Source organism: Flavobacterium pedocola (assembly GCF_053764385.1).
This window is the reverse complement of the sequence record NZ_JBSNCR010000006.1, coordinates 115,343-170,598: the sequence shown is the minus strand read 5'-3', so window position 1 is coordinate 170,598 and position 55,256 is coordinate 115,343. Positions and strand designations below refer to the sequence as shown.

At 36.2% G+C, this 55,256-nt stretch carries 74 protein-coding genes (2 of these 74 running past the window's edge); 62 read left to right on the top strand and 12 right to left on the bottom strand.

Annotation, left to right across the window (positions count from 1 at the left end; genetic code table 11):
• Both ACWPKD_RS14110 and ACWPKD_RS14105 read right to left on the bottom strand, forming a co-directional pair.
• Positions 1-680: the 5' portion of a hydroxymethylglutaryl-CoA lyase gene (locus tag ACWPKD_RS14110; protein ID WP_455413339.1), read on the bottom strand. 190 nt of this gene lie to the left of the window's left edge; 680 of the gene's 870 nt are visible here — the first part of the coding sequence; its start codon is at positions 678-680; its stop codon lies beyond the left edge, outside the window.
• 21 nt (positions 681-701) lie between these two features.
• Positions 702-1,721 carry a quinone-dependent dihydroorotate dehydrogenase gene (locus tag ACWPKD_RS14105; protein WP_455413338.1) on the bottom strand — a complete coding sequence of 340 codons (1,020 nt, stop codon included), beginning with the start codon at positions 1,719-1,721 and terminating at the stop codon, positions 702-704.
• A gap of 189 nt (positions 1,722-1,910) precedes the next feature.
• Between ACWPKD_RS14105 and ACWPKD_RS14100 the strand changes: the two genes are divergently transcribed.
• The 52 genes from ACWPKD_RS14100 (at position 1,911) to ACWPKD_RS13845 (ending at position 40,161) form a co-directional block, all read left to right on the top strand.
• Positions 1,911-2,981 carry a tyrosine-type recombinase/integrase gene (locus tag ACWPKD_RS14100; RefSeq protein WP_455413337.1) on the top strand — a complete coding sequence of 357 codons (1,071 nt, stop codon included), beginning with the start codon at positions 1,911-1,913 and terminating at the stop codon, positions 2,979-2,981.
• A gap of 617 nt (positions 2,982-3,598) precedes the next feature.
• Positions 3,599-4,162: a hypothetical protein gene (locus tag ACWPKD_RS14095; RefSeq protein WP_455413336.1), complete on the top strand. Its 564-nt coding sequence runs from the start codon at positions 3,599-3,601 to the stop codon at positions 4,160-4,162.
• Between the two features lie 820 nt (positions 4,163-4,982).
• Positions 4,983-5,504, top strand: a complete 522-nt coding sequence (locus tag ACWPKD_RS14090; protein ID WP_455413335.1) for a hypothetical protein — start codon at positions 4,983-4,985, stop codon at positions 5,502-5,504.
• A 180-nt stretch (positions 5,505-5,684) separates the two neighbouring features.
• Entirely contained in the window at positions 5,685-6,101 is a 417-nt protein-coding gene (locus ACWPKD_RS14085; protein WP_455413334.1) for a hypothetical protein, read from the top strand.
• A gap of 197 nt (positions 6,102-6,298) precedes the next feature.
• Positions 6,299-6,700, top strand: a complete 402-nt coding sequence (locus ACWPKD_RS14080; protein ID WP_455413333.1) for a carboxypeptidase-like regulatory domain-containing protein — start codon at positions 6,299-6,301, stop codon at positions 6,698-6,700.
• 168 nt (positions 6,701-6,868) lie between these two features.
• The gene (locus tag ACWPKD_RS14075) at positions 6,869-7,693 is read left to right on the top strand and encodes a hypothetical protein (protein ID WP_455413332.1); all 825 of its coding nucleotides are present in this window, start codon (positions 6,869-6,871) and stop codon (positions 7,691-7,693) included.
• A gap of 177 nt (positions 7,694-7,870) precedes the next feature.
• Positions 7,871-8,449: a hypothetical protein gene (locus ACWPKD_RS14070; protein WP_455413331.1), complete on the top strand. Its 579-nt coding sequence runs from the start codon at positions 7,871-7,873 to the stop codon at positions 8,447-8,449.
• A gap of 110 nt (positions 8,450-8,559) precedes the next feature.
• Entirely contained in the window at positions 8,560-9,132 is a 573-nt protein-coding gene (locus tag ACWPKD_RS14065) for a hypothetical protein (protein ID WP_455413330.1), read from the top strand.
• Between the two features lie 51 nt (positions 9,133-9,183).
• On the top strand, positions 9,184-9,918 hold the full coding sequence (locus tag ACWPKD_RS14060) for a phosphodiester glycosidase family protein (protein ID WP_455413329.1): 735 nt from the start codon (positions 9,184-9,186) through the stop codon (positions 9,916-9,918).
• Positions 9,919-10,121: 203 nt separating this feature from the next.
• On the top strand, positions 10,122-10,511 hold the full coding sequence (locus ACWPKD_RS14055; protein WP_455413328.1) for a DUF1801 domain-containing protein: 390 nt from the start codon (positions 10,122-10,124) through the stop codon (positions 10,509-10,511).
• 20 nt (positions 10,512-10,531) lie between these two features.
• Positions 10,532-10,990, top strand: a complete 459-nt coding sequence (locus ACWPKD_RS14050; protein WP_455413327.1) for an SRPBCC domain-containing protein — start codon at positions 10,532-10,534, stop codon at positions 10,988-10,990.
• Positions 10,991-11,172: 182 nt separating this feature from the next.
• Complete coding sequence (locus tag ACWPKD_RS14045) at positions 11,173-11,769, top strand: hypothetical protein (RefSeq protein WP_455413326.1); 597 nt, start codon at positions 11,173-11,175, stop codon at positions 11,767-11,769.
• Between the two features lie 113 nt (positions 11,770-11,882).
• Positions 11,883-12,434, top strand: coding sequence for an HD domain-containing protein (locus tag ACWPKD_RS14040; RefSeq protein WP_455413325.1), 552 nt, complete (start codon positions 11,883-11,885; stop codon positions 12,432-12,434).
• Between the two features lie 223 nt (positions 12,435-12,657).
• On the top strand, positions 12,658-13,101 hold the full coding sequence (locus ACWPKD_RS14035) for a WG repeat-containing protein (protein ID WP_455413324.1): 444 nt from the start codon (positions 12,658-12,660) through the stop codon (positions 13,099-13,101).
• Between the two features lie 55 nt (positions 13,102-13,156).
• Positions 13,157-13,534: a hypothetical protein gene (locus ACWPKD_RS14030; RefSeq protein WP_455413323.1), complete on the top strand. Its 378-nt coding sequence runs from the start codon at positions 13,157-13,159 to the stop codon at positions 13,532-13,534.
• A gap of 138 nt (positions 13,535-13,672) precedes the next feature.
• Positions 13,673-13,966, top strand: coding sequence for a hypothetical protein (locus tag ACWPKD_RS14025; RefSeq protein WP_455413322.1), 294 nt, complete (start codon positions 13,673-13,675; stop codon positions 13,964-13,966).
• A 264-nt stretch (positions 13,967-14,230) separates the two neighbouring features.
• On the top strand, positions 14,231-15,631 hold the full coding sequence (locus tag ACWPKD_RS14020; RefSeq protein ID WP_455413321.1) for a serine hydrolase domain-containing protein: 1,401 nt from the start codon (positions 14,231-14,233) through the stop codon (positions 15,629-15,631).
• Positions 15,632-15,835: 204 nt separating this feature from the next.
• A complete protein-coding gene (locus ACWPKD_RS14015; RefSeq protein ID WP_455413320.1) occupies positions 15,836-16,396 on the top strand; it encodes a hypothetical protein in 561 nt (186 codons plus the stop codon).
• Between the two features lie 106 nt (positions 16,397-16,502).
• Positions 16,503-17,267 carry a hypothetical protein gene (locus ACWPKD_RS14010; RefSeq protein ID WP_455413319.1) on the top strand — a complete coding sequence of 255 codons (765 nt, stop codon included), beginning with the start codon at positions 16,503-16,505 and terminating at the stop codon, positions 17,265-17,267.
• Between the two features lie 35 nt (positions 17,268-17,302).
• Positions 17,303-17,725 carry a DUF1801 domain-containing protein gene (locus tag ACWPKD_RS14005; RefSeq protein ID WP_455413318.1) on the top strand — a complete coding sequence of 141 codons (423 nt, stop codon included), beginning with the start codon at positions 17,303-17,305 and terminating at the stop codon, positions 17,723-17,725.
• Between the two features lie 46 nt (positions 17,726-17,771).
• A complete protein-coding gene (locus ACWPKD_RS14000; protein WP_455413317.1) occupies positions 17,772-18,563 on the top strand; it encodes an XAC2610-related protein in 792 nt (263 codons plus the stop codon).
• 142 nt (positions 18,564-18,705) lie between these two features.
• Entirely contained in the window at positions 18,706-19,482 is a 777-nt protein-coding gene (locus ACWPKD_RS13995; RefSeq protein ID WP_455413316.1) for a hypothetical protein, read from the top strand.
• A 123-nt stretch (positions 19,483-19,605) separates the two neighbouring features.
• The gene (locus ACWPKD_RS13990) at positions 19,606-20,202 is read left to right on the top strand and encodes a hypothetical protein (RefSeq protein WP_455413315.1); all 597 of its coding nucleotides are present in this window, start codon (positions 19,606-19,608) and stop codon (positions 20,200-20,202) included.
• 47 nt (positions 20,203-20,249) lie between these two features.
• Positions 20,250-20,687 (top strand): DUF6210 family protein, encoded by a 438-nt coding sequence (locus ACWPKD_RS13985; protein ID WP_455413314.1) that lies wholly within the window; start codon positions 20,250-20,252, stop codon positions 20,685-20,687.
• 51 nt (positions 20,688-20,738) lie between these two features.
• Positions 20,739-21,314, top strand: a complete 576-nt coding sequence (locus ACWPKD_RS13980) for a hypothetical protein (protein WP_455413313.1) — start codon at positions 20,739-20,741, stop codon at positions 21,312-21,314.
• A 111-nt stretch (positions 21,315-21,425) separates the two neighbouring features.
• Positions 21,426-22,133: a suppressor of fused domain protein gene (locus tag ACWPKD_RS13975; protein WP_455413312.1), complete on the top strand. Its 708-nt coding sequence runs from the start codon at positions 21,426-21,428 to the stop codon at positions 22,131-22,133.
• A gap of 64 nt (positions 22,134-22,197) precedes the next feature.
• Positions 22,198-22,698, top strand: coding sequence for a hypothetical protein (locus ACWPKD_RS13970; RefSeq protein ID WP_455413311.1), 501 nt, complete (start codon positions 22,198-22,200; stop codon positions 22,696-22,698).
• An 8-nt stretch (positions 22,699-22,706) separates the two neighbouring features.
• Complete coding sequence (locus tag ACWPKD_RS13965; RefSeq protein WP_455413310.1) at positions 22,707-24,176, top strand: FAD-binding oxidoreductase; 1,470 nt, start codon at positions 22,707-22,709, stop codon at positions 24,174-24,176.
• A 49-nt stretch (positions 24,177-24,225) separates the two neighbouring features.
• Entirely contained in the window at positions 24,226-24,603 is a 378-nt protein-coding gene (locus ACWPKD_RS13960; protein WP_455413309.1) for a hypothetical protein, read from the top strand.
• Positions 24,604-24,718: 115 nt separating this feature from the next.
• Positions 24,719-25,366 (top strand): hypothetical protein, encoded by a 648-nt coding sequence (locus ACWPKD_RS13955; RefSeq protein ID WP_455413308.1) that lies wholly within the window; start codon positions 24,719-24,721, stop codon positions 25,364-25,366.
• Positions 25,367-25,503: 137 nt separating this feature from the next.
• On the top strand, positions 25,504-26,136 hold the full coding sequence (locus ACWPKD_RS13950) for a YdcF family protein (protein ID WP_455413307.1): 633 nt from the start codon (positions 25,504-25,506) through the stop codon (positions 26,134-26,136).
• A 98-nt stretch (positions 26,137-26,234) separates the two neighbouring features.
• Positions 26,235-26,795: a hypothetical protein gene (locus ACWPKD_RS13945; protein WP_455413306.1), complete on the top strand. Its 561-nt coding sequence runs from the start codon at positions 26,235-26,237 to the stop codon at positions 26,793-26,795.
• A 78-nt stretch (positions 26,796-26,873) separates the two neighbouring features.
• On the top strand, positions 26,874-27,398 hold the full coding sequence (locus ACWPKD_RS13940) for a hypothetical protein (RefSeq protein ID WP_455413305.1): 525 nt from the start codon (positions 26,874-26,876) through the stop codon (positions 27,396-27,398).
• A 66-nt stretch (positions 27,399-27,464) separates the two neighbouring features.
• Positions 27,465-28,028: a YdcF family protein gene (locus ACWPKD_RS13935; RefSeq protein WP_455413304.1), complete on the top strand. Its 564-nt coding sequence runs from the start codon at positions 27,465-27,467 to the stop codon at positions 28,026-28,028.
• A 43-nt stretch (positions 28,029-28,071) separates the two neighbouring features.
• On the top strand, positions 28,072-28,533 hold the full coding sequence (locus ACWPKD_RS13930; protein ID WP_455413303.1) for a hypothetical protein: 462 nt from the start codon (positions 28,072-28,074) through the stop codon (positions 28,531-28,533).
• A gap of 87 nt (positions 28,534-28,620) precedes the next feature.
• Positions 28,621-29,235 (top strand): hypothetical protein, encoded by a 615-nt coding sequence (locus tag ACWPKD_RS13925; RefSeq protein ID WP_455413302.1) that lies wholly within the window; start codon positions 28,621-28,623, stop codon positions 29,233-29,235.
• A gap of 62 nt (positions 29,236-29,297) precedes the next feature.
• Entirely contained in the window at positions 29,298-29,900 is a 603-nt protein-coding gene (locus ACWPKD_RS13920) for a CHAP domain-containing protein (protein WP_455413301.1), read from the top strand.
• 137 nt (positions 29,901-30,037) lie between these two features.
• Complete coding sequence (locus tag ACWPKD_RS13915) at positions 30,038-30,568, top strand: hypothetical protein (protein ID WP_455413300.1); 531 nt, start codon at positions 30,038-30,040, stop codon at positions 30,566-30,568.
• 131 nt (positions 30,569-30,699) lie between these two features.
• Complete coding sequence (locus tag ACWPKD_RS13910) at positions 30,700-31,428, top strand: SH3 domain-containing protein (RefSeq protein ID WP_455413299.1); 729 nt, start codon at positions 30,700-30,702, stop codon at positions 31,426-31,428.
• 2 nt (positions 31,429-31,430) lie between these two features.
• A complete protein-coding gene (locus ACWPKD_RS13905) occupies positions 31,431-32,018 on the top strand; it encodes an MlaD family protein (protein ID WP_455413298.1) in 588 nt (195 codons plus the stop codon).
• 183 nt (positions 32,019-32,201) lie between these two features.
• Entirely contained in the window at positions 32,202-32,894 is a 693-nt protein-coding gene (gene lepB, locus ACWPKD_RS13900; protein WP_455413297.1) for a signal peptidase I, read from the top strand.
• Between the two features lie 8 nt (positions 32,895-32,902).
• On the top strand, positions 32,903-33,352 hold the full coding sequence (locus ACWPKD_RS13895) for a hypothetical protein (protein ID WP_455413296.1): 450 nt from the start codon (positions 32,903-32,905) through the stop codon (positions 33,350-33,352).
• Between the two features lie 48 nt (positions 33,353-33,400).
• Complete coding sequence (locus tag ACWPKD_RS13890) at positions 33,401-34,180, top strand: DUF1963 domain-containing protein (RefSeq protein WP_455413295.1); 780 nt, start codon at positions 33,401-33,403, stop codon at positions 34,178-34,180.
• An 84-nt stretch (positions 34,181-34,264) separates the two neighbouring features.
• Complete coding sequence (locus tag ACWPKD_RS13885; protein WP_455413294.1) at positions 34,265-34,999, top strand: FEKKY domain-containing protein; 735 nt, start codon at positions 34,265-34,267, stop codon at positions 34,997-34,999.
• A 31-nt stretch (positions 35,000-35,030) separates the two neighbouring features.
• Positions 35,031-35,588, top strand: a complete 558-nt coding sequence (locus tag ACWPKD_RS13880; protein ID WP_455413293.1) for a lysozyme inhibitor LprI family protein — start codon at positions 35,031-35,033, stop codon at positions 35,586-35,588.
• A gap of 46 nt (positions 35,589-35,634) precedes the next feature.
• Positions 35,635-36,108, top strand: coding sequence for a DUF1572 domain-containing protein (locus tag ACWPKD_RS13875; RefSeq protein ID WP_455413292.1), 474 nt, complete (start codon positions 35,635-35,637; stop codon positions 36,106-36,108).
• Positions 36,109-36,204: 96 nt separating this feature from the next.
• On the top strand, positions 36,205-36,759 hold the full coding sequence (locus ACWPKD_RS13870; RefSeq protein WP_455413291.1) for a DUF2975 domain-containing protein: 555 nt from the start codon (positions 36,205-36,207) through the stop codon (positions 36,757-36,759).
• 3 nt (positions 36,760-36,762) lie between these two features.
• A complete protein-coding gene (locus tag ACWPKD_RS13865) occupies positions 36,763-36,969 on the top strand; it encodes a helix-turn-helix domain-containing protein (protein WP_455413290.1) in 207 nt (68 codons plus the stop codon).
• Between the two features lie 92 nt (positions 36,970-37,061).
• Positions 37,062-37,358, top strand: coding sequence for a hypothetical protein (locus ACWPKD_RS13860; RefSeq protein WP_455413289.1), 297 nt, complete (start codon positions 37,062-37,064; stop codon positions 37,356-37,358).
• Positions 37,359-37,470: 112 nt separating this feature from the next.
• Complete coding sequence (gene pepT / locus ACWPKD_RS13855; protein ID WP_455413288.1) at positions 37,471-38,718, top strand: peptidase T; 1,248 nt, start codon at positions 37,471-37,473, stop codon at positions 38,716-38,718.
• A gap of 93 nt (positions 38,719-38,811) precedes the next feature.
• Positions 38,812-39,396 carry a YdeI/OmpD-associated family protein gene (locus tag ACWPKD_RS13850; protein WP_455413287.1) on the top strand — a complete coding sequence of 195 codons (585 nt, stop codon included), beginning with the start codon at positions 38,812-38,814 and terminating at the stop codon, positions 39,394-39,396.
• Positions 39,397-39,489: 93 nt separating this feature from the next.
• The gene (locus ACWPKD_RS13845; protein WP_455413286.1) at positions 39,490-40,161 is read left to right on the top strand and encodes a hypothetical protein; all 672 of its coding nucleotides are present in this window, start codon (positions 39,490-39,492) and stop codon (positions 40,159-40,161) included.
• Between the two features lie 51 nt (positions 40,162-40,212).
• On the opposite strand, the gene yajC is transcribed toward ACWPKD_RS13845, so the two are convergent.
• From yajC to ACWPKD_RS13825, 4 genes are all read right to left on the bottom strand, one after another.
• Positions 40,213-40,488 carry a preprotein translocase subunit YajC gene (gene yajC, locus ACWPKD_RS13840; protein WP_455413285.1) on the bottom strand — a complete coding sequence of 92 codons (276 nt, stop codon included), beginning with the start codon at positions 40,486-40,488 and terminating at the stop codon, positions 40,213-40,215.
• Between the two features lie 10 nt (positions 40,489-40,498).
• The gene (locus tag ACWPKD_RS13835) at positions 40,499-40,978 is read right to left on the bottom strand and encodes a DUF1573 domain-containing protein (protein WP_455413284.1); all 480 of its coding nucleotides are present in this window, start codon (positions 40,976-40,978) and stop codon (positions 40,499-40,501) included.
• A gap of 20 nt (positions 40,979-40,998) precedes the next feature.
• A complete protein-coding gene (gene nusB / locus ACWPKD_RS13830) occupies positions 40,999-41,943 on the bottom strand; it encodes a transcription antitermination factor NusB (protein ID WP_455413283.1) in 945 nt (314 codons plus the stop codon).
• Between the two features lie 82 nt (positions 41,944-42,025).
• On the bottom strand, positions 42,026-43,132 hold the full coding sequence (locus ACWPKD_RS13825) for a Glu/Leu/Phe/Val dehydrogenase dimerization domain-containing protein (RefSeq protein WP_455413282.1): 1,107 nt from the start codon (positions 43,130-43,132) through the stop codon (positions 42,026-42,028).
• Positions 43,133-43,333: 201 nt separating this feature from the next.
• Between ACWPKD_RS13825 and ACWPKD_RS13820 the strand changes: the two genes are divergently transcribed.
• The 3 genes from ACWPKD_RS13820 (at position 43,334) to ACWPKD_RS13810 (ending at position 46,062) form a co-directional block, all read left to right on the top strand.
• On the top strand, positions 43,334-45,082 hold the full coding sequence (locus ACWPKD_RS13820) for an ABC transporter ATP-binding protein (RefSeq protein ID WP_455413281.1): 1,749 nt from the start codon (positions 43,334-43,336) through the stop codon (positions 45,080-45,082).
• 71 nt (positions 45,083-45,153) lie between these two features.
• The gene (locus tag ACWPKD_RS13815; protein ID WP_455413280.1) at positions 45,154-45,528 is read left to right on the top strand and encodes a PUR family DNA/RNA-binding protein; all 375 of its coding nucleotides are present in this window, start codon (positions 45,154-45,156) and stop codon (positions 45,526-45,528) included.
• A gap of 75 nt (positions 45,529-45,603) precedes the next feature.
• Entirely contained in the window at positions 45,604-46,062 is a 459-nt protein-coding gene (locus ACWPKD_RS13810) for an SRPBCC family protein (RefSeq protein ID WP_455413279.1), read from the top strand.
• On the opposite strand, the gene ACWPKD_RS13805 is transcribed toward ACWPKD_RS13810, so the two are convergent.
• Positions 46,059-46,391, bottom strand: coding sequence for a tRNA-binding protein (locus ACWPKD_RS13805; RefSeq protein ID WP_455413278.1), 333 nt, complete (start codon positions 46,389-46,391; stop codon positions 46,059-46,061). The two genes, ACWPKD_RS13810 and ACWPKD_RS13805, sit on opposite strands and share 4 nt — an antisense overlap.
• Complete coding sequence (locus tag ACWPKD_RS13800) at positions 46,384-46,863, bottom strand: Mpo1 family 2-hydroxy fatty acid dioxygenase (RefSeq protein ID WP_455413277.1); 480 nt, start codon at positions 46,861-46,863, stop codon at positions 46,384-46,386. The genes ACWPKD_RS13805 and ACWPKD_RS13800 overlap by 8 nt, the downstream gene beginning before the upstream one ends.
• A gap of 84 nt (positions 46,864-46,947) precedes the next feature.
• Here ACWPKD_RS13800 and ACWPKD_RS13795 point away from each other — a divergent pair, with 84 nt between their 5' ends.
• Entirely contained in the window at positions 46,948-47,502 is a 555-nt protein-coding gene (locus ACWPKD_RS13795) for a thioredoxin family protein (RefSeq protein ID WP_455413276.1), read from the top strand.
• A gap of 68 nt (positions 47,503-47,570) precedes the next feature.
• Here the strand turns inward: ACWPKD_RS13795 and ACWPKD_RS13790 are convergent, their stop codons facing one another.
• From ACWPKD_RS13790 to ACWPKD_RS13775, 4 genes are all read right to left on the bottom strand, one after another.
• On the bottom strand, positions 47,571-48,092 hold the full coding sequence (locus ACWPKD_RS13790) for a hypothetical protein (RefSeq protein ID WP_455413275.1): 522 nt from the start codon (positions 48,090-48,092) through the stop codon (positions 47,571-47,573).
• A 102-nt stretch (positions 48,093-48,194) separates the two neighbouring features.
• Positions 48,195-48,557 (bottom strand): cytochrome c, encoded by a 363-nt coding sequence (locus ACWPKD_RS13785; RefSeq protein ID WP_455413274.1) that lies wholly within the window; start codon positions 48,555-48,557, stop codon positions 48,195-48,197.
• An 81-nt stretch (positions 48,558-48,638) separates the two neighbouring features.
• A complete protein-coding gene (locus tag ACWPKD_RS13780) occupies positions 48,639-49,571 on the bottom strand; it encodes a peptidylprolyl isomerase (protein WP_455413273.1) in 933 nt (310 codons plus the stop codon).
• Positions 49,572-49,613: 42 nt separating this feature from the next.
• Entirely contained in the window at positions 49,614-50,801 is a 1,188-nt protein-coding gene (locus ACWPKD_RS13775) for an MFS transporter (RefSeq protein WP_455413272.1), read from the bottom strand.
• Between the two features lie 114 nt (positions 50,802-50,915).
• Between ACWPKD_RS13775 and ACWPKD_RS13770 the strand changes: the two genes are divergently transcribed.
• The 6 genes from ACWPKD_RS13770 to ACWPKD_RS13745 form a co-directional block, all read left to right on the top strand.
• The gene (locus tag ACWPKD_RS13770; protein WP_455413271.1) at positions 50,916-51,374 is read left to right on the top strand and encodes a GNAT family N-acetyltransferase; all 459 of its coding nucleotides are present in this window, start codon (positions 50,916-50,918) and stop codon (positions 51,372-51,374) included.
• An 18-nt stretch (positions 51,375-51,392) separates the two neighbouring features.
• Positions 51,393-52,193, top strand: coding sequence for a class I SAM-dependent methyltransferase (locus ACWPKD_RS13765; RefSeq protein ID WP_455413270.1), 801 nt, complete (start codon positions 51,393-51,395; stop codon positions 52,191-52,193).
• A gap of 8 nt (positions 52,194-52,201) precedes the next feature.
• Positions 52,202-52,651, top strand: coding sequence for a DUF1569 domain-containing protein (locus ACWPKD_RS13760; protein WP_455413269.1), 450 nt, complete (start codon positions 52,202-52,204; stop codon positions 52,649-52,651).
• A 144-nt stretch (positions 52,652-52,795) separates the two neighbouring features.
• Positions 52,796-53,473 carry a tRNA (guanosine(37)-N1)-methyltransferase TrmD gene (trmD, locus tag ACWPKD_RS13755; RefSeq protein WP_455413268.1) on the top strand — a complete coding sequence of 226 codons (678 nt, stop codon included), beginning with the start codon at positions 52,796-52,798 and terminating at the stop codon, positions 53,471-53,473.
• A 172-nt stretch (positions 53,474-53,645) separates the two neighbouring features.
• On the top strand, positions 53,646-53,996 hold the full coding sequence (gene rplS / locus ACWPKD_RS13750; protein ID WP_455413267.1) for a 50S ribosomal protein L19: 351 nt from the start codon (positions 53,646-53,648) through the stop codon (positions 53,994-53,996).
• A 247-nt stretch (positions 53,997-54,243) separates the two neighbouring features.
• Positions 54,244-55,256, top strand: the 5' end (the start) of a protein-coding gene (locus ACWPKD_RS13745) for an NADP-dependent isocitrate dehydrogenase (RefSeq protein WP_455413266.1). Its footprint extends 1,210 nt past the window's final position; 1,013 of the gene's 2,223 nt are visible here — the first part of the coding sequence; it begins with the start codon at positions 54,244-54,246; the stop codon falls past the right edge of the window.

The following is a 55,256-nucleotide window of genomic DNA, read 5'->3' as shown; positions in this document are numbered from 1 at the left end:
CAACCCGCTTTATAAGCAGCATCAACCTTCTCAAACCATTTATCCGGAGTGGTGTGCAGGTGGGCTCCGAATTCAATTTGAGGATATTTGGGAATAAGGTTTGAAAACAAATAATCAATTACTTCCGGTGTAGAACTTCCAATAGTATCGGACAAGGAAAGAATCTTAACGCCCATTCCGGCCAGTTTTTCAGTCCATTCGCCAACGATTTCCACATTCCAGGGATCACCGTAAGGATTTCCGAAGCCCATTGAAATATAGGTTACGACTTCTTTATTGGATTTATCGGCAATGTTCAAAATTTCGTCCAGAGTCACTAAAGATTCTGCAATCGTTTTATGGGTATTACGCATCTGAAAGTTCTCCGAAATCGAAAAGGGAAACCCTAAATACTGAATTTCAGGATGCACTGAAGCATTTTCCGCTCCTTGCGTATTGGCAATAATCGCTAACAGCTTGCTTTCGGTTTTAGACAAGTCCAATTGTGCCAAAACTTCCGCCGTATCCTGCATTTGTGGGATGGCTTTCGCCGAAACAAAACTTCCGAAATCAATAGTATCAAAACCCACACGAAGCAACGACTGGATGTATTGCACTTTCTTCTCCGTAGGGATAAAGTCTTTGATACCCTGCATCGCATCACGCGGACACTCGATAATTTTTACGTGTTCTGTTTTCATGGAAGCCAAAAGTAAGACTTATTATGCTTTTTCTAAAATCTTTTTGTTGATGGCTTTAACCAACGCCGGCCCTTCATATATAAAACCGGTATACAACTGTACCAAACTCGCGCCGGCTTCCAGTTTTTCGATAGCATCATCTGCAGAATGAATACCACCTACTCCGATAATAGGAAACGCTTTGCCGCTTTTCTCCGATAAAAAACGAATGACTTCCGTAGAACGTTTGGTTAACGGTTTTCCGGATAATCCTCCTGCTTCAATTTTATTAATGGATTGTAAACCTTCACGTGAAATGGTTGTATTGGTGGCAATTACACCTGCAATTTTCGTTTCTTTTACGATATCGATGATGTCCAAAAGCTGCTCATCTGTTAAATCCGGAGCAATTTTTAATAAAATCGGTTTTGGGTTAGCCTTTGCAAGATTCAGATTCTGAAGCGTCTGCAACAATTGTGTCAACGGCTCCTTATCCTGTAATTCCCTCAAATTGGGTGTGTTAGGCGAACTCACATTCACCACAAAATAATCAACGTGATCGAATAAAGCCTCAAAACAGATTTCATAATCCTTAACCGCTTCTTCATTTGGGGTAACTTTATTTTTACCTATGTTTCCACCGATTAATACGCCATTGTTTTTTTTCAGACGTTGTACTGCTTCCTCCACGCCACCATTGTTGAAACCCATTCGGTTAACAATCGCCGAATCTTCACGCAGGCGAAACAATCGCTGTTTAGGATTTCCATCCTGCGCTTTCGGGGTAAGCGTTCCGATTTCGATAAAACCGAAACCAAAATTGGACAGCTCCTGATACAACTTCGCATCTTTGTCAAACCCTGCCGCCAAACCAACCGGATTTTTAAATTTCAAACCAAAAACCTCACGTTCCAAACGCTTGTCGTTCACTTCATAAATCGATTTAAAAAGTGACGAAAAACCTGGAATCTTATTGGCAAAACGAACTGCTGAAAAAGTAAAATGGTGCACTGCTTCCGGATCGAAACAGAATAAAATCGGACGGATTAGTTGTTTGTACATTTTGTGTGTGTTGTTGTGCAAAAGTATTGAATTGTATTAATAATTCAAAGGCAATAATTACGAATCGGTTCACATAAAATCAGATTGAAAAACCAAGAATTCAGACACTTTCCATAAATATTCTTCCTTTAGCATTTTATTTTCTTAAGAAAATTCGTATTTTTAAATATTCTTTTAATACACGCCATCATGATTGATTTAACGCCTTTCAAATTTAGTTTAGGAGCCTATGACAACCAGAAAGTCATCTTCATCCAATTTGACAATAAACCGCAACTCTACCAACAAATCAAGAGTTTGAATGGTGCAAAATGGTCTCCCAACAAGAAAATCTGGTACGTTCCCGATATACCCGAATACAGAACGCTTTTCAATCTCCCGGAAGAACCGGTCGTCGGACAGTTCGTATTGTCAAAAATCACAAAACCAAACCAGAGAGAACTGGAACGCCTTCTTGATCAATTAAAACTGAAAGGATACAGCCCAAACACTTTGCGTTCCTATGCCAACGATTTTGCACAATACCTTTATTACCTGAAAGAAATCAATGCAAAAGACTGCACGGAAAAGGAAGTCCGAGAATACCTTCTGTATTGTATCAACGAATTACGATTAAAAGAAAACACTATCCATTCCAGGATCAATGCCGTAAAGTTTTATTATCAAAAAGTGCTGTTTCAGGATAAGATTTTTTTAGAAATTCCGCGTCCTAAAAAACAAAGCAAACTTCCTAAAGCGCTAAGTATGTATGAAATACGAAGAATTTTTGAAGCCACTGAAAATTTAAAACACAACACCATGTTAAAACTCTGTTATGGAATGGGGTTACGGCTGAGTGAAATCATCAATTTAAAAATCGCCAATATCGACAGTACTTCCATGCGCGTACATATTGAACGTGGAAAAGGAAAGAAAGACCGCTTCGTTAATCTGCCGGAAAGCATCCTCGAACAATTGCGCAACTACTATAAAGAATACCGGCCAAAAGTCTACCTCTTTGAGGGACAGCATGGTGGCCAATACAGCAGTACCAGTATCCAACAAGTATTCAAAAAATCCTTAGAAAAAGCACATATTACCAAAAAAGTAGGCATACACAGCCTCCGACACAGTTTCGCCACCCATTTACTCGAAAACGGAACCGACATTCGCTTCATCCAGGAATTACTGGGACACCGCGATATCAAAACCACTTTTGTCTACACGCATGTAACAGACAATTCCATCAGAAAAATCTCAAGCCCTTTGGATAATCTCTAAAAAACACTACTTTTGAATGTGTAGAAAATATATTTTAATATATACAGAAATCAACAATGTTGTTTTTAAAATATATTTTCACAACCAATTGATTTTAAACAAATTAACAAACTTGTAATTTGTATGCTGGGTGCGTATATTTATGAGTTGTACGTAATTGGCGCGCCCTCCGAAGTTTTACGTTTATGAATCCTCTAGTTTTTTTGTGTAGAAATAAGTAAGGTGTTAACCGCAAGTCTTTGCGATTGGCATCGTGGAAAGTTTTACTTTCAAACGCTTGACAGCGTAAAAGACTTGGCTAAGTTAGTAAAAAAAATCCTATAAATCAATAACGAGAAATATCTTTTACTGACTTTTTATTGCGGAACAAAAAAACTAGTGGAAGCCTAAATTGAACAGATCATATCAAACATATAATCAATTCAATTTAGGTTCATAAAGAAGTGGATAACGTGGAATTCTTTTTTGGAGGAGGTCTTCCAACTCCGTTATTGATAAAAACCTTGGAATGAGAATAAATCAATAACTACGTACAACAGGGGTTTTGCAAAAGCAGGGCAAAAGTGATAATACAAACTTTTTACTATATTTGAACATCAGGGAAAAATCAAAGTTTGGTGCAAGGAAGCCCTGCCTTTGCAAAGCCCCAAACCGTTAGCAACAATTTTAGAATGACGAAACGATTAATTACTTTCATAATTACTCTGATTCCGATGATTTTATTATCGCAGTCAAATGTTTTGTTGGTCGAAAAGAATTTTAAAGGTGTTATATTTCCGAATACTTATAAAAATAGTGCATATAAATTTATTGAAGAAAATAAACGATTTACTCCAGCTAAAGAAGAAATTCAAAGTTTTGAAAACTCATTAAAAAAGAACTTGTCTGGAATAAATAAAAATCGTTTTAATCAGAAATACAAATGTCCTGTAATCCATAGAAATTTGAGAAAATACGTTCGTCAATATTTAGGATTTATCGATGATTCTGGAAAACGATATTTATTAGTAAATTTTCTTTGGGAGAAATCAATTGAGCCGGAATCTGAATATAGAACTGATTTAGCGAACTGGGAAAAACATTGGCAAGTTTGGTTCGATGGTTGTAGTCATTATTGGAATATCAAATATTACATTGAATCTGAATCACTATTTGATCTCCAAATAAATGGATCATCATAAAAACTGTTGCTAACAGCGGTTTTGTGCAAGTGGGGTTTTAGGGATTTATCGGTAAAGGTCAGTGTTTGCACTTCTCTCCTATTTTTCAACTTTTTTCTTTCAGACTTTTCGGTATATTTGTAAACAACAGTAATAAAAATCCCCACCTGCCACAAAGCCGGCGGGACGTTATAGCCAATTTTGGAAAAACTGGAAGGTTAAATAAACTAACAAAACAAACGAAACTTTTATATGGTAGCTGCTTTATTGCTAATTTTTTGTTTGCTTATCAATATTTCAATATACCTTTGGTTAAAACCTGGAAGACGATTACTACATCAACTACTTTCAATTATAGGTCTCTTCTTATTGATTGTATTATTTTTTAAAATTTTTATATCTATTGAATTTAAAAATAAACCATCTGATTCATCATTCTTTTCAATAATGATGGCAAGTTGGGTTATTCTAATATTTAATTTCATGAAAGATTTATCAAATCGAATGAGAGAAAAAGAAATATTTAATTTTCTCAATGATCCATTAATTATTACGATAACCGTAACAGTAATGCAATTTTTATTAATTATTTCACTTGAGTAATATATAATGACTTAATGATTACTCATAGTTAAAACTGGCTATAACAGCGGTTTTATAAAAGCGAGGGTTCGGTGTATAATGGAACGATCCAGCTTTAAAGTCTTTGCTCTAATTTTACATTTTCTCTTTAAAATTTTTCGGTATATTTGAAACTTCAGTAACAAAAGTCCTCGCCTTTATAAAGCCGGCGGGACGTTAACAGCAATTATTACATAACGAAACTTAATAAAAATCATATATGAAATTAAGATTAGTAATATTTATAGTTATCCTTTTTTCCGCCAAAAGCTTCTCGCAAAAAACTATTGAAACTTATAAATTAGAGAATAAAACCTTGGTTGCCAGAATTAGTGAGAATAGCAAAATAGATTTCATATTGGATAAAAATATTTTACTAAATACTGTTAATGAGCAACTAAACGAGAGTTTTAAAAGCTTTGATGAAATAGACATAAAAAGCGGAACTCATAACCAGGAAAACTTCAAATATTATTATCTAGAATTAAAATCTAAAGTATCTAACCAAACTTTGGTAAAATGGTTAAGCAATCGTAACAATAAACTTTATTATGAAGATTCTGAGGATGCTAAATATTCTTCGCTTAACTTTTTTGTTATTTGTGAAGGAAATGAGAATTGCTATCCAAGGTTATTTTTCGATGGTGATAAATATTTCTGGACGTGTAGAGAAACTCCCATTTGTGTCACAAAAGAAGAATCAATTAAAAATCCTTGTAAACAAACAACTGGTTTTTTTTAGTGACTAGAATAACAGCTGTTAACAGCGGTTTTGTGAAATTGGGGTTTTAGGCAAAATTTAAAGGTAATTTTATATATTTGACATCAGTCCTAATGGAATGGTTTGGGAGCAAAAATCCCCAACTCCACAAAGCCGGCGGGACGTTGTGCGTCATTATAACCAAACAATAACTTATATAAAATGAAAAAAATTTTGCCTTTATTATTCATAATCTTATTGATGTCTTGTGAACATAAAATTGTAACAAGAAATAACAATCCTAATGATATTAAAGATGCTGAAAAAGAACTTTCTAAAGTTTATGAATTAATTGCTGCTGGAGACACTTTGAACTTAAAAAACCGTTTCAAAGATGGCAAATGGGCTGATTTTAAAAAAATATTAGAAAAAACCAAAACACTTAATGGAGAAATACTAAAAGTTCAAAATTCTAGAATACAAACTGTTGTAAAAAAAAATAACGAGGAAAAACCTTTTAAACGTTACGAATATGAAGTAAATGTAACTTATGAAAAAGGAAAAACGATAGAAACCATTGGTCTTGAATCTTATAATGACATAATGTATATTGATAGTTTTTGGTTTAAATTACAATAAAAAAATAACGTCGCACAACAGCGGTTTTATAAAATGGCTGGCGACGGTGTTTAATTGGAGGAGTTCAAGCTTAGATTTCTTCTTTTCCTTCAACTTTTTTCTTCCAAACTTTTCGGTATATTTGTAAACATCAGTAACAAAAATCCGCCACTTTATAAAGCCGGCGGGACGTTAGCAACCATTACGAGCAACTATCAATGAAAAACATTATAAAATTTCTAACCGTTTTTATTTCTTGTTTGAGTTTATTAGGTTGCAAGACAGTAAAAAATTCCGACAGTGTAAGTATTAAAGGGAATGTTGATATTGTTACGGATAGAATCGACGAAAACATAAACTCTGGCGGAATTGTAAAAGGCTACGTATATTCGAAAGTCGACAAAAAATATATTGAAGGAGCAATAATTGAAATAGATAATAAGAAATATTATACTAATGAAAAAGGTTACTTTAATGCAAAAGTAAATTCGGGAACGTATAAAATTGCTGCAATTTTTATTGGACACACTTCAATAACGATAAATAATTTAAAAGTTGAAGAAAAGCATAATTTGGATATTCGTTTTGAACTTGGGACTCAAATGATAATCTGTAAGTAAAACGGTTGCTAACAGCGGTTTTATAAAATGGCGGAGTCAGTTCATAATAGGACGAGCTGGAATCAATCAATCTTTTTGCTAAATTTGAAAAATCAATAATAAAAAGTCCGCCACTTTATAAAGCCGGCGGGACGTTAGTGGCTATTTAACCCAAAAAGATCAAAATAAATGAAAAGACAAAATATTTTTATAATAATGATTTCATTTTTTGTGTTAATATCTTGTGATAGAAAAAGAGAAAAAACCGTCCAAAAAAAACTTCCAATTGTATATAATATTGATGTTTATCGTAACTTGAAAAACAAAAATGTTACAATAATTGACACTTCGTGTATAAATGGCACAAAAAGAGCAAAACAAGATATTAAGAATGGTAAATTATCTTATTTGTATTATCCACCAATGTTTAGATCTTTTAGAGGTGAAGAAGAATTTAAAAACATTTTAAAAGAAAACAACATAAAAATTATCATGGGTTTTTCTAGCTGTATTCATTTAGGAACACCGAAAGGATTTAAAGAAAATTGCTATGAAAAAATAATGGCAAAAGAAATTGAAAATAAGTTTGGAACTAACTTTATAGATTCATTAAAAATAGTCGCAGAAAAAAGATACATCATAAAAAATCCAGAAACTATTTATACTTACGAAGAATGTGATACAATCTCAAGATACCCAAACACAAAGAATTATTCAGATTTCTTTGAAAAACCTACTAGAGATTTTGACTCTTTATATCCTTATCCAAAAAATTACGACCACAAAGCAGAAAAATTATTTTCAACAACTGTAATCAACTTTATTTTACTTAAAAACGGAAAAATAAAAAATGTAGTTGCAGAAACTGATTTCATAAATCCTAATAACAGAAGATTTATAAGTTCATTTCAAAAGAAAGCTATAGAATTTGTAAAAAACACAAAATGGATTCCTTCAAAAAAACAAGGAATAAATGTGAATAGTGAAATGAGAATAATTTTAGAACATAAATAAACAGCCACTAACAGCGGTTTTGTAAAAGCGGGGTTTTAGGATTTATCAGCAAGGATCGGTGTTTGCACTTCTCTCCTATTTTTCAACTTTTTTCCTTCAATCTTTTCGGTATATTTGCAAACATCAGTAACAATAAATCCGCCACTTTATAAAGCCCCGGGACGTTAGCAATAATTTATGAGAAAAGCTTTTTATTATATATCGATATTAATTATAACTCTTTCTTGCTCGGAGAAAAAGACTCAAAAAGAAAACATTAAAATTAAAAATATTAAATCTGATACTGTCTCTAAAACAGATGATGATGAATTAGAAGACAATTCTGATTGTATATTTGATGACAATTACAAAAAAATAACAGAAGATTGGCTAAATGAAGTTGAAATCAAAAAATATGTTTGGGATCCAGAAAACAACAAAGCGATATTTGTCTATAACGAAGATACTTTAACCTTGTACAGAGGTGGTTGTAACCATTTTATCAGTTCCGTAGAAATTAAAACAGAAATCTACCCCAATAAAGCGCTAGACAGTACTCTATTAAAAAAAATCAATGATATAGCATGCAAATTTAAATTTAACAATTATTGCAAAAAGCTTATTGAAGGTGAGTTTAAAAAAATTGACAATGGCAATTCATCATTTTTTTTGGAATTTGAAGATGATGATCCGGAAGATAATTTAATTTCCGAAGGCATTCAAATTTTAGAAAAAGAAAAAAGGACAATTATTAAAATGTCAGAATATTACAATTAAAAACTACTGCTAACAACGATCTATAAAATGATGAAGACATTGTTAATGGGACGATTCCGCTTTAAAGCCGGCTGGACTTTAGCGATAATTTAAAACCAAACCCCTTAAATATGAGTATCAAAAGAATAGTCCTCTTTATTTCTTTATTCATTACTTCCCAAAATTGTTTTTCAAAAGAGTTCCTTTTAAAAGACTTAGATAATGACAATATAAAAGACCAGATAATTTTTGATAAAAAAAATGCTCAAATAATTTGTAAACTGTCAACGCAAAATTCTGTTCCAATCAGAAGTAAAAAATTGGAATATTTAAATGATACGTCCGGCATTGAGTTGACGAAAAATGGGTTTCAATTTTACAATCATTCCATGAGATCGGGATATTATTGTCATTTTAGATATGATCCTAAAGAAAATAAAATTCAACTAATTGGAATGAGCCGATACAATTTAGGAGATGCAATGCAAAATGGCAGTGGCGAATCAAGTGTAAATCTATTAACAAATAAATATATTGGCGAATGGATTCGTTTCAATGAAAAAAATCAAAAACACGTTAAGGTTCCTACAATAAAAAAAGAATATGTCGTCAAAAAAGTTTACTTAGAAAATTTCAGTGTCAAACAACCCGATGACTTTGTTGATTTTTGCGATAATCTAAGAAACACAATTGTCTATAAATAAAAGTCCGCCACTTTATAAAGCCGGCCGGACGCAACTTCAACAATCCCAAAAATGACGAAAAAAGCAGCTGTCCTATTTTTAATTATACTTTCAGCAATTTCAGTTGGTTTTGGTTTTTTGGGTCAATCTGAAAAATCAAAAGTTGATGATGACCGTTTTATCAGTCATACCGTTAATCCAAAAAAACAAAATATTGCATTTTATTGGAAAAACGAAAAGGGTGAAAATTTTAAAAATGCTGAAAATCTAAAGTTTTGGCTGAAAAAACATAAACGGGAACTTGTTTTCGCAACGAATGGCGGAATGTATAAAAAAGACAATTCACCTCAAGGACTTTATATTGAAAATAAGATTACGAAAATTGAAATTGACACAGCAAAAGGTAATGGCAATTTTTATCTTAAACCAAATGGCGTTTTCTATATAACAGTTGACAAAACACCAAATATTTGCTTAACGAATGATTTTGCTGATAATGGTAAAATAAAATATGCTACACAATCAGGACCGATGTTGTTGATCAATGGAAAAATTCATTCGGCATTTAAAGAAAGCTCGACAAACTTAAATATTCGAAATGGTGTTGGAATTTTACCAAACAATGAAATACTATTCGCAATGTCGAAAAAGGAAATAAACTTCTATGAATTTGCACAATATTTCAAAAAACTTGGTTGCAAAAATGCTTTATATTTAGATGGATTTGTTTCGCGAACCTATTTACCAGAAAAAAAATGGATACAAACAGATGGCAATTTCGGAGTCATAATTGGTGTGACAAAATAAAGCATTGCAGCAGTTAACCGGGTTTTGTGCAAAAGGTTTTCGGGTGTGAATCGACATGAGCCAGTGTATGCACTTTCTTCTTTCTTTTGTGAATTTTTCTTTCTAACTTTTCGGTATATTTGTATACATCGGTAACAAAAAACCGCCTCTTATAAAGCCGTTGGGACGTTATAAACTAAGTTAAAGACTGTGACACAAACACTATGAACTCAGAAATTCAATCATTTAACGACAAGCAAACATTAGGCGACAAAGAAATTTGTGACTTGCTTGCCAATAGCATTGACAACGAACTAACCGAAGCTGAAAACAAAATTTGGCATGCACATCCTGTTTGGTTTCTGGACGGCAACCCGATTACTGGTTACAGCAAACAGAAAAAGGGAATCAGACTGATGTTTTGGAGTGGTGCTGATTTTGACGAAATTGAACTTAATGTTAAAGGTGAGAAATTCAAAGACGCTTCAATTTTTTACAACAAACTATCAGAGATCAATACTGATGACCTGAAAAGATGGCTGATTAAATCGAAGGAAATTCAATGGGATTATAAAAACTTAGTGAAGAGAAAAGGACAACTCCTAAAATTATAAAAACCAAACGCTTTATATTTATGAAAAAACTTCAATTCAAAGTACACATCAATGCTCCGGTGACCAAGATATATGATTTTATGCTTGGCCTTAACAGCAAATCAACTTATGAGCAATGGACTGCTTCGTTTAATCCTACATCTACCTATGAAGGAAATTGGGACAAGGGAAATAAAATCCTATTTATCGGAGTAGACGAGAAAGGTGAAAAGGGCGGTATGGTTTCCAGGATAGCTGAAAACATTCCCAATAAATTTGTTTCAATTCAACATTACGGTCTTTTGAAAGCTGACAAGGAAATTATAGAAGGACCGGAAGTGGAAAAATGGGCAAACGGATTCGAAAACTATACCTTCGAAGAAAATAATGGAACTACAACCATTATTGTTGACTTAGATATCATTGAAGATTTTTCAGATTATATGAACGAGCACTACCCAAAAGCACTCAACAAGTTGAAAGAACTCTGTGAAAACTAACAATTTCAAGAATATCTAAAACACAAAGGAACAAACACAGCCTATAGCAGCGGTTTTGTGCAAGTGGGGTTTTGGATTTATCAGTAAAAAAACCATCTCTTTATAAAGCCGTAGGGATATTAGCACCGAGCCAGGCATAACATTTCGTTATAAGATTGCAACCACAATTTGACAAATAATTTATGGCAAGTGAATTGAATATTTACAGTTTATACAAGCTTCAAAACGAAGACAAATACTATTTACTGAGAACTGAAAGACCGGGTTTTTCAAATGCTTCACAAAATCAAGAAGATTTGGCTCATAGTATTGAAGAAAATAAACGAGACTATATTTTAAAACTTATCAAGCAAAAATATAATGAAGGGCATGAAGTCACTTTTGATTTAATCGGAAAATCAGAAGACTATGCTATTGGAGATAAATTATATGTTGACCGAGGAGGATTTGATTTAAATCTTTACTACCTGGAATCTGAATTTGGCAAACCTTGGATACTGATTGGAAATTCGGATTCGGAAACAGATTTTTTAAAAGAAATAAATGATGATGATGATTTATCAGGTTTTAACCCTGAAGGAAAGCCTAAAAATATTTTGGTAACATTTGTAACCGAAAACGATTTTGACCTCTCAAAATTAGCTTATTTCAACACTAAAGATGTAAGACCGACTGAAACTTTAGAATCAAATGAGCTACAGCCAACAGCGGATATAAAAAATAACGGCTTTAAGGATTTATTAGGGAAAATTCGTGATTTCTTTTCTTCATCGAAGTAAGATTCATTCCCCTTTTTTTCTGGTATATTTATAAACATCAGCATCTAATCATACGAAACGACTTAAAGCCATCGGGACGTTATCAACTATACTATAAAGCCAAAAATAAAAGCATGGAAACACAAAACATCTATCAGAACACGATAAAGTTTGCAGCGGAAAAACACGCTGAAAATAACCAAACTATTCCTGGAACGAATCTACCATATGTTGTTCATTTGAGCAATGTGGCAATGGAAATTCTGATAGCTTTTCAAGAGACAAAACATTTCAACATTGACTTTGCCATACAAGTAGCTTTACTTCATGATACTTTAGAAGACACCGACACAACTTTTGAAGAACTTAAAGAAAATTTCAGCTTAGAAATTGCAAATGCTGTTGCTGCTTTGACAAAAAGAAATGATATTCCGAAAGACGAAAAAATGAACGATAGTTTAAATCGTATCAAAGAATTATCTAAAGAAGTCTGGGCTGTAAAATTAGCTGACAGAATAACGAATCTTCAATCCCCGCCTACGCATTGGAATTTTGAAAAAATACAAGAATATAAAAAAGAAGCCGCTCAAATTCTTCAGGAATTAAATGGCGCAAATACTTATCTGGAAAACAGACTGAAAGAGAAAATCGACGAGTATGCAAAATATTGCGTAGCTTCATTATAAAAGTACAATTACTAACAGCAGTTTGAGCTATAGTTAAGTTCGCTGTCAATCGGTAATGGTCAGTGTATATTTCCCTTTCTGAATAATAAGTTTTTTCTCTCAAACTTTTCGATATATTTGTAAACATCAGTAACAGAAGCCCTCGCCTTTATAAAGCCGGCGGGACATCAGATGCTATTTTAAGTTTGATCGCAAAATTCCAAGAATTTAAACCCGAAAACAAATGAAAAACAGATTATTGCTTTTACTGCTTATTTTACTTTCCAATCTAAGCTATTCGCAAAATGATTACAAAAAAGTTTATAATTATGATGAGTATCATAAAGATTGGGCTTTAGTAAAATCCATTGCCGGGACTTATGGATTTATTGACAAAAACGGAAAAGAAGTTGTGCAACCCATATATGATAAAATTGAAAAATTTAAATATAACGCTGGAGAATATGCTTTAGTTAAAAGTGTTGCCGAGACTTTCGGACTGATTAACAGAGACGGAAAAGAAGTTGTCAAAACAATTTATGCCAAGATTGGAGAATTTGGAGCGATTGAAAAAGATTTAGCTTTGGTTAAAAGTGTCTCCGGAACTTTCGGTTTTATTGACAAAAACGGAAAAGAAGTTGTCCCTGTCATTTATTCAAGCTTAAATGAAGCTAAAGAGAAAGTTTAAAATGTATTGAAATAATTAAAAAAAAAGCAGCTAACATTGGCTTTAGACAAACTTCATGAACACCAAAAAAATCAAAATAGCAGTTTCATTTTTAGTTATTCTGATAGTTTCAATACTTATCTTCCAGTATAAAAAGAATGATTCGTGCGAAGGATGTGGAGGCTGTGATTACAAAAAATTTGTCGACAGTGTAAAAGTCGAAAAAATTGTTTGGGAAAAGGACTCGATAGATTTCATGTATCTGAAATCAACAATTGATACTAACATAGAATACCAAATTGATCGCCATGAATTTGAAATGGTAATCGAGAAAAACTTTGACGAAAAACTAATTACCGATACATTAAACAAATACAGGATATCTGGAGAGATCATTACAAAAGGTAGTTGCGCCCCATATATTATTGAGAAAATGAAATTATGTAAAAAATAAACTGCCATAACAGTTTTAAATAATAGTGAAAGCCTCTGTTCCTAATCAACTCTTTCTTCTGACTTTTCGGGATATTTATAAACATCGACAACAAAAACCCGCACTGTTCAAAATCTGCGGGAACTTAACGGAAATTTTATGGCAATGCAATTCTTAAAGACAACAACACTATTTTTTATACTAAGCCTAATTGCATTTTCAGGAATATTGATCTCATCGGTAATTATGATTAATCAAAATGGCATGGACGCAAGACTGCAAGGTTGGGTAAACTTACTCTGGTTACCACTGCCTGTTTTAGTGATTACGATTGACAGAATTTGTGTTAGAAAATTCGGAGCCAAAAAAGTAAACAAGAACGAACTGTATATTTTGGCAATCTTAATTATGCTTTTTATTATCAATTGGATAAGATTACAACTGCAAAGATAACAATGAAAAAACCACTAGTCCTACTCGCCATTTTGCCTTTAATAATTGCCTGTCAGGAAAAATTTAACGGAGAAAACGAGCAACTTTTTTATAGAATTTCTGAGTTCAGTATTTGCATTTCTTTCTTTAGAATAAGTTTTTTCTCTCAGTCTTTTCGGTATATTTGTTGACATCAGTAATGAAGGCCCATCACTTTTTAAAACCGGCGGAATGCCATTAAAAATTTATCCATCAAACAAATCAGGTTTCAATTAAAAATAAAAAATGAATAAAACATTCTTACTAGTATTAGTACTTATTACAAACACTTTATTTGCACAAAAAACTCAAAAATTAGACAGCTTATTTCAAAAATTGAGTTTAAATAAAGAGTTTAACGGAAATGTATTAATTGCTGAAAAAGGCAAAGTCATTTATCAAAACAGTTTTGGTTTAGGAAATGAAACTACTAATGAAAAATTAAATGAAAAATCAATTTTTGAATTGGCTTCTGTCTCCAAACAATTTACTGCATTTGCCATTGTACTACTTAAGGAAAAAGGAAAGCTAAAATATGATGACAAAATCGGGCAAATCCTACCCGAGTTAGCATGCTACGAAAATGTAACGGTTCGCCATTTACTTAACCATACCAGCGGCTTACCCGACTACATGAAAATATTAGATAGTTTATTGATAGATGAAACCTGGGACAATAAAACCAAAATTGCTACTAACAAAGACATCATAACCGTCTATGAAAAATACAAACCCAGTTTATTATTCGAACCAAACGAAAAATGGGAATACAGCAATACCGGTTATGCAATCCTTGCTTCTGTAATTGAAAAAGTAAGTGGAAAAACATATGCAGAATTTTTAAAGTCTGAGATTTTCAAACCCTTGAAAATGAACAGCACATTTGTGTATACACGCCGATTAAGTCCACAAAAAATAAACAACTATGCTTTGGGTTATGTTTATTCAAATAGTTCAAAAACAAATATGCTTCCAGATCAAGTAAAAGGATTAGATTTATATGTCTATACACTAGATGGGATCGTTGGAGACGGAACTGTGAATTCAACCGTAAATGATTTATTGCTATGGGACAGAAGTTTATATTCAAACCAATTGGTATCTAAAAACGGGATGTCAGAAATTTTTAATCCTTCCACATTAAATGACAAAACATCAACAAAATATGGCTTTGGCTGGATGATCAATACTAACAATGAAACATTTGGCAAAATTGCTAATCATAGCGGTGGCTGGCCAGGTTACATTACTTTTATCGAAAGACATATTGATAATGACAAAACCATAATTTTATTGCAAAACAACGATAATGACAGGACTAAAATCCCAACAAAACAAATCAGGGAAATCCTCTATAATATTAAGCCGTTAACTTTTACTGAAGACTATTTAAAAAAGATAAGCGGGAACTATAAAACCGAAAAAGGCGACACAAAAAGGATACTGCACGAAAACGGAAAATTATTTATTCCAATGAGTGAGGAAGATAAATTTGAATTAGAACCCATCAGCAAAACGCAATTTAAAGTTATTGGATTTAACCCTGAAGTAAGGTATGAGTTTGTATTTGAAAATGAAAAAGTTAAAAAATACATAGTGACACAACCTGAACAAGGAATCAGAAAAGAAGCAATAAAAATAGATTAAAAAGTTTCTGCAACAAGGGTTTTATAAAATTGCTGTGCTTGGTGATTAAGAGACGATTCGACTTAAAAGTCTTAGATCCTATTCAATTTATTCCTTTCTGACTTTTCGGTATATTTGTAAACATCAGTGATAAATCCATCACATTTTAAAGACGGCGGGACGTTACCTTCAATTATGAAAACAAGCAGCTCCAAAACAATATTCATGTTAGGTTTAGTTCTAATGCTTTTTGGATCTTCCTGTTATAATTCCAACGCCGTAGACAAATATGGAATGACTTGGAGAAAAACCAGCTATGATTTATGGATTTCGCAAAACGGAAAGCTCGCGATAAAAAGTTTCGAGGTTGCTGACGACGGAACCAAAGAAAATATCTTTATCGATCAATTCCCGGATGGAAAATCTTTAAACAGCATAGTAGACACACTAACATTCAAAAACTTAGGAAACTATTTCTACAAGGACAAAAATCATGTTTATAAACATTACGATATGTCCGACGGAGGGCATTTTCTAATGGTTGATGGCGCAGATCCAAAAACGTTTATCATAATCAGCGACTGCTATGCAAAAGATAAAACTTCCGTTTATTGTGAAAGATATGGGAGATTAGATATGGTTGATTATGAAACTTTTAAAACTACAGATGAAATTGGGTGTTTCGCCAAAGATAAAAACGGTTATTATTTTAGAGATGAAAAAATCGACACGACAAGTGCTGATGAGGAGCTTCAAAAAATAATTCAAAAGCTTAAAAAAATGTAACAGCGGTTTAAGAGATTATTCAAAAATCAAATTTTCACAAAGTATTATTAGACTAAAAGCAACAACACAAAGGCTTAAAAACCTACAAGACATTAGCAGTCACACTATGAAACAAATTGCACAAACAGTCCTTTTTACAATCTTGACGGCACTTCTTTTGTCTGCTGCATCGTGCCGGAAAACTGCGAAAAATTTCGACAAAAGCAGTTTCAGAAATGATTCAGGTTTTGTTTCCTTAAAAAACGGGAAAGATTTTCTCATCGAATTAAATAAAAATGACACCCTTGGTATTTCAGTTGAAAAGCTAAATGAAAACGACACTATCGGTAAATATTACAAAAAAGAGAACAGTCCGAATACCGTAATGTACCTCAATGACGTAGTGAACACAAAACTAGCGCCTTCCCAATTCCTTTTGGAAATCGACCCAAACGGAAATATTATCAAAAGTGAACGCTATATAAACGGGAATTATCTTTGCTGCCGGGAAAACAAATTTGACGGTTTTGGTAAAATCAACGATTATTTTTTCCTGAAAGTATGCGGCACAGGATCTGCTTATTGCTCAGGTTCACTTTATGTTTTCAAAGAAATAACACCGCAGAATGATTTAAATGAAATACTTCAAAGCCTGTACTCCGGAATGTGCGTTCCTTATGAAAATCAATTTCTGTCTTGCCGGTTAACCTCAAAAATAGAAACCAGACCGAACTCATTGGTTTTTCATTATAAATACGACAAAGACATTGAAACTGAATCCAATAAGTTCAAAACTAAAATGACCGAGAACTTTGATGTGGAATACATCTCAAAAGACAATAAATGGATTGCACTGGACAGTACAAAACTAAACCAGATCGATTATTATTAAAGTAAACAGACAATCAACCTGTTAATTAATATTTTATGAGTGTAGAAGAACAAATCAATGCCTATATTTCCGGCCAGCCCGAACCAAAACGCAACGACATGCAAGCGCTTCACCACCTCATTCAAGAACTTATGCCGGCTTGTCAATTATGGTTTCTGGACGGTAAAAACAGTGAGAACAAAACGGTTTCCAATCCTAATATAGGCTATGGCGTTCATACCCTAAAATACGCTGGCGGGAAAACAAGAGAATTTTATCAGATCGGCCTCAGTGCGAACACAACGGGAATCTCTGTCTATGTTCTCGGGATTGAAAACAAGAAATTTTTAGCTGAAACCTTTGGAAAAAAAATCGGTAAAGCAAGTGTAAGCGGCTATTGCATTAAATTCAAATCCCTGAACGACATAAACGTTGCTGTGCTTAAAGAAGCTATTCGTTATGCAACTGACGCCTCATAAAAGAATTCAAAAGCAAGTAAAAAACAAGTTATCTCTGTAAAACATTATGTTTAAACAACCATTGCTGATCCTGGTGCTGATCTTTACCTTTTTTGGCTGTCAAAAAACTAAAAAGCTGTCGGAAACAGAGCGCTACTTCATCAATAAACTGACCACCGAAAAATCATCCGATACTTTCGAGGAAGATTCAGAACACGGCTACATCAAAATTGGAAATTTTTTAAATCCAACGAAGAAAAACGCTGTGGTCATAAGCTTTGACACGATTACGACTTTTACGGTTTACGAATTGAAAAAAGACCAATGGACGCAGATCTACCAACAAAAAAAGGCAAATTTCTCTAGGATAAACGGTCTTGAAGCTTACATTGAAGACTATAATTTTGATGGTGTTAAAGATATTGGGATCAAAAATGAAGTTTCAAACGGCACCGCAATTCTGACCTTTCATTTATGGCTTTCAGATAAAAATTCTTTTTCCTATGTCCCTGATTTTGAAGAAATAGGGAATCCGGTGCTTCTGAATAAAATAAAAACCATTCAGGGTTTCAAAGCCTGTTGTGTGTATAATGAAATAACACTGGGCGAGTATCACTGGGAGAAACACAAACTTATTAAAACCGAGGAATTGGAAATAAGCAATTACCCGTCCGGAATTGAAGCCACTTTAAAAAACATACCAAAAAAAACCGAACGTAAAATAACGCTTTCAGGAAATGATATTTCGAAGATTATCCAGAAATATAGCCTCGAAAAATGGCAACTGAATGACACTGTCGCAAACACCGGTTTACTTCGTCAGTTCGCTTCGCTCGGGTTAAAGAATCGCTCGCATTGACCAATAAAGGGATTTAACTTTAAAAACCTATACTCCTGCCCGATTTCTTTCTTCAATCTTTCGGTATATTTGTATGCTTTTGCGGTAAAATTCATTCATTTATTAAAGCAGAACGACCATAACTACTATTTTAAAATTTTTCATGAAAAAGACATTCTGTTTATTTGTACTACTAACCACATTAATAAGTTGCAATAAGAATACACCCGAAAGCAAACCCATTTCGGCACAAAAAACCAAGATTGAAAAAAAGGAAAAATTTGAGGCTGTTACCTATCAAAATGATGCCATTCTGCTAACGGATACTATCAAAATTTATGATTCCCAACAAAATGTCATCCGCGAAATCACAAATGTTTATGGTAAAGTTGTTACTATTGACAGTATATCCAAAAACAAGTTTGACTTAACCAATTCCGGTGAACGTTGCAATTTGCATAATTTCGTAAAAGTAACAGGACCTAACATTTCAGGCTGGGTTTATGGGCGGTTTTTGTTTGAAAAAGAAAACCAAAAAAGAGATAAAACACTCAATATTGATACTGTAAAGTTTCAAATAATCCCTACCAAGAATTTTAATATCGGTGTTTATGATGAAGAAACCGAAGGCTTATCCTTTTGTGGTGAAAATCAAAATCCTGTGCTGTTTTATAATGGGTTATACAACAAGTATGAATATCTGCCGTTATACCCAAAAAACGAAAATTATGATGAAAATTATCTGACCCTTGACGCACACGATGGCTGGATGGATGAGATCAAAAATTACAGCTTGAAAGAAAACGTTTTAACCCCTGAAATTTATCGCGAATACCAGGAAGGATCTGCAACTATTACTGTCGAAATCGAATTAAACAAAAAACAGTCAACCTGTAAGGTCACCAAGATTGAAAAAAGGGACGGCTCTGTTGAAGAATAACAACATTTATTTGCTCCGTTTCCACTTCTTCCGCTCATTCTTTTAGGTATATTTGTAAGTAACGGCATTAAATTTAAAGCTTACGGACATACTAACCCATTAACAAAAAACATAAAAACAACAATGAAAAATAAAATACTGTTCGCGATACTGTTTCTGGCATCACTTCAATGTTTTTCACAAAAAGTGACCACTGAAAATTTCGAGACCAATTTCAATGTATTGCTTGAAAACCTTGAGAAAGAAGACTGGAAAGTTGCTGAAAAACTTAGTATCGATTTGTTGGAATATGTTGAACCGAAACAAGAATTAGACATCGAAAAAAAGGTTTTACGCTATATGCTGATTTACGCAACTGCAGGCCTTTTAAACGAGAAAAAGCTATCAAAAGAAGCCGCCCTGAAAAAAGTAATCCATTTGAAAGGCAAAGAAATGATCATGCCGGCCCACCCTTTTAACTCAAGCTGTTATGTGAATTGTACCCATTTGTCTGATGAAGAAAAAGACACCTTTTTCTCCGGAGTGAACAATAAAAACGGAACCCAGATTTTTGCATTTGAATATGTCCAGATAAAAAACGGGATTGCCGATACAAAAGAACAACTGGAAGGTAAATTTATCATTCTGAAAGGTACTTTAAACGAAATTTCAGTGGATGGCTTCACACTCCCGAGGTTTAAATTAAAATTCATAGACGGTGAATATGAATTTGCAGAATAACTAAAAGCATCTGCATATATTTTTAAAAACAGAACCTACAGAATTATATGAAACCAAAGGTGAAATTACATGATGCAATTGGTTTGGGTTTGATCATAAACTATCCAACCGGCATTACTTTCACGAATCAAACCGGTGGGACAGCCTGTTACCAATCCTCCTGCGAAGGACTCTATTTACCGATCGGTAACGATATCACAGTTGATGAAAACAGATTAGTAAGTCCGTCAATAGCTTTGGAAAAGTACTTTACCAACGCCAAACATTCAGGACACGGAGCCACTGATGGCCTTGACAGGGATGATTATGATGAAATAAATAAGACCCTGAAAGCATATCATCTAAGTGATTCTATTGCAATAGATGAAGAATCCCTTGCGAAATCACATGAAGCCTGGATTTATGTAAAAATAAAAAATCTTGATCTGATCGATGATTTCCCGGAAAACCTCGACGGAATTTTGACCTGGAGCAACAGTGATTAAAACATCCGCAGAACATCAAAAACAAACAAAAAACAAAACTCAAATAAGAACATGAAAGCAACAATCGGCATACTCGTAATTTTTATAACGGCATTATTTTCTTCAGGTATTTCGATGCAGCATGTAAAAATTGGTGATCCGGAAAAATCACTAAAAAGCATTATGCTGAAAATTGAAGCAAAAGAAGACGGAATGGTAAAATACCTTACCCAAAACAACAATCATTTTTCCGTAACCCTGGAAAACGGAAAAGTTGTTTACATGGAAAACGACTGGCTGCAAAAACCGGAAGGTAAAAAACCATTATTCTCGAATTTTGTTTTTGGTAAAACTTCTTTAAGGGAAATCAGAAAAACCTTTGGCACCAACGGATTTACCTATAAAGAAAGAAGTGCTTTTACAACAGATACAGATTTAATCCAGTTTAATTGTTTTGAATTCGATTCGCCTAACAATGAAGTTTTAGTACTTATCACAAAAGTAGCATTAGACGCAGAATTGACCGAAGAAAACGTGTCCGACAAACTGAAACTCGATGCCATCATAATCGCCGATAAAAAATATATGGACGCTACTTGGGGGAGTGAAAAAATATTTGATCCGAACTACAAGAAGATAAAACCTTAAAAGAAGGGGTTGACTCTAAACCTTAGCTTCTACCCTACACCTTTCTTTAACTTTTCGATATATTTGTAAATAAACCCCACCATATCTCACAGCAGCAATAAGTATACAACCATGAGCATATTAGACGAAACTTTGGAATTCTTTCAGAATAAAGAATATTTTGACGATCACGCAGAATGGATTTCAGACCATATCGACAAGTTTTTCCCAAATGAAGAAATTAAGGTTTTCCATGAAATGATAACATTCGATTTCAAAGTCCATGTGTATTTCATAAAACCTAAAGAGTATTCGTTTAACATTTTGCTGACCTCGGGAATGAGTTCTTTAGCGATGCAGGTTCCTAATGAACTGGAAGACAAAGAGCAGTACCAATATGCAGAATTAATGATGTTACTCCCGAAAGATGTCCATTTTGAAGATGTATACACCGGTGAAAACAAAAATGACTACATCATTTCCATGTTGAAACAAACGGCTAAATTCCCTCACCATTATGAAACCTGGATAGGGATTGGCCATTCCATCAGAGCTTCTGAAGATTTAGAATCCTATGGGCCCGGAACTGATTTTGTGGGTGGGCTGATACTGCCTTCCGTTACTTTTGACGAGGATTTCACTGAAATTAAGCGCGAAGGAAGAATAATAAACATTTATAGCTTTTTCCCGTTGTATGAAAATGAACTTATGTATAAAATAGAAAACGGTTACAATGCCTTTTTAGATGTATTAATGAAAACGGATACTAAAGAAATACTGGATAATAACAGGCAAAATTTATTTGCTAAAAAATCCTTTTGGAGCAGATTTAAATCATAGGAAGTGGAAAATATCCTTCTGCAAAAATTGAATCTTCAGAAACACAGTTCTATTTATAAATTCAATGAAAGTATTTTTCAGGATAATAATCGGAGTAGTCGTTGCCTATTTTTTGGCTGTATTGGCTTTCCTTTACGAAGAGCGTTACAGAAAATTAATTAGGAAACTGTATGGTTTACTAACCGAGAACAAAATTACCTTTGAGCAATCCGGAAAGTATTTTCACTTTCCAAGCGGTACTTTTATTTTTGCCTTTGTTCTCTTTTCAATAACGCTGTTCCTATTGTTAAAAAGACAAAACAAGAGACAACGTATAAAGAATATAGTTTTTGGGATTTTACTTTTAGCGATTTCAACATTTACGTTTTGTTTCCTGGACAGCGTTGGAAAACTGGCAGAATGCACCGCCTGTAATGATGGCAAAAGGGTTTTAGGTTTCAATGCCATCAATTATGATTTGCTGTTTGTAATGAGTTTACTTTTTGCAATCCTTCCCACTATTGTTACAGAAATTAAAAACAGGAATCAAAAAAAAGCAGTCACAGGCAGCGATTTTAAACAATAACAAAAAAGATGAAAAGAAAACACTATTGGTTTTTAGGTGTATTGGCATTATTGATTTTCATAGCCGTTCCGGTTGTTCATATCCTAAAAACAAAATGGAATGAAAACGATCGGAAAATCGAAATTCCAAAGGGGTATACAAATGATGCCAGCCAGCTCAACCTTACCAAAGTAGACACCATCATAAAAGTACCGAAGACTAAAGCGGAAATCGAAAACCAACTTCGCCTTATCCTGAAACATGCGCAAAAGAACAAGCTGAAAATTTCCATTGCAGGAGCGCAGCACAGTATGGGCGGGCACACCATTTACCCGAACGGCATTGTCCTGAACATGCTGCCTTACAAGCAAATGAAATTGGACACGGTCAATAATATACTAACTATCGGTTCCGGTGCCTTATGGGAAGATGCGATTGAATATCTGGACAAATACGGAAAATCAATTGCCGTTATGCAGGCCTTCAGTTCTTTTTCGGTGGGAGGTTCCATCAGTGTAAACGGTCACGGCTGGCAAAAGGATCTTCCACCAATTTCTTCAAGTGTTGTCGCCTTTACTTTAATGAATCCCAAAGGGGAAATCATAGAATGCAGCCGAGAAAAAAACAAGGAACTGTTCAAACTGGTAATAGGCGGTTACGGACTGTTTGGAATTATCCTGGACGTGCAACTAAAAGTTGTTGACAACATTGCCCTGCAGTATAAATACTTCAGGTTGAGCCCCGAAAATTACGTTGCCCACTATAAAAAATTAGTTTCAGGCAACGAAAATGTGAACCTGGTTTTTGGCCGATTGCGTATTTCGAATAAAGAATTCTTAGAAGAGGCGACCATTAATTTCTTTGAGAAAACAAACCAAAAGCCTTTGCCTTTAAAACAGCAGAATGAGAAAAACGAAGAAACAAAAAGATTGGTTTTCAGAAGCACCGTAAACAGCGAATACGGGAAGCGACTGCGGTGGGATCTGGAAACCGGAATGAATAAAGTTTCAAAAAACAATATTTACTCCCGTAACGAATTACTCAATGATAATGTTTCACTGATTGAAAACAAAGATCCGAATTCCACCGATCTGCTTCAGGAGTATTTTATCCCGGAAAACAACTTCAATCAGTTCATCAACGACATCAAACCGATTCTGCTGGCTTCAAAAATCGATTTGCTGAACATCACGATACGTGGCGTTCATACCGACCATGACAGTTTCCTCAATTATGCAAGAGAAAACACCTTTGGTTTTGTATTCCTGTTCAATCAGAAGAAAACGGAAAAAGAAGAAAACCAAATGAAGCAACTCACCAATCTGTTGGTTGATGCTGCCTTGAAAAACAGAGGAACTTTTTATCTTCCCTATCGTTTGCATATTGACCGAAGCAAAATGAGGAAATCCTATCCGCAAGCCGACGATTTTTTTAAACTAAAACGGAAATATGATCCTGAAGAGCTGTTCAACAATAAGTTCTACGAACACTATAAATAAAACCGCCGTTTTTGACTAAATTGACCGTGAAAAGTAGAAACAATAAAAAATGGACACCGAAACTCCAAATGCCTATAATTGGTTTGCGAAACTGAAACTGACAAAGTTTATCCCTTGGCACTTCGACGAAACCCTGACCTTAGATTCAATTGGGAACGAACGGTTTGCAATAGAAAACAACGCTAATCGTAAAGTGCAGACCTTCGGAAAAAGGCAGGACATGGACACCTTCGCAGGATTTGAAATCAAAAACGGAAAGGTTTGCGAAAATGTGATCGTTTTTCATCCGTCCTTTCAGAAGAACACCTCCGATTGGGATATCATCGAAAACGAATATTCCGATTTTTTTGAGTTCATGAAAAATCAAGTGCTGCCTGATATGAAAGAATGGATAGTTGATGATAATGTGGAAGATTATTTAAGCTAAGAACAAGACAAAAAAACAATGAATCTGCTAAGGGACAAGTACAATTTGAAAATCAGCTTAACCAAATAAATCCTCATCAAAGCCCAAAACCAACACCTGCGATAACCATTAGAAAATGATACGTAAACTAACAATACTTACATTTCTTTCGCTTCTCACCCATTTTCCCGGCTATTCGCAGAAAAAAATCTGTGAAGAGAAGACTGTTATGTTCAGTCAATGCTATTCTCTTGAAAAAGACGGCACGTTTACATATACTTACCGGGATTGTACCGGCGGTAGCATCGGCAAGGGTAAATATGTTGAAACGAAAAAAAACATAAGCTTCTTTTTTGAAACTGTCCCTACCTTGGAAATCAGTAAAAAAGAAATTCCGGAAAACGGTAAAACAGTAACACTGAACCTTTATGACATTACAGATAAAAATCCGATGCCGGGAATTGAAATCAGCTATGGCGGGCAAAAATTTATGACAGACGAAAACGGAACGGTGTCGATTGCTTATTCGGAAGGGCCAATCACAATCCATAAGTTCTTCAGTTCCGACCGTTTAGAAATAAATCCGAAAGAAGACAAAGCTAACCGCTACAACGTATTTTGGCAGTTGTACAACACAAGTTTAGTTGAAAAAGGAACAGTCACTGTACTCAGAAAAAAAGGTTCCCGATACAAATTCAAAGAGGCTACCAAAAAATATAATGAAAAAACAGAAACTTACCGGCCTTATACCAGAACAGCATATTACGCTGAAAGAAAGGATTAAACGACAGCACTTAAACAACGATTAAATTAAAATATTGGCATGATAGAACGCTTTAAAACATTCATAAAAATAATTGTAAACCTCATCATCAATCTTCCTTAACCGTAAAACGACGAACATTCTGTGGTGTGCATTCTATGAAACGAAATCCAAGCAAAAAATTTAAACGCATACTGACATTAGTACTTCTGGTGTTGCTGTGTTATTTCATTTTCAACGGATTCGTAATTTATAAGTATTCCGATGAATATTCTGAAAAGAAAAGCGATGTGGCAATCGTTCTGGGCGGCGGGACTGCCAACGGAAGAATGTCACCGGTTTTTAAAGAAAGGGCAAACCACAGCATCTACCTTTACCATAAAAAAACAATAAAAAAGATCATTCTAACCGGCGGATTCGGAACCGGACAAAGCCGATCAGACAGCGAAATCGCAAAAGATTACTTAGTGGCACAAGGCCTTCCTTCAGAAGTAATCATAGTTGAAAAAAAATCCCGATACACCATTGAAAACTTATTGGAAGCCCGACAAATAATGGATTCTCTGGGATTCCGATCAGCATTAATCGTAACCGACCCGCTTCACATGAAACGCTCCATAACCCTGGCTGAGGCGTTGGAAATGAATTGCAAACCTTCTCCAACCAAAACGACAATGTATCGCTCCTTTTGGCCAAAAACTGAATCTTTGGTCTACGAAACCTTCTATTATTCTTTAGGCAACTTAACAGGAAATTATAAAGGCAAAACGAAAAAACAGGAAAGCCCTTAAAACTGTAAATAAGGCTGATAATTGTATGCACTTCGAATCTTTTCATTGCGTCTTTTGAATATATTTGTACGGATTGGTAATTACCTCATCTCACGATTATGAAACCACTGTTTTGCCTGGTATTTCTCATACTGTTCAGCTGCACTGATTCAAATCAGGTAAAAGATATTGAGCTGCTTATTTACTTCGACGATCCAAAAGATTTTCAGGTATATTCAACTATCAATACAACCGGGCTTGCGCAAACCCTTTATAAATCTGAGAAATCAAAATCTATAGATAACTGTCAGTCACAAATACGAAAAACCTTGATGGATTCGATTATGCGCACCTGTGAAAATAAAAATGAAGCGGATTTTGTTTTTAAAGCTTCAAAGTACACCTGGTACTGCGGAAACTGGCACAGCGTAAGAATAACCTATGAAAACGGAAAAAACATAGTATTCCGATATCCTTATGCAAACAGCGAAAACAAGCAGTTTCTTCCGTTCCAGGCTTTATCGGAACAAATACAAAAGGACACCTTATCGGCAAATCGTTCAAAAATTGGCCAATTAAGTAACATCCATACTAAACAGGAAAAATTCTCTGCTATAACCTTTGAAAAAGATTCATTGGCATTTGTTGAATCCCTAAAAAAAGAAAAACAAGTTAAATAGTTCGTTTGTATTTCGAAAAGAACCGAAACTTACATAACTTCTGAAAACAAAAACAGTCTAACCGATACCTGCAAAACCTTGAAAAAATATCTTTTAACAGCTGTTACCATTGGGATCATTTCATTTGCCCTGCTAACCTTCTTTGGCTATCGATACGAACAAAGTTTTATTGAATTTGACAGTACGAAGCCTATAAAAACCACGTTATCAAAACAGTTTTACACGGTTTATTCCGTAAGCGACAACCCAAAACACAAAGTTGCCGTTTCAAAAGCAAAAGATAATGCACTAATGTTCAGGCTATATACTGATGCTGATTCTTTTGCAAGATTACGAGTTAATATGACGATTAATGAGAAAAAATATTACAGCGTTGGGCATGTGGCCATTAATGAGGAAGGCCAATATCACTTAACAATTCAAAACAGTCCCGAAGAACAGCCTATAAAATTAGCGCTGCAGGGACAAAATGATGATACATTTTATTTAAAAGCATTGCTAATAACTTACGTTGTTTGCCTTATAAGTGCAGCCGCAACCATCATTGCCGCCTTGCTGTTAATCCTTAAAAAAATAAGATCCAAATCGGCTTCAGAAAAATAACAGCTAAAAGCGGTTTAACCAATAGCATTTTAAGTATTTATCGGAACTACCTACCATTTCCCAACTATGAAAAAAAACAGGATTTTAAAATCAATCTTCATCATATTAACCGCTTGGTTTTTACTGCACTCCCTTTACATTACTGCAGATGGCCTGAGCGACAAAAACAAAACCGCCGATGTTGCCATAGTACTCGGGACTAAAGTAAATACCGACGGCACGCCATCCGAACGTTTAAAAGAACGGCTCAACAAAGGCGTTGCATTATATGATGAAGGGCGAATTAAAAAAATAATCGTCAGCGGCGGATTGGGTAAAGAAGGATTTTGGGAAGGCAACAAAATGAAGGACTATCTTATCGCAAATAAAATCCCTGCCGAAAAGATACTGGTCGATAATTACGGGAACGACACCGAAAAAACCGTAATAAACACCATGAGAATAATGGACAGTTTACAGTATAACAGTGCCATTTCCGTGTCACAATATTTTCATCAAACCCGGACCAAAAGGCTTTTTAAGAAAAACGGATTTCAGAACATTGAAAGCGCCAGCCCAACTTATTTCGAATTCCGGGACTTGTACTCCATTTTCAGGGAATTTGTCGGCTTTTATGTGGAAGCTTTATAACAATGGAATATCTGCTTTAATTAACTGAAACACTTAAAAGTACATGAACCTGTCGGATTTTATTTTAAACGGTCAGTTGGAAAATTTAAAAGTCGGGGCAACTCTTTCAGACGCCAAACTGGAACTAGAGCCTTTAATTGGGGAAGAAGGCGATATTCCGGGCCTTTATGAATATACAGACTTTCAAATAACCGGTTTTAAAAACATCGTGATTGGGATAGCGTTCGATTTTGAATACGAAACCGAAAAGAAATACGTTTTAAATAGTGCCTCCAAAAACGTTACCATCGGTTTTAATACGACACTAAATGCGTTTGAAAATTTTTTAAAGGAAGCCAACCTGGAATATGAACTACGGGATTCCACAGCTGATGATTTCAAAGAAATTCATCTTTTACAAAGCAATATCATTCTTCGGTTTATCAATCCGGATTTTAAAAACTTGTACAAAGCCTATACTTTTGATACGGAACTGTATGAGAAAATAAAGCACACCAACTACTAACAATCTATGAAACAATTAATTGCTTTTACAGCACTCCTTATATGTTTTGCCTGTTCTTTTAGTGAAAAACAAGACACAAAACCCAATTTGAAAAAGCCGTTAGCGAAAATCGAAAAAAAAGTCGCTGAAGATTCTTTGATATATCTCGAAAAATTATTGCTTGTCGGGGATTTTGACGGCGATGGCAAATCGGATACGATCCAACAAAATGTTATTAACGAAAATACTAAAGAACAAATTGACCATTTCCCTAATAGTGTTTGCAGTAGTTGGGATTCCATTGCAAGTTATTTTGACCGGAATAACGCCGACATAATCCTTACCATGAAAAATCGAAAATGCGATACACTTCATTTAGGTTCCGGAGGCGGATTATATTGCCTGATCAACATTGGCGACAACAATAAGGACAAGAAAGATGAAATAGCATTGGTGCCGGATCACTACAGTTTTTCAAATATCATTGACTGCAAGATTTATACGATCTGCAATGGGAATTGGACAGAGTTAAAAACATTTAAGGTTTTCAGAAGTGCTTTTGATTATGAAAGAGGAAAAAGTCTTCCCAGATTTAATCAAATCAGAGGTTATTTAGAATACCGGAAAAACAAATGGCATTACATTGATTATTATGACTGGTGGGGTGCCGAAACAGCTAAAGACTCCGCTTTAAAACCTCTGAAAATTAAAAAAGGCTGCTGATTTGAAAGGATCGGTAAAAATCATTCGCAATAAAAACTATTCACAAAAAACACATTTAAATTTTGAAAACAAAACGCTGGACATATACCGTAATCGGATTGCTCCTTTTGAGTTTAGCCGGACTTTGGAGTTTCAAGAAATTCAACTTTAATACGGACCTTTCCGTTGGCCAACCGCTTGACAGTCTCAATGGTGTCAGTGTTTTTTATAATGGTGGTGTCGATAATGTAAATGGCCGCAATACCACGGCTGACGGTTATAATTTAGGATTGAAATACCAATGCGTGGAATTTGTGAAACGGTATTACTACGAACATCTGAATCACAAAATGCCGGACAGCTATGGCCATGCAAAAAACTTTTTTGACCCAACCGTAGCCGATGGGCAACAAAACAAAAAACGGGATTTAATCCAATACACCAATCCGGGACACACAAAACCCGAGGCGGACGACCTATTGATTTTTGACGGAACGCTTCTTAACAAATACGGGCACGTGGCAATCATTTCAAAAGTAACTGATTCAGAAATTGAAATAATCCAGCAAAACCCCGGCCCGTTCAGCAAATCAAGGGAAAACTACCCGCTGGAACACAACAACGGAAAATGGGAAATAAAAAACAAACGCATACTAGGCTGGTTACGTAAGGCCAAGCAAGACTAAAATGAAAGCAAAAGAAAACAGTTCCTTAAAAACAATAAAATAATTCTTTAATCAATAGCTGTTGCATTTGTCTTCTTAGTTTTACAAAACCTTCATTTAAACTTTTCGGTATATTTGTACGAATCAGTCACAAGCACATGAAAATCGCAGTTTATATCATATTCTTATTTACAACACTAATCTCCTGTAAGCAAAACCAAAGCGAGTCAGGAAATGTTGTCATTTCAAAAAACGGTAACGATTCGATAGTTGAAAACGGAAACATAACTACGATCTATTCGACCGATATCAAAAAACTAGAAAAACTGCTTAACTTAAAGGATTATAAACCTACAAAAGTTAAATTCAAGTATACTTTTATAGACAATTCAGGTCAAAATGAGCGACTATCGGTTCCGGGGCCGTCCGACTATTCCATTGAGGCGCTGCTGTATTTTGATTCAAAAACTTTTGAAAAATTTTATGCCTTTGACAAAACCGCCGATTATCCTTCACCAAATTATCAGCTTGAAGACTTCAGATTCGATTGGTTGGATAAAGAGATACTGGCAGAATTACTAAATTCGGATAAAAACTATCATGGGCATCCTGATTTTTTCTTCGATACAATTAACGGACAATCTTGGTATCTGGACAATAAAATTCTAATCACGGAATTCACAAATTAAGAAGGGTATGAAAAAAGAACAATCTCCCATACGGATTGGGCTTCCAAAACCTTTACTTTTTTGTGTTACGGAAAACAGCTGACGGTTGGAAAATAAAAGCCATAACAATCTAAAAAAACAAAAAACACCTAATGACCAAATACCTGAAAATACTGTTACTGTTTTTCCCTTTTTTACTTTCCGGGCAAACCTTTAAACGAGGGCTTATTTTACCTTCGGTCGACACTTTGAAATATGCTGAAAAATATTGCTGCGTATTAACTCCCAAAGAAGGCTTTACGGTTTATGACGGGCCAAAAGGAAATGTTCTTGGAAAAATAAAAAGAGAAATAAACAAAAACGATGACCAATCCTTTTACGCCTTGTTTTTCATCTCCGGAAAAAACAAATCTAAAATGGATCATGAAAATTTCAGGGAAGTGGGCAGTGATCTTTTTGCGCTTAATTACACAGACCTTGTTGACGGCTATGTAAAAGTACTTCACCCACAGAAAAACTATTGGCTGAAAATAGAAGAGATAAACAAAAAAGAGTTCAAAATTGTTGCCTGGCTTGATCATTTAATAAAAGGAAGCCATGATGTTATGGGTTATTATGCCAATGACCCGGGATTGCGAATCCGAAAAGAACCAACCACCGAAAGCGAAATCATCACTACTGCCTATGGCGATTTGTTTGAAATTAAACTTACGGAACAGGTTTCTGGACCATGGTGCAAAGCAAAAATCACAAAATATAAAGAACATCCTTGCCACACAGAACTTGAGGATGAGGAAAATATAGAAAACGTATCCGAAGGCTGGATAAAAGTCATAGCCGATGACGGAGAACCTAATTTATGGACCTATAAAGGTTGCTAAAATTGATTAAAGCAATTCGGGAATACCTGCTCGAAATCGCAAAACCGGGACAGCTTCAGGAACTTGTGACCAAAGGCAAGAACAAAAAGATTAAAAACGCTTCTAACAAACAGCAAAAAATGAAAAAATTAATCCTTTTTTTAATCGGAATGGTAGTACTTTCCTGTTCAAAAGACAGAACCATCTACTTCAAAACAGCGAATGCGGAAGGCTTAACGGAAGAATCGGTTTTAAAAATCAAAGGAATGGAAATTGGCGAGATTTCAACAATTCAACTTACCGACCAAGGAGAAATCCTGATAAAATCGAAAGTAAAAAGCGATATCGATATTCCTGTGGACAGTGAATTCAAAATCGAAGATTCAGGGCTGATCGGTCCTAAAATGATTTCCCTGGAACTCGGAAAAAGTAAAGAAATGATCACTGAAAAAGACACCATTCTTTTAAAGTCGGAAACCGCTGAACCCTTAGGAATCGATTTAGAAAAAATCATGAATAAAGTCACCGGGGCCGACAAAAATGATTCCATTCTGAAAGAACTGAAGCGACTCAACGAAAATTTAGAAAAGCAACAAGCCAAAACCAATTAACAAGCCTATGCCCTTCAAGTATTTAATCGCAATATTGGTGTCTTTTACAGTGCTGTCCTGTCAGGAAAAAGTAAAAGCAACAATGGCGACATTCAGGCTTGTATGACTGTGTTCCAATACAATTCCAAGGGAGATTTTTACTATATTTGACATTCGCCACTTGTACTAAAATTCACCATTTAGATGAAAAAAAATTTCAGGGTTGCACTCAAAGCCATTACCGTTGTCGCTGGTATATATATCATAATTTCTGCATTCTGCTATTTTACCGGTGTTTTAAGAACATTCAGAACTTCGAGTACTGCCAATGAGCCCAATTTAGAACAGAATGCATTTATGCTCATTAGCAATCTGAAGGAGCCTAAAATAGGTGATTTCGTTTGTTATAACCATGTGGATCCCTTATTCGGAAAACATAGCCGCATTCACAGGTTATGTGCTAAAGAAGGCGACACTTTACAAATAATCAATGGAAAAGTTCACGTGAACAACGTAAACACCGATGAAAAAATCAATCTTATCCATTTCTACAAACTCCCGAAAAGCGACTATTTGAAAATTAAAGCTGCGGAAAATCTTGCTGACAGCAATCAGGTACTGATACTCGATACTGAAATTATCAATGTACTTCTGGAAGATCGCATCGCAAAAAAATACCACCTGGAAACTGCCAGAGAGATTATTCCTTCCGGTAAACGGGAAGACATGATTTATAACACTTACAAAACCAACTGGAACAAAGACAATTTTGGTCCGCTGATCCTCCCGAAAGGAAAGCTCTTTGTTATTGGCGATAATCGGGATAATTCGGAAGACTCAAGGTATATCGGGCTTATCGATGCATCAAATGTTGTAGGCGTCCTGCTAAATAATTAAAACAAAACATGAAAAACATCTATTTTCTTCTACTGCTTTTCTGCATCAGCGCTGCAAATGCCCAAACCAAATGGAAAACTTTTACTGCCCAATACGGCGTTTCAGTAGAGCTGCCGGACTATTTCTCAAAAGGAATCCTGGTAGCCGGAGGAACGTTGCAATGGTTTAACAACAAGGTCAACAAAGACTTTGAGTTAACCATAGAATCCTTCGGAAACGGATCGGGGAAAGATCTGGAGGAAACGTATAAAAATGATTTAAAAAACGAAAAAAACATCGTCTACAAAGTCAAGCGAAATACCTGGTATGTAATCAGCGGAAAAAATGAAGACGGTATTTATTACCACAAATCCATCATCAAAAACGGCATTCAGTTTCACCTGAGAATTATTTATCCTGAAAAAGACAAACAATTCGCTGAAAGCATAATCGGCAGGATTTCGACTTCCTTTAAGTAAATTGTAACCGATAAAAAATAAAGTTCATTAGAGAATATTTATAAAAAAATGATATTCAAAAAAACACCTCCGAAAGAGAAAATACTCAAATTTATTACTAAGTGTTTTTCAAAAGAAGTCGCTTTGCTATTAACTGAGAATTTAATCGAATCTGTAGAACTGGATTGGGACAAAAAAACTCCCGTAACAACCGGAGCCACTAAATGGGGCGGTTATCCTGATTTACCGGGTGATGTAAAATGGCCGGAGAACACAAATGGCAAATTGGATTTTATAACGCAGATCAATCTTGCCGAATTGGAAAACTATATTGAAGTTTTACCGCAAAAAGGAATTGTTTACATTTTCATTGACCTGAAAAACCTGTTTTCGGAAGAATTACCAACTGCTCAAAAATTTAAAGTTATCTTTTCTGAAAGTACCGATGCTTTAATTCCGCAGCAATATAAAAAACTGGCCCATCCGGAAGAAAGTCGCTTAAAAATCATTAAAACCTATTCCGCTTTACCGACTGATTCCCCGAAATTTGAAGGCATCGAAGTAACAGACGATGATTTTGACAATCTGATGGATCTGGGTTCCGAAATTATTGAAGAATGTGTTGGAAAAAGCGGCTATTTCCCTGTTGGCCAAAACATCAACGACAACACTTTGTACGATTGGAGTGCAGCTACCGGGAAAGAAAATGCAGACGACTATTTTTCAATTTTCCAAACCGATTTAGACCTCCTGAACTATCCGGACTGCTTTATGGAAATAGGTATTTTAAAAAAAGACCTAAAGCACAAAAATTTCGAAAATGCGGTGTTAGGTGTATACGGAACATAAAACTAATAAGCTATATTTATAACAACGGGAACCTATGAACTTGATAACCGATTAAAATTACAGCACAAAACCGAAAGTTCAAAAATGAAAAGAAAAACCACCTACACCTTTTTGACAATTCTGATTATCGCGGGAATTTACCTCGGTCTTCGCTTTGTCTTTGGCTTTTTCACACCGTTCAATTCCTGGACAGCACAACAGGACATCGATAACGGTAAAATTCAAATCGTGGAACTTGGTGAACTTCCTCTCAATGCTGCACAAAAACATAATCTGGCAAATCGTTACGGCTTTAAACTTTATTATTACGGATGCAACGTTTCAACAGATATTCAGAACGGCACTGACTATTACAATAAAAAAATGATCGGTCATCTGGAGCATAAATACGGGATTGGCTGGTGGACAAAATTCCAACATCAGCTTGACAGTATTGACAAAACAGCATCGGAAAGACCTGAACAAGCAACAAAAAATGCTGAAAGTCCAATAAACATAATCAAAAACCTCTTCAACAGCTATACTGAAAACCAGGAATCAACAGAATCGCAAGACAATCTGGATGCTATGGCTAACAGTTTAAAATCGCTTAAAACCGTAACCAATCCGGAAGATTTGGAACTTTTGATAAATGTCTGGATGTATTATGACCCAACCGATTTTCCCACAAGAAATTTAGTCTATGATGTTTTACAAAGTAACCGTCCTAAGAGCATTGAAGCCGTAAAAAAAAGAATCCATCACAAAAAAGACTGGGAAAAGGAAGGTTCGGCACCTTATTCAGAACTGAACGTTTTATTGAAGCAACTTGAAAAGTAAATCCACAACATTTAATATTAATCTAAAATCCATGAAAAAACTATTATTAGTAGTATCCATTCTATTTATCAGCCCTTTGGTTTCAGCACAAAATGACGGTCCAACAGAAATAACACCGCAACTGGCAGCAAAACTAAAAGCAGACATCGAAAAACAAGTTCCGGCTTTGCGAAAAAAACTCGCCGCTCAAGAGATGAATGCCGTACAGATTGAATTTACCATAGACACCATGCGCATCGAACGTTTAATGTCGAAACGTATTGAACTGGACTATTCAACCTCGGGCATGAATGAATCTGTACTTGAAGCCACCGATTCGTATGATAAATTGCTGAACAAATATTACAACAAGCTGATAAAAAAACTTCAACCGGAAGATCAGAAAGTATTGATCACCACACAAAGGGCCTGGATTTCCTTTCGTGATGCCGAAAAGAATCTCATCGATACCATGACCAAAGAAGAATATTCCGGAGGCGGAAGCATTCAATCGAATATTGCAATCGGTTCCTATGCAGACATAGTGGTGACGCGAACCCTCAAAATCTTCCATTACTATAACGATGTTGTCCAAAATCAACATCCTTAAGTGATTTTCAAATCCTAAGAATAGTTTCAACTTTATTAAACCGAATATGAAAAACACCTCTGCACTGGCAAACCGATTTCGGGAAGTCATCCTCAACGGCACCTGGATAGCTAACACCAATTATCAAGATCAGTTAACCGGCCTGAGCTGTGAAATCGCAGTTAAAAAAGTCGATAATTTGAACACCATTGCCGTTTTAGCACAGCATATTCATTACTACATCGACGGTATCAACAATGTTTTCAAAGGCGGAACGCTGGACATTCGGGACAAATACAGTTATGACTTCCCTCCTGTCCAATCTGAGGAACAATGGCAAAATTTCCTGAATCGCTTCTGGAAAGACGCCGAAGCATTTGCAACCCTGATTGAACAAATGCCGGAAGAAAAACTACACCAGGATTTCGTTGAGGCAAAATACGGCAACTACCAGAGAAACATAGACGGCATGATTGAGCACAGCTATTACCATTTGGCCCAAATCGTACTGATTAAAAAACTGGTTTTGCAGGGAATGTAAATCTAACTCCGTTTTTTTTTATTTATTAATATTTATTTATCGTTTATCAATAAATTTTTATTTATATTTGCTCAATCAATTTTAAACTTTGTAATCATGGAAATTAAAATCAGTACAGAGCAGATATTAAAATTACTGTACATTCTCTCCTGGATAATCTTCATTGGGCTTTGTATTGAAGCCGGCGGTTTTATCTTCAATACGTTCTTTGCACTTTATATCAATCCTATTGCTGCCCATAATTATTGGGAGGGCGCGGATTTCTCAAATCTTTACGACTATGATAAAGGCCAATTTTGCGTCGTGACCACCTTTATGACGATTACAGCCATCATGAAAGCCATCATCTTTTATCTGATTGTGAAAATTTTACACGATAAAAAACTGAATTTATCACAACCTTTCAATAAGGAAACCGGACGTTTTATTTTTAATGTTTCGTATCTGACGCTGGGAATTGGTATATTCTCTTATTGGGGCGTGAACTATGCCGGATGGCTGAGCACTCAAGGTGTAAAAATGCCGGACATACAACATTTACAATTAGCCGGGGCCGATGTATGGCTGTTTATGAGCGTTACATTATTTATAATTGCCCAAATCTTCAAGAAAGGTATCGAACTGCAATCCGAACACGAACTAACCATATAAAGTATGCCGATAGTAGTAAACTTAGACGTAATGATGGCGAAACGGAAAATCTCTTTGAATGAACTTTCAGAAAAAGTAGATTTAACGTTATCCAATCTTTCCATCTTAAAAACCGGGAAAGCAAAAGCCATTCGGTTCAGTACGCTGGAAGCTATCTGTAAGGCATTAAACTGTCAGCCCGGTGACATTCTGGAATATGTTGAAGACTAAACAACCGGAATTTATTCTGAAGGTAAAAGATTACGAAGCCAATTTATGAGTAACTTTGTAATTCGTTTATGTTCAACTAAATACATTCTGTTATGTACATCGTCAGAGAAATTTTTTATTTGCAGTTTGGCCGATATAAAGAAGCCAAAGCACTGGTGGATGAAGCAAAAAGCAAAGGTTTTATGAATCCTCCCGATGGTGGTCGTTTGTTGACCGATTTCACAGGAGAAGGTTACCGTCTTATTTTTGAATTTCCGTACAAAACCTTAGCCGATTTTGAAACCGATTTAGCCCGCGAAATGAACGCCGCTGAATGGAAAGATTGGTACGAGCGTTTCAAACCTTTTGTGAGACATTCCGAAAGGGAAATCCTTAAACAGGTTGGGTAATTAAAAACATTTATTCCTTAAAAATTATATTTCAAAAGAATATAAGTGGCTGGATTTTGTCCCTTCGAAATTCAAATAAACCGTATATTTGCTTTCCTTTAAAACAAATATTATGCAACACATTATAGACCGTTTCATCAGCTATGTAACTGTTGACACGGAATCTGATCCAAACTCAACTACAACACCAAGTACAGCTAAACAATGGGATTTAGCCAATAAATTAGTAGAAGAATTAAAAGCGATCGGGCTTCAGGATGTAACCATCGACGACAAATCCTACATTCAGGCGACTTTGCCAAGCAATCTTGATTACGATGTTCCGACGATTGGTTTCGTGGCGCACTTCGATACAACACCTGATTTTACCGGAGCCAATGTAAAACCACAGATTGTTAAAAATTACGATGGTAAAGATATCGTTCTGAATAAAGAACAAAACATTGTTTTATCACCTTCTTATTTTGAAGATTTGCTTCTATATAAAGGACAAACTTTGATTACCACCGACGGAACCACTTTATTAGGCGCCGATGACAAAGCCGGTGTGACCGAAATCGTTACGGCTATGGAATACCTGATCAAGAATCCGCAAATCAAGCACGGAACCCTGAAAGTTGGTTTTACACCTGATGAGGAAATTGGACGCGGGGCAGACTTTTTCGACGTAGAAAAATTCGGGTGCGAATGGGCGTATACTATGGATGGTAGCCAGATTGGCGAATTGGAATACGAAAACTTCAACGCAGCCGGTGTTAAACTGAAATTTAAAGGAAAAAGCGTTCATCCGGGTTATGCTAAGGGAAAAATGATCAATTCAATGCTTTTAGCCACCAAATACATTTCAAAATTACCCAAAGACGAAGTGCCGGAAAGAACTAAAGGCTACGAAGGTTTCTTCCACGTGGTTCATTTAGACGGAAGTATTGAGGAAACCAATGTACAGTTAATCATCCGTGACCACGACCGCAAGAAGTTCGAAAAACGTAAAAAACTTGCTCAAAAAATCGCAGACAAAGTCAACAAAAAATATGCGAAGCAATTCGGCGGAGATATTGTGGACATTGAAATCAAAGATCAATACTACAACATGCGCGAAAAAGTGGAACCGGTAAAACACATCGTGGATTTAGCGGAACAGGCTATGAAAGATTTAGGCATCAAACCGATTATTCGCCCAATCCGAGGCGGTACGGACGGTTCCCGTTTATCGTTCATGGGATTACCTTGCCCTAACATTTTTGCCGGCGGTCACAATTTCCACGGAAAATACGAATATGTTCCTGTAGAAAGCATGCAGAAAGCGATTGACGTAATTATCAGAATCGCCGAACTAACTGCAGACAAGTATAAAAAGTAAGCAGATTACAACAGTGCATCAGCATCATAACCGCAGATTTCAATTTTAAAATCTGCGGTTTTCTTTTTACATTAGTTTCCAAATCATAATCCTATGAAAGAAGAAAAAAACCCGTGGAACAAAACCAATCAATGGGAAGAAGAATTAGGTATTCTGAAATCGATTATCGACAAAACCGAACTGGAGGAAATGACCAAATGGGGCGGCCCCGTGTATACCGTCAACAAAAAAAATGTGGTGGGCATTGGAGGATTTAAGTCGTATGTAGGCATCTGGTTTTTCAACGGTGTATTTCTGAAAGACGAGAAAAACGTTTTGGTCAATGCTAACGAAGGCGTTACGCGAGGACTGCGCCAATGGCGTTTTGAATCCAAAGAAGACATTCTGAAAAACGAAAAATTCATTTTACATTATATCAAGGAAGCAATTGCCAATGAAAAAGCGGGATTAATCATCAAACCAGAAAAGAAAGAAGAAATCGTTTCAGATTTGCTGAATGCCGAATTCAAAACAGACAGCAAACTCAAAAAAGCCTTTGACGCTTTCACGCCCTACAAACAAAGAGAGTTTCTGGAATACATAGAAACCGCCAAACAGGAAAAAACCAAAATTTCCCGCATCGATAAAATCAAGCCGATGATCCTTGAAGGAAAAGGCTTAAACGACAAATACCGTTAACCAATAAAGTCCCGAAAACTCGGGATTTTTCTTTTATAAAATTCATTTTTTGTAAATATTTACTTATATTTGAATAATACTTATTTTCCGACTATGGACGCTTTCAAAACACAACCGGAACTGATTTCCTACAGGCAATTACGCCTGATTGTCGGACTGATCGGCTTCATTCTACCAATAATACTTATCACCGGAAATTGTATCGCTAAAGAAGCTTTTCATCTCGAACATTCCATAAGTCATTATTACCACACTAAAATGGGTGATGTTTTTGTCGGAATGCTTTGTGCCGTTGCCTTATTCCTGTTCACCTATAAAGGGTATGACAAAAAGAATAACGGTTTACTCAGTGATAACCAAACAGGAAACCTGGCATGTATTTTCGCTCTAGGAGTAGCCTTTTTCCCTACTTCCGCAACTAAAGACGAAATAACTTCAACCAGTTGGGTGCATTACATTTCTGCAGGCTTGTTTTTTTCCACATTGGCCTATTTTTCTTTGAAGAAATTCACTAAAACCAGAGGCTTGGTCACAGAAATGAAAGTAATACGCAATAAGATTTACAGATTTTGCGGATGGACAATTGTATTTTCAATCGTGATGTTACTACTTTATAATGTTCCGCTGATAAATAAATGGGTAGAGGAAAGTCCTTATTTTATCCTTTTTGAAATACTGGCTCTATGGGCATTCGCCTTTTCCTGGCTCGTAAAGGCTGAAGTTTTCTTCCCGGATCCTGACACCAAAGAACTAGAACTGGTTTAGCTATAAAAAAAGCCCCAAATTGGGGCTTTTGATATATTTCACAGACGCTAATTATTTTGCCTGATTAAGTTTTTGGCTCAACTCTAAAGAGATTGCAGAACGCTCCATTTTAATTTTACCGGCCATAGTTTCCACAATTACAGCATCATCATACAATTCTGCAATTTTTCCGTGAATCCCGGACTTCGTAATAATCTTGTCGCCTACTTTTAGCGCCGCTTCAAATTCTTTTTCTTTTTTAGCTCTTTGTTGTTGTGGGCGGATCATTAAAAAATAAACCACTACAAACATCAACAACAACGGTAAAAACTGACCTATTTGTCCCATATCTTATTTATTAGTGTGCTGCAGGAGCAGATCCTCCAGCTTTAGGTGTTACATTCGCTTTAATTGTTACCTGTTCAGAACCTTCACTCGTGTTGGTTGTCAAGGTAACGGTTTTTTGTTGTTGCCCCGGTTTCCCTGAAGAATTAAAAGTCACTTTCATATCAGCAGAAGTTCCAGGTTTAATCGGCTCTTTTGGCCACTCCGGCACAGTACAACCGCAGCTTCCCTGTGCATTCATGATGATTAAATCTGCTTCCCCTTCGTTAGTGATTTTGAAAACCGTTTCAACTTTATCGCCTTCTTTAATGGTTCCGAAATCGTGTTCCGTCTCATTAAAACTAATTTTTGGCAATTTCCCTGATGCTGAAGCTTCCTGTTCCGTTTGGGCTACATTTTCAGGATTGATTTTCTCTGAAGGATTTTCTTTTTTACAAGAAGTTGACAACACTAAAGCAGCGATGGCCAACATTCCGAAAGTTTTTCTGATCATAGTTTTTTTTAAAAAGTTAATTACATTAAACCTCTTCCGGTTTTGACTAATTTATTTTCTTTTTGGTATTCTTTGACAAGGTTATCTAAAATTCCGTTGATAAAAATACTACTTTTTGGAGTAGAATATTCTTTTGCCAATTCTAAATATTCGTTAATTGTAACTTTTACCGGAATGGACGGGAATTTCAGGAATTCACAGATAGCCATTTTCAAAATAATGGCATCAATTTCAGCGATACGGTCTGCATCCCAGTTTGGAGTTTTGTCGATGAATTCTTTTGTAAGCTCAGCATCATTTAAAACCGTTTTACGATATAGGTTTCTTACGAATTCCTTATCATCTGAATCTTTGTACAATTTCGGCACAAAGAAAGAATTATCATCTGCTGATTTGATCTGTTTTAACTGCTTGGCGATCATGGTATTTACCAATGGAATATCGTCTACCCACGTAAGTTTGTGATCTTCCAGATACTCGTAAAGCTTTTCATTCGGAGCAATTACTTCTGTGAATAAATCCACTACAAATTGTCGGTCTTCCTCGAAATCGTTTTTAGCAGTGCTCATGTATTTCTGGTACAATTCACTATTCTTGATTTCTTCCAAAAGCAACAAAATATAATCGTCGTTGTTTTTCCAGTTGTTTATTTTACGGTCTTCCAAAGCAATACTCAACGAATTGTTCTCTTCTAAAAGCTGTAAAATCTGGTTGTTGACAAACTTCTGGTTGGGATTGCGTTCTTCTTTAGTGGCAAGATGTTTTTTACTGGATTTGTCGATGAAGTCATCTTCTGCTTTTCGGATTTCCACAAGCGCGGAAATCATGATAAGATATAAATCCTGAATGTTTTCGATACTTTGGAACAGGAATTTTTCTTCCTTGTCAAGATTATCGGAATTGTTCTGATGCATGGCATAAATGGATTGCATCACTTTCACACGGATATGTCTTCTGTTTAACATCTTGGTAAGAACTTTAAAAATTAACGGAGCGAAAGGTTCTCTTCCGCTCCGCAAAATTATGAAATATTATTGACAGTGGAAATTACTTTCCGCCGTTTTCTTTTTTTCTGGCATCGATACGCTCCTGCGCCATTCTCATAGCCGCCTGGTGTGTGGTGATGTTGTTTTCTTTGGCATAATTGAAAATATCCAGTGTAGTGTTGTAGATATTTTGTGTTCTGCGCATTGCCTCGTCTTTACCATAACCTGCGATTTCACCGTAAACATTGATGATACCACCTGCATTGATTAAGAAATCCGGAGCATATAAAATACCTCTTTCCTGTAATCTTGCACCGTGAACCTGCTCAACAGCCAACTGATTGTTTGCAGCTCCGGCAATAACTTTTGCTTTGATTTTTTCAATTGTATCGTCGTTGATGGTAGCTCCTAAGGCACAAGGCGCATAGATATCCACATCCACTCCGTATAAATCACCGCCTGAGAAAACTTTAGCACCGTATTTGGCACCAACTTCCTGTAAACGGGCTTCATTGATATCGGCAATCTGAACCAAAGCACCTTCTTTAGTAATCAATTCCACCAAAGTTTCACCTACGTGACCAATACCCTGAACCAAGATTTTTTTACCTTCTAAATTGTCCGATCCGAACTGATATTTCGCAGCAGCTTTCATACCCATGTAAACACCATAAGCGGTTACCGGAGAAGGGTTACCTGAACCACCGATAGTTTCTGAAATACCGGTTACGTAATCTGTATGCTTTTTGATTAAATCCATATCAGCGGTAGTAGTACCTACATCTTCCGCCGTAATATATTTTCCGCTAAGTGAATTTACGAACTGACCGAATTTTGCAATCAGTTCCGGAGTTTTATCCGCTTTGGAATCACCGATGATTACCGCTTTTCCTCCACCTAGGTTTAAACCTGAAATCGCAGACTTGAATGTCATTCCGCGAGACAAACGCAATACATCATTTAAAGCCTCCCATTCATTGGTATATTTCCACATTCTGGTACCTCCCAAAGCAGGTCCTAAAACTGTGTTATGAACACCAATAATTGCTTTTAAACCAGTATCTTTGTCGTGACAAAATACGATTTGCTCATGATTATCAAATGAAACCTGACCGAAAACAGGGTCGATTTTGTGAAGCTCATTAGCGTTTGTAACTTCTGTTATCATGTTATAAAATGTTTTTAATAGGATGAATTATATTCAAAAACAGGATGCAAAATTACAATTTTATTCAGAATATTTCAGCATAAACGCCGAAAATTAATTTATTTTTAATATTTGTTTTCAGAATAATTTTTACGTTTTTCAAAATAAAAAACATTTTTTTAACTCAAAAAAACATAATATCATCATCATAATCAAAATACAATGAAAGAACTTCAATATTTAAACAAATATTTCATCAAATATAAATATCAGTTTTTGCTCGGTGTATTAATTACAACTGTAGCCCAATTCTTTAAATTATATACTCCTAAACTAATCGGAGAATCCATTAAGATTTTAGAACACAATAAATTAACGCCGGAATTAGTAAAAAAAGAACTACTGGAGAACATTTTACTCATTTTAGTGACAACATTAATTGCCGGATTCCTTACCTTTTTAATGCGACAGACCTTAATTGTAATGTCGCGTCACATCGAATTTGATTTAAAGAACGAAGTTTTCCAGCAATACGAACGCCTTTCCCAGAATTTCTACAAACAGAACCGTACGGGAGACCTGATGAACCGCATCAGCGAAGACGTTGGAAAAGTTAGACAGTATGTAGGTCCGGCAGTAATGTATTCCATAAACACCATCATCATTTTTGCTGTAGTGACCGTTCAGATGTTTACGGTTTCAAAAGAACTGGCACTATATTCCTTATTGCCGTTACCGATTTTAGCCTACAGTATTTTTAAAATCAGTACCGAGATCAACAAACGAAGCACCGCCTATCAACAAAACCTGTCCAAACTTTCAACTTTCACCCAGGAAATGTTTTCCGGCATCCGCGTAATCAAGGCCTATGCATTAGAAGATCAGAAACAAAACGACTTCACGGATTTGTCCAATGAGAGTAAAACCAAAAATCTCGACCTTGCAAGGGTTCAGTCGTTATTTGGCCCTTTCATGATTTTACTGATCGGTTTGAGCAACCTGGTTGTGATTTATGTGGGCGGTATGATGTACATCAACGGCTCTATTCCGGATATTGGGGTAATTGCCGAGTTCATCCTATACATCAACATGTTAACTTGGCCAGTAGCTTCTTTAGGCTGGGTTTCCTCCATGGTTCAGGAAGCGGAAGCCTCTCAGAAACGCATCAACGAATTCCTGAAAGTCGTGCCGGACATCCAAAACAATGTTGACGCTAAAACAGCAATTGAAGGCAATATTACTTTTGACAATGTTTCCTTCGTTTACCAAGACACTAACATTCAAGCACTTAAAAACATCTCTTTCACAGTCAACAAAGGCGAAACACTGGCAATTTTAGGAAAAACAGGTTCCGGAAAATCTACGGTTCTTTCCCTGATCAGTCGTTTGTATGATGTAGAAAACGGAGCCGTAAAGATTGACACTACCGATATCAAAAACCTCAACTTATTTGACGTGCGCGATCATATCGGTTTTGTTCCGCAGGATGCTTTCCTGTTTTCGGATTCAATTAAAAACAACATCAAATTCGGCAAGGAAGATGCCTCGGATGAAGAAGTAATCCAGGCTTCAAAAGCAGCAGTGGTCCATGACAACATTATAAAATTCACCAATCAGTATGACACTATTTTAGGAGAACGCGGTATTACGCTTTCAGGCGGGCAAAAACAAAGGGTTTCCATTGCCAGAGCCATGATCAAAAACGCACCCATCCTATTGTTAGACGACTGTTTATCAGCGGTTGACACTGAAACCGAAGAAGCTATCCTGAACAATCTTTCAGAGTTTTGTAAAGATAAAACCACGATCATTGTAAGCCACAGGGTTTCGTCAGCCAAAAACGCCGATCAGATCATTATTCTTGAAGACGGAAAAATAATCCAGCAAGGTTCTCACTATCAGCTTGTAAATCAGGAAGGTTATTACAAAGAGTTATATTACAAACAACTTTCCGAAAAAGAATTACAATAAAGTATTGGTTTTTACAGTTTTTTTTTAGATTTTTGGTTTCATCTAAACACAATTAACTAGACAGAAGGACTATGAGAGAAAATGAAATGTTAGAGAAGGAAGAAATCTTTTCTAAAGTTTTAAGAGCAGGACGAAGAACATACTTCTTCGATGTGAGAGCTACCAAAGCTGACGATTACTACATCACTATTACAGAAAGTAAAAAATTCACAGAAGAAGACGGATCCTTCCACTTCAAAAAACACAAAATTTACTTATATAAAGAGGATTTTGCCGCATTCCAGGAAATCCTTACTGAAATGACCGATTACGTTCTTAACCAAAAAGGGGAAGAAGTAATTTCGGAAAGACATCAGAAAGACTTCAAAAAAGAATTCTATACTGAAAAACTGGAAGAAGTTAAAGCCGGCGGAAGCTATACTGATATTGATTTCGACGATATTTAATATCCCGACATACCAAACAAAAAGTCCAAAGTTATTTTGGACTTTTTTTATACCTTTAATCAAAATCCAAACGCTATGTCTCAAAATTTTGCAAAAGCTGAAATGCTGATCCGCAAGCCAGTTACCGAAGTATTCGAAGCCTTCGTAAATCCTGAAATAACTTCTAAAATATGGTTTACCAAAAGCAGCGGCCGACTGGAAGAAGGAAAAACCATCGACTGGACCTGGGAAATGTACAACCATACCGTTTCAGTGCGCGTGAAACAAATTGACATCAATCAGAAAATAGTTGTGGAATGGGGAAATTATGAGGACGTTTCAGAAATCGAATGGCAATTCAAATCCATAGCGGAAGGTACATTTGTAAGCATTACCAATTCCGGTTTTAAAGGCGACACCGATAAAATCCTATCACAGGTGCGCGACTCCACAGAAGGTTTTACACTGGTATTAGCAGGTATGAAAGCCTGTCTGGAGCACGGCATTCTGCTGCAATTGGTTGGTGACCGATTTCCGGCAGGCCTGAGCGCTTAACCGATTCGCAGGCCGTTTTCCACAGTGAAATCCGGAGCCAAAAGCACAATATCATTGTCTGCTCCCACAGAACCTAAAATAAGACATTCGCTCATAAACTTCCCAATCTGTTTTTTGGGAAAATTGACCACGGCAACAATCTGCCTGCTCAACAGTTCCTCTTTTACATAGCGTTGTGTGATTTGTGCCGATGATTTACGAATACCCAATTCGGAACCAAAATCAATGGTTAACTGATACGCCGGTTTTCGTGCTTCGGGAAAATCATTAACTTCAACAATAGTTCCTACGCGCATTTCCACTTTTTCAAAATCTTCCCAATTAATCATTTTTAGCTGGTTTTACTGTAAAAATATTTTCAATGACCCAAGCCGGGCCGATTAACAAAAACTGAATATCCTTAAGAAAAGAAGGCTTCTTCCCTTCTATTTTATGCCCGTAAAACTGACCGATCCAAGCCAGTACAAAAATAAGTACCGAAACTTTCCACAACGAAAACTGGACCCCGATCACATAATTCACGGTAATGCAAAGCATTGAAAAAATAGCCATTTTTATCGCCATCAAAAGCGACAACCTGGAATAGAAAAACAAGACAAAAAGTACCGCCACCACAGCCCAATTGTCAATTAACGGATCATGGAACGGAGAAAAGCGTTGCAAAACACCATTCGGGATCACCATAAACAAACCGATTATGGAAAAATAAATCGCCGGGACACAAATGTAGTGAATGGTTTTATTAGTACTGTTCTGATGACTTTCCGCATAGTCGTCAAACCACTGTTGAAGGGTTTTCATAGTCTCAAGATTGTTTACCACGAATTTAAAAAAAGAATTTCAGCTAATTGATTTTTGTAGTAATTTAGTACAAATTGTTTTCTCATGGCCAGAACACCTTCCAACATGCTCCCGTTAGGCACCATTGCACCGGAATTTCATCTTAAAGACACAAATTCCGCCTACTCCTATTCTTTCAAAGATTTAAAAGGAAAGAAAGGCACTTTGGTAATGTTTATCTGCAACCATTGCCCTTTTGTGCACCATGTGGTAGAAGAAATTGTACGCATTGCCAACGATTACCGGGTACAAGGCTTAGGATTTATTGCTATTTCCAGCAATGATGTTGTGAACTATCCGCAGGATTCACCGGAACTTATGCAGGATTTTGCCTTACAGCATCGTTTCGAATTCCCTTACTTATATGATGAAACCCAGGAAATAGCCAAAGCCTATGATGCCGCCTGCACTCCGGATTTTTACCTGTTCGATCTTTCCGATAAATTAGTTTACCGAGGGCAATTAGACGACAGCCGCCCGGGCAACGGCATTCCCGTAAGCGGAAGTGATTTACGAAATGCCATAGACAGCGTGATTTACAACCGGATCATTGATCAAAATCAAAAACCAAGTATTGGGTGTAATATTAAATGGAAGTGAATTTATAAGATGAGAGAATATAGAGCATAGATTAAAGACATTTTCTATTCTCTATTTTTTTAAAAAACTTATCTTTTCTCCAAAACAATATCAATCGGGCGATTCTGTTTTTTACCGAACTGCACGGCTTTTTCACTTTGGGAAGCACATAAAACATACATATTAAAAGCAAAAAGCTGTACAAATTGTGTTTTGTATTTTTTAGCCGGGTCTTCCACTTTCAGACGAAAATCATCGGCGGGAAAAGTATTGGCTATTGAAAGTAAGTAATTGTCTTTCGCATACGGAAAAAACCATCGGGCTTTCGGATCAGCAGCAGCCATACGGTTTCCGGAATCATCTATCTGATAATTAAGACTGAACAAAAGCGGTTTATTGCTTTCTTTCCAGCTGTAAACATTATTAACATTGATTAGATCATTCCCTAAACTGTCCACAACCGTAATCTTAAGACCTTTTATATTTTCCTTTTTACCGTCTTCATGAACATCAAGAACAAGATAAGACGTAAAATCATAGCCGCAATGCATCGTATTGATTTGAGCCTTAACAGAGCCGGCAAGCATCAGCATAAAAAATAAAAATCGCATCTGAAAAAAATTTGGTTTCAAAAATACAAAAGCACTTCACATAAAAAAAGAAATCCCAAAAACTAAAGTCTCTGGGATTGAATTCTTTAAAAATATAACGACTTACATTTGAGCCGTCAGATAGTTATAAACGCTGGCCGTATCTTCATCGGAGATTTTTGCTTTTTTCTGCATGCGTTCCAAAACAGGTTTCCATTCGGTTGCGGAATGACTTGTCGGTTCGAACAATTTGTGGCATTTCGCACAGTTGTTTTCGTACACCGTTTTTCCGTGAAGCTGATTTTCCGTTAGCATGACCGCAGCTTTGATTTCTTCTTTTGCTATTTCCTGCTGCACCACAACTTCTTGTTTTACGGCCTCTTGTTTTACAGGCTCTTCTTTCTTAGTGGTTTCAACAACTTGCTTTGATGCGCAAGAATAAATCAACACTGAAGCTATAGCCAATCCTAGTACTTTTACTTTCATAGTTTAATGGTTTTAGGTCGTAAATCTAATAAAAAAAGCTCTCCAAAAAAGAGAGCTTTAAAATTTTAAGATTATTTTGGATTATTTCACATCCATAAGTTCTACGTCGAAAACCAAAGTAGCATCCGGCGGGATCACACCTCCTGCACCACGTGAACCGTAAGCAAGGTATGACGGGATTACAAAACGTGCCTTATCACCCACTTGCAATAATGCGATTCCTTCGTCCCAACCTTCGATAACATGACCTTTTCCTAACGGAAATTCAATTGGTTGTTTTCTTTTATAAGAAGAATCGAAAACCATTCCGTTGTCCAAAGCCCCTTGGTAGTGAACGGAAACCGTTTTACCTTTTTCCGCTTGTTTACCATTTCCTTTTTGAATGATTTGGTAACGCAAACCACTTTCCGTTTTCTGGAAACCGGCTGCTAATTTTTCTAAAGCTTCTTCGGCTAAACGTTTTTGCTCTGCCAATCTTTTTTCTCTTGAACCTTCAAAAGTTCTGAAAGCCTCAACAGCGTTCCATTTTTCAGCCTCAGCACCTACTCTAACGATTTCCAATGAATCGATAGTATCGCCTTGTGCAATGGCATCCACTACATCCTGACCTTCAACCACATTACCAAAAACAGTGTGTTTTCCATCTAACCAGTCAGTCGCTATGTGGGTAATGAAGAACTGAGAACCATTAGTTCCGGGACCTGCGTTAGCCATAGATAAAACTCCAGGCCCGCTGTGTCTTAATTCCGGGTGAAACTCATCGTCAAACTGATAACCCGGACCACCAACGCCACTTCCAAGAGGACAGCCTCCCTGAATCATGAAATCAGGAATTACTCTGTGGAATTTCAATCCGTCGTAGTAAGGCTTTCCTTGTGGTTTTACATCGTTTTCAAGTTTCCCTTCAGCTAAACCAACAAAGTTCCCAACTGTTCCAGGGGTTTTATCATGAGTTAATTTCACCAAAATCACTCCTTTTGAAGTATTGAATTTTGCGTAAATTCCGTCTTGCATTTTTTAATGATTTAAATTTTGTACTGCAAATATAAGTCTATTTTATGAATATATTTCTTTCGCGGTTTCCACTTGCTTCTTCTTATAAGTAAGCAGATAAACCACTAAAGAAGTTACGGAAAGTAAAGCACCGCCAATTGAAAAAGCTTCCCAACTTCCTAATTCCCACAACCACAAACCAAAGGCCGAACCTAAAGCCGTTCCCAGGAAACTAAACGACATATATACCGTATTCATCCGGTTTCTGGCTTCCGGTAATAACGCATACACCCTGGTTTGATTGGAAACATGAACCGATTGCAGCCCGACATCAATAAAAACAATACCGATAAGGATTCCAACTACGCTTTCCGAGGAAAAATAAAACACCACAAAGCTCAGGAGTAAAAGAAAAATCCCGTAACCTATTGCTTTTCGCGGATTTCCTTTATCGCCCATTTTACCGACCAACGGTGCCGCCAAAGCTCCGGAAGCACCAACAATGCCAAACAACCCGATAGTAGCACTGTTGAAATTAAACGGTTCGCCGGATAACAACAACACCATCGTAGTCCAGAAAGCGCCGAACTGTGCAAAACTAAGCGCGTTGATTAATGTTGCTTCCCTTAACATCGGCTGTTCTTTAATCAAAGTAAATAATGACGAAAGCAACTGCCCGTAAGTCCCTTTGAATTCCGGTTTATTGATGGGGAATTTTCGTTGTATGACTATTGCGATCAGCAAACACAAACCACCTGCTATCCAGAACATTCCGCGCCATCCTAACCATTCACCTACAAAACCGCTTATGGTTCTGGACAATAAAATCCCCAACAAAAGACCGCTCATAATCGTTCCGATCACTTTCCCTCTTTGTTCGGGAGAAGCCATCGCAGCCGACAAGGGTAAAATCAACTGCGGTACTATCGAAGAGGCTCCGATTAAAAAACTCGCAAGCTGCAGCATGACAAAATTAGTAGCCGTTGCCGCCAGAAACAGTGCCAAAACAGCCGCCAAAGTGGTGACCAAGATTTGCTTCTTCCTTTCAAGTTTATCACCTAAAGGAACCATGAAAAACATCCCGACCGCATAACCAGCCTGCGTGAGATACGTAACCGTACCCGCCACACCTTCCGGCACGGAAAACTCTTTTGCAATTAAAACGATTAAAGGCTGACAATAATATAAGTTAGCTACAATGAGGCCTGTACAGGCGGCCATGAAGCCTACGTCGGTTCTGGATAAATTCATGGTACAAAATTACTGGAGAGCCTTCTTAATTAAATCCTAAATCTTCTTGAAAATTATCTTAAGACTTGACACAAATTGTGCAATAGAAGTATCTTTGTTAGGAAGCAAAAACATATGGAACCGAGAATAATAACCTATCAACCGCAATACAAACAAAATTTCATCGCCTTAAACACCGCCTGGCTGGAAGAATATTTTTTTGTCGAACAACACGATAAAGACGTTTTTGAAAACATAGAAGAAATCGTTATAAAGCCCGGAGGCGAGATTTTCTTCTGTATGGTAGCCGATGAAGTAGCCGGAACGGTCGCCATGCAAAAAGTGAGCGACTCGGTAATCGAAATGGCCAAATTGGCGGTAGACAAAAAATTTCAGGGTCAGAAACTCGGCAACCTGTTAGTGGAAGCCTGCATCGACTTTGCCAGGAAAAACCAGTACAAAACACTGATGCTTGTTTCAAGTACTAAATTAGATGTAGCCCTGAATCTGTACCGAAAATACGGTTTTAAGGAAACCCCGTTAGACGAAACCGATTACCATCGTGCCGATATTCAAATGGAATTGTATCTTTAAAGAAAAAAAAAAAAAAACATGGAAATCCCTAAAGATTATCTAGACATCAATAAAGCTACCTGGAACCAGAAAACCACTGTACATGTGGACTCTGATTTTTACGACATGGAGAGCTTCCTCAACGGAAAATCAACCTTAAACAATATTGAACTTGCGATTTTAGGCGACGTTTCTGGAAAGACAATTTTACACCTGCAATGCCATTTCGGTCAGGACACCATTTCTTTGGCCAGATTAGGCGCAAGTACAACAGGCGTAGATTTATCAGATATGGCAATAGAGAAAGCAACCGAATTGGCTGCTCAATTAAATGCCGATGCGAAATTCGTGTGTTCAGATGTTTACGATTTACCGAATCATTTAAACGAAAAATTTGACATTGTTTTCACCAGTTACGGAACCATTGGCTGGCTTCCGGATCTGGACAAATGGGCAAAAGTCATAAATCACTTTCTAAAACCTGAGGGGAAATTTGTCTTTGCAGAATTCCATCCCGTGGTTTGGATGTTCGACTATGATTTTAAAGAAATTGAATACAATTATTTCAACGTGACAACCATTTTAGAAACGGAAGAAGGAACTTATGCCGATAAAACAGCACAGATAGAAAACAAAACCGTCAGCTGGAACCATCCGCTATCGGAAGTTTTTTCGGCCTTAATCAAGAACAAACTGGAAATCACTTCCTTTGAGGAATTTGATTATTCGCCCTACAGCTGTTTCAACAACACCGAAGAATTTGAACCTAATAAATACCGAATACAACATCTGGAAAATAAAATCCCAATGGTCTATTCGTTAACCGCAATTAAAAAATAAACAATACAATGGAAAGCTTATTTACACCGGAAGGCAACCAAAACATTATTGACCGAATCAATAAATTACAGCCTACCTCATTATCCCAATGGGGAAAAATGACTGTTGATCAAATGATGTCACATTGCATTGCACCACTCGATGTGGTCTTCGGAAACCTTCATTTAAAAATGAATCCCGTTATGGCCTTTTTCGGAAGAACCATCATCAGAAAAAAAGTTTTAGGCGCAAAACAATTCAAAAAAGAAAGTCCTACAGCACCCGCTTTTATCCGTACAGGCACTTACGATTTTGAAACTACAAAAGCGGAATTAATCGAAAAAGTCAAAAAATTCAGAGAAGGCCCTCAGGTAATCAAAACCCACAAACACCCGTTCTTTGGCCCGATGACCAATGAAGAATGGAACAACATACAGTGGAAACACCTGGATCATCATTTGAGACAGTTTGGAGTATAATTTTTTAAGACTAATAGAGACAAGAGTCAAGATGTTTTTAATCGTATCTCTTGCTTCTTGCTTCTTGACTCTATTCTCTTTTCACTTCTCAAAACCTTTACAACTTTGTATCTTTGCAACTTTGTAACTCAGCAACTCTAAAACATGCGCATTGATATTATTACCGTTTTACCGGATTTAATCCGAAGTCCGTTTGAAGCTTCCATCCTGAAGAGAGCAATTGCCAAAGGTTTGGTGGAAGTTCACATGCACAACCTTCGCGATTACAGCACCAACAAACACAAAAACGTGGACGACTACCAGTTTGGTGGCGGTGCCGGAATGGTCATGAGCATCGAACCGATTGACGCCTGCATTTCAAAACTGAAAAGTGAACGCAACTACGACGAAGTGATTTACATGACTCCGGATGGCGCAACTTTGAACCAACAGATGGCTAATTCCATGTCGCTTTTAAAAAACATCATCATTCTTTGCGGACATTACAAAGGTGTTGACCAAAGAGTTCGTGATCAGTTTATTACAAAAGAAATTTCGATTGGCGATTATGTACTTTCCGGTGGCGAATTGGGTGCAGCCGTTTTATGCGATGCGATCATCCGATTGATTCCGGGTGTTTTAAGTAACGAAACATCAGCCTTAACAGACAGTTTTCAGGATAACTTACTATCTCCGCCCATTTATACACGCCCGGCAGAATACAAAGGCTGGAAAGTTCCCGAGATCTTATTAAGCGGTAACACACCTGAGATTGAAAAATGGCGGGAAAATATGGCTTTTGAACACACTAAAAACAGAAGACCGGATTTACTGGAGGAATGAATTTTATTCTAAATGCTGAATTTTAAATTTTAAATGAAGGACAAATCGACTAAAAATTCAAAATTTATAATTTATAATTCAAAATAATTAGTAAATTTGCAGCCACATTCGGCCCAACCTCTGACGATAACCGTGTATGTTGTTCTGATTCAAACATTTAATTTAAAAGATCATGTCAAGTTTATTAAAATTTGTTCAAGACGAATTCGTAACTAAGAAAGATTTCCCTGATTTCGCAGCTGGTGATACTATCACAGTTTACTACGAAATTAAAGAGGGTGAAAAAACAAGAACTCAGTTCTTCAAAGGAGTAGTTATCCAAAGAAGAGGTGCTGGTGTAACTGAAACTTTCACAATCCGTAAAATGTCTGGTGCTGTTGGTGTAGAGCGTATCTTCCCAGTAAACATGCCAGCTTTACAAAAAGTTGAAGTGAACCAAAGAGGTAAAGTTCGTAGAGCTCGTATCTTCTACTTCAGAGAACTTACCGGTAAAAAAGCAAAAATCAAAGAAAGAAGAAGATAATTCACTTTCTGAAGTTTATAAAATCAGCTCCGATAACCTCGGGGCTTTTTTTATGCAAAAAATCCACCTCTAAATTATCATTTTGACAAATTAAAACTCCCAAAATGTCAATCTCATAATTCGTTCAATTCGAAGCAATTTCCACTCAAAATTTCAGACTGATTTTCTTATATTTGCTACGCTTTTTTTAAGCATCTTTCAACAAATCCTTTTAAAAACACAGCTATAGCATTTAAAATTCATCCAAATGGCACAAAAATCAAAAATCCATTACACTCTGACTGATGAGGCTCCTATGTTGGCCACACATTCATTTTTACCAATTGTACAGGCTTTCACAGCTCCTGCCGACATCGATATCGAATTAAGAGACATCTCTTTAGCAGGCCGTATCTTGGCAAACTTTCCTGAATTTTTAAAAGAAGAACAAAGAATTGGTGATGCTTTAACAGAACTTGGTCAATTGGCGACTACTCCTGAAGCAAACATCATCAAATTACCAAATATCTCTGCATCGGTTATCCAGTTAAAAGAAGCCATTGCAGAATTACAAGCGCACGGATTTGCGGTTCCGAACTTCCCGGAAGAACCTCAAAACGACGAAGAGAAAAACATCAAAGCTAAATATTCAAAAGTATTAGGATCGGCGGTAAACCCGGTATTACGTGAAGGAAACTCAGACCGTCGTGCTCCGAAAGCCGTAAAAAACTATGCCAAAGAAAACCCACACAGAATGGGCACTTGGGCATCAGACAGCAAAACGAATGTAGCACACATGACCGCTGGAGATTTCTACGGAACGGAAACTTCTACTACAGTTGAAAAAGAAGGCAAATTCAGAATTGTTTTCGCCGGAAACGATGGTTCAACAAAAGTTTTAAAAGATTTTTCAGGATTAAAAGCCGGTGAAGTAATCGACAGTTCAGTAATGAACCTAAATGCATTACGTTCTTTTGTAGCTACTGCCATTTCGGAAGCGAAAGAGAAAAATGTTTTATTATCAGCACACTTAAAAGCTACGATGATGAAAGTTTCCGACCCTATTATTTTCGGGGCGATTGTTGAGACTTTCTTCAAAGATGTTTTCACAAAATATGCAGATTTATTCAAATCATTAGATATCAATGCTAATAACGGTTTACAGGATTTATTCGAGAAATTAGCCGGAAACGCACAGGAGACAGAAGTGAAAGCGGCAATCGACAGCGCTTTAGCAAACGGACCTCGCGTAGCAATGGTAAACTCGGACAAAGGTATTAC

Bases quoted from the DNA above. Each gene is read 5' to 3' on its own strand.
- ACWPKD_RS14100 (WP_455413337.1), top strand. From the start codon at position 1,911: ATGATTGATTTAACGCCTTTCAAATTTAGTTTAGGAGCCTATGACAAC.
- ACWPKD_RS13880 (WP_455413293.1), top strand. From the start codon at position 35,031: ATGAAAAAACTATTATTAGTAGTATCCATTCTATTTATCAGCCCTTTG.
- ACWPKD_RS13785 (WP_455413274.1), bottom strand. From the start codon at position 48,557: ATGAAAGTAAAAGTACTAGGATTGGCTATAGCTTCAGTGTTGATTTAT.
- ACWPKD_RS14035 (WP_455413324.1), top strand. From the start codon at position 12,658: ATGAAAAACAGATTATTGCTTTTACTGCTTATTTTACTTTCCAATCTA.
- ACWPKD_RS14010 (WP_455413319.1), top strand. From the start codon at position 16,503: ATGAAACAAATTGCACAAACAGTCCTTTTTACAATCTTGACGGCACTT.
- ACWPKD_RS13790 (WP_455413275.1), bottom strand. From the start codon at position 48,092: ATGCGATTTTTATTTTTTATGCTGATGCTTGCCGGCTCTGTTAAGGCT.
- nusB (WP_455413283.1), bottom strand. From the start codon at position 41,943: ATGTTAAACAGAAGACATATCCGTGTGAAAGTGATGCAATCCATTTAT.
- ACWPKD_RS13815 (WP_455413280.1), top strand. From the start codon at position 45,154: ATGAGAGAAAATGAAATGTTAGAGAAGGAAGAAATCTTTTCTAAAGTT.
- ACWPKD_RS13810 (WP_455413279.1), top strand. From the start codon at position 45,604: ATGTCTCAAAATTTTGCAAAAGCTGAAATGCTGATCCGCAAGCCAGTT.
- ACWPKD_RS13780 (WP_455413273.1), bottom strand. From the start codon at position 49,571: ATGCAAGACGGAATTTACGCAAAATTCAATACTTCAAAAGGAGTGATT.
- ACWPKD_RS13930 (WP_455413303.1), top strand. From the start codon at position 28,072: ATGAACCTGTCGGATTTTATTTTAAACGGTCAGTTGGAAAATTTAAAA.
- ACWPKD_RS14085 (WP_455413334.1), top strand. From the start codon at position 5,685: ATGAAAAAAATTTTGCCTTTATTATTCATAATCTTATTGATGTCTTGT.
- ACWPKD_RS14025 (WP_455413322.1), top strand. From the start codon at position 13,673: ATGGCAATGCAATTCTTAAAGACAACAACACTATTTTTTATACTAAGC.
- ACWPKD_RS14090 (WP_455413335.1), top strand. From the start codon at position 4,983: ATGAAATTAAGATTAGTAATATTTATAGTTATCCTTTTTTCCGCCAAA.
- rplS (WP_455413267.1), top strand. From the start codon at position 53,646: ATGTCAAGTTTATTAAAATTTGTTCAAGACGAATTCGTAACTAAGAAA.
- ACWPKD_RS13835 (WP_455413284.1), bottom strand. From the start codon at position 40,978: ATGATCAGAAAAACTTTCGGAATGTTGGCCATCGCTGCTTTAGTGTTG.
- ACWPKD_RS13890 (WP_455413295.1), top strand. From the start codon at position 33,401: ATGATATTCAAAAAAACACCTCCGAAAGAGAAAATACTCAAATTTATT.
- ACWPKD_RS13820 (WP_455413281.1), top strand. From the start codon at position 43,334: ATGAAAGAACTTCAATATTTAAACAAATATTTCATCAAATATAAATAT.
- ACWPKD_RS13995 (WP_455413316.1), top strand. From the start codon at position 18,706: ATGAAAAAGACATTCTGTTTATTTGTACTACTAACCACATTAATAAGT.
- ACWPKD_RS13795 (WP_455413276.1), top strand. From the start codon at position 46,948: ATGGCCAGAACACCTTCCAACATGCTCCCGTTAGGCACCATTGCACCG.
- ACWPKD_RS14045 (WP_455413326.1), top strand. From the start codon at position 11,173: ATGGCAAGTGAATTGAATATTTACAGTTTATACAAGCTTCAAAACGAA.
- ACWPKD_RS13945 (WP_455413306.1), top strand. From the start codon at position 26,235: ATGAAACCACTGTTTTGCCTGGTATTTCTCATACTGTTCAGCTGCACT.
- ACWPKD_RS13910 (WP_455413299.1), top strand. From the start codon at position 30,700: ATGACCAAATACCTGAAAATACTGTTACTGTTTTTCCCTTTTTTACTT.
- ACWPKD_RS14070 (WP_455413331.1), top strand. From the start codon at position 7,871: ATGAGAAAAGCTTTTTATTATATATCGATATTAATTATAACTCTTTCT.
- ACWPKD_RS13950 (WP_455413307.1), top strand. From the start codon at position 25,504: ATGAAACGAAATCCAAGCAAAAAATTTAAACGCATACTGACATTAGTA.
- trmD (WP_455413268.1), top strand. From the start codon at position 52,796: ATGCGCATTGATATTATTACCGTTTTACCGGATTTAATCCGAAGTCCG.
- ACWPKD_RS13800 (WP_455413277.1), bottom strand. From the start codon at position 46,863: ATGAAAACCCTTCAACAGTGGTTTGACGACTATGCGGAAAGTCATCAG.
- ACWPKD_RS13805 (WP_455413278.1), bottom strand. From the start codon at position 46,391: ATGATTAATTGGGAAGATTTTGAAAAAGTGGAAATGCGCGTAGGAACT.
- ACWPKD_RS13775 (WP_455413272.1), bottom strand. From the start codon at position 50,801: ATGAATTTATCCAGAACCGACGTAGGCTTCATGGCCGCCTGTACAGGC.
- ACWPKD_RS14075 (WP_455413332.1), top strand. From the start codon at position 6,869: ATGAAAAGACAAAATATTTTTATAATAATGATTTCATTTTTTGTGTTA.
- ACWPKD_RS13985 (WP_455413314.1), top strand. From the start codon at position 20,250: ATGAAACCAAAGGTGAAATTACATGATGCAATTGGTTTGGGTTTGATC.
- ACWPKD_RS13850 (WP_455413287.1), top strand. From the start codon at position 38,812: ATGAAAGAAGAAAAAAACCCGTGGAACAAAACCAATCAATGGGAAGAA.
- ACWPKD_RS14005 (WP_455413318.1), top strand. From the start codon at position 17,303: ATGAGTGTAGAAGAACAAATCAATGCCTATATTTCCGGCCAGCCCGAA.
- ACWPKD_RS13860 (WP_455413289.1), top strand. From the start codon at position 37,062: ATGTACATCGTCAGAGAAATTTTTTATTTGCAGTTTGGCCGATATAAA.
- lepB (WP_455413297.1), top strand. From the start codon at position 32,202: ATGAAAAAAAATTTCAGGGTTGCACTCAAAGCCATTACCGTTGTCGCT.
- ACWPKD_RS13875 (WP_455413292.1), top strand. From the start codon at position 35,635: ATGAAAAACACCTCTGCACTGGCAAACCGATTTCGGGAAGTCATCCTC.
- ACWPKD_RS14080 (WP_455413333.1), top strand. From the start codon at position 6,299: ATGAAAAACATTATAAAATTTCTAACCGTTTTTATTTCTTGTTTGAGT.
- ACWPKD_RS14020 (WP_455413321.1), top strand. From the start codon at position 14,231: ATGAATAAAACATTCTTACTAGTATTAGTACTTATTACAAACACTTTA.
- ACWPKD_RS13935 (WP_455413304.1), top strand. From the start codon at position 27,465: ATGAAAAAAAACAGGATTTTAAAATCAATCTTCATCATATTAACCGCT.
- ACWPKD_RS13825 (WP_455413282.1), bottom strand. From the start codon at position 43,132: ATGATAACAGAAGTTACAAACGCTAATGAGCTTCACAAAATCGACCCT.
- ACWPKD_RS13770 (WP_455413271.1), top strand. From the start codon at position 50,916: ATGGAACCGAGAATAATAACCTATCAACCGCAATACAAACAAAATTTC.
- pepT (WP_455413288.1), top strand. From the start codon at position 37,471: ATGCAACACATTATAGACCGTTTCATCAGCTATGTAACTGTTGACACG.
- ACWPKD_RS14055 (WP_455413328.1), top strand. From the start codon at position 10,122: ATGAACTCAGAAATTCAATCATTTAACGACAAGCAAACATTAGGCGAC.
- ACWPKD_RS14050 (WP_455413327.1), top strand. From the start codon at position 10,532: ATGAAAAAACTTCAATTCAAAGTACACATCAATGCTCCGGTGACCAAG.
- ACWPKD_RS13955 (WP_455413308.1), top strand. From the start codon at position 24,719: ATGATACGTAAACTAACAATACTTACATTTCTTTCGCTTCTCACCCAT.
- ACWPKD_RS13975 (WP_455413312.1), top strand. From the start codon at position 21,426: ATGAGCATATTAGACGAAACTTTGGAATTCTTTCAGAATAAAGAATAT.
- ACWPKD_RS13870 (WP_455413291.1), top strand. From the start codon at position 36,205: ATGGAAATTAAAATCAGTACAGAGCAGATATTAAAATTACTGTACATT.
- ACWPKD_RS13915 (WP_455413300.1), top strand. From the start codon at position 30,038: ATGAAAATCGCAGTTTATATCATATTCTTATTTACAACACTAATCTCC.
- ACWPKD_RS13865 (WP_455413290.1), top strand. From the start codon at position 36,763: ATGCCGATAGTAGTAAACTTAGACGTAATGATGGCGAAACGGAAAATC.
- ACWPKD_RS14060 (WP_455413329.1), top strand. From the start codon at position 9,184: ATGACGAAAAAAGCAGCTGTCCTATTTTTAATTATACTTTCAGCAATT.
- ACWPKD_RS13970 (WP_455413311.1), top strand. From the start codon at position 22,198: ATGAAAGTATTTTTCAGGATAATAATCGGAGTAGTCGTTGCCTATTTT.
- yajC (WP_455413285.1), bottom strand. From the start codon at position 40,488: ATGGGACAAATAGGTCAGTTTTTACCGTTGTTGTTGATGTTTGTAGTG.
- ACWPKD_RS14065 (WP_455413330.1), top strand. From the start codon at position 8,560: ATGAGTATCAAAAGAATAGTCCTCTTTATTTCTTTATTCATTACTTCC.
- ACWPKD_RS13760 (WP_455413269.1), top strand. From the start codon at position 52,202: ATGGAAAGCTTATTTACACCGGAAGGCAACCAAAACATTATTGACCGA.
- ACWPKD_RS14030 (WP_455413323.1), top strand. From the start codon at position 13,157: ATGAACACCAAAAAAATCAAAATAGCAGTTTCATTTTTAGTTATTCTG.
- ACWPKD_RS14000 (WP_455413317.1), top strand. From the start codon at position 17,772: ATGTTTAAACAACCATTGCTGATCCTGGTGCTGATCTTTACCTTTTTT.
- ACWPKD_RS13885 (WP_455413294.1), top strand. From the start codon at position 34,265: ATGAAAAGAAAAACCACCTACACCTTTTTGACAATTCTGATTATCGCG.
- ACWPKD_RS14015 (WP_455413320.1), top strand. From the start codon at position 15,836: ATGTTAGGTTTAGTTCTAATGCTTTTTGGATCTTCCTGTTATAATTCC.
- ACWPKD_RS13960 (WP_455413309.1), top strand. From the start codon at position 24,226: ATGGACACCGAAACTCCAAATGCCTATAATTGGTTTGCGAAACTGAAA.
- ACWPKD_RS14040 (WP_455413325.1), top strand. From the start codon at position 11,883: ATGGAAACACAAAACATCTATCAGAACACGATAAAGTTTGCAGCGGAA.
- ACWPKD_RS13965 (WP_455413310.1), top strand. From the start codon at position 22,707: ATGAAAAGAAAACACTATTGGTTTTTAGGTGTATTGGCATTATTGATT.
- ACWPKD_RS14105 (WP_455413338.1), bottom strand. From the start codon at position 1,721: ATGTACAAACAACTAATCCGTCCGATTTTATTCTGTTTCGATCCGGAA.
- ACWPKD_RS13980 (WP_455413313.1), top strand. From the start codon at position 20,739: ATGAAAGCAACAATCGGCATACTCGTAATTTTTATAACGGCATTATTT.
- ACWPKD_RS13765 (WP_455413270.1), top strand. From the start codon at position 51,393: ATGGAAATCCCTAAAGATTATCTAGACATCAATAAAGCTACCTGGAAC.
- ACWPKD_RS13845 (WP_455413286.1), top strand. From the start codon at position 39,490: ATGGACGCTTTCAAAACACAACCGGAACTGATTTCCTACAGGCAATTA.
- ACWPKD_RS13895 (WP_455413296.1), top strand. From the start codon at position 32,903: ATGAAAAACATCTATTTTCTTCTACTGCTTTTCTGCATCAGCGCTGCA.
- ACWPKD_RS13990 (WP_455413315.1), top strand. From the start codon at position 19,606: ATGAAAAATAAAATACTGTTCGCGATACTGTTTCTGGCATCACTTCAA.